Annotated in this window: 49 protein-coding genes and 1 riboswitch (2 of these 50 running past the window's edge); of the genes, 23 read left to right on the forward strand and 26 right to left on the reverse strand. The window is 62.5% G+C overall.

Annotation, left to right across the window (positions count from 1 at the left end):
* The 6 genes from xylA to M2360_RS04200 form a co-directional block, all read right to left on the reverse strand.
* Positions 1-837 carry the 5' portion of a xylose isomerase gene (gene xylA / locus M2360_RS04175; protein WP_280773129.1) on the reverse strand. Its footprint begins 471 nt before the window's first position, so the window shows 837 of its 1,308 coding nt (coding positions 1-837); the start codon lies at positions 835-837; its stop codon lies beyond the left edge, outside the window.
* A 199-nt stretch (positions 838-1,036) separates the two neighbouring features.
* Positions 1,037-2,491, reverse strand: coding sequence for a xylulokinase (xylB, locus tag M2360_RS04180; protein WP_280773130.1), 1,455 nt, complete (start codon positions 2,489-2,491; stop codon positions 1,037-1,039).
* Between the two features lie 19 nt (positions 2,492-2,510).
* Positions 2,511-3,533, reverse strand: coding sequence for a substrate-binding domain-containing protein (locus tag M2360_RS04185; protein ID WP_280773131.1), 1,023 nt, complete (start codon positions 3,531-3,533; stop codon positions 2,511-2,513).
* A gap of 123 nt (positions 3,534-3,656) precedes the next feature.
* The gene (locus M2360_RS04190; protein ID WP_280773132.1) at positions 3,657-4,718 is read right to left on the reverse strand and encodes a nickel/cobalt transporter; all 1,062 of its coding nucleotides are present in this window, start codon (positions 4,716-4,718) and stop codon (positions 3,657-3,659) included.
* A complete protein-coding gene (locus M2360_RS04195; RefSeq protein ID WP_280773133.1) occupies positions 4,715-5,353 on the reverse strand; it encodes a DUF1007 family protein in 639 nt (212 codons plus the stop codon). Before M2360_RS04195 ends, M2360_RS04190 begins: the two co-directional genes overlap by 4 nt.
* 80 nt (positions 5,354-5,433) lie before the next feature.
* Positions 5,434-6,327, reverse strand: coding sequence for a LysR family transcriptional regulator (locus M2360_RS04200; protein ID WP_280773134.1), 894 nt, complete (start codon positions 6,325-6,327; stop codon positions 5,434-5,436).
* A gap of 599 nt (positions 6,328-6,926) precedes the next feature.
* Here M2360_RS04200 and odc2 point away from each other — a divergent pair.
* Positions 6,927-8,060: an ornithine/lysine decarboxylase gene (gene odc2, locus M2360_RS04205; protein WP_280773135.1), complete on the forward strand. Its 1,134-nt coding sequence runs from the start codon at positions 6,927-6,929 to the stop codon at positions 8,058-8,060.
* A gap of 107 nt (positions 8,061-8,167) precedes the next feature.
* Positions 8,168-8,767 carry an N-acetyltransferase gene (locus M2360_RS04210; protein WP_280773136.1) on the forward strand — a complete coding sequence of 200 codons (600 nt, stop codon included), beginning with the start codon at positions 8,168-8,170 and terminating at the stop codon, positions 8,765-8,767.
* A 49-nt stretch (positions 8,768-8,816) separates the two neighbouring features.
* Here M2360_RS04210 and M2360_RS04215 read toward each other — a convergent pair whose 3' ends face one another.
* Positions 8,817-9,236, reverse strand: a complete 420-nt coding sequence (locus M2360_RS04215; protein WP_348529527.1) for a hypothetical protein — start codon at positions 9,234-9,236, stop codon at positions 8,817-8,819.
* Between the two features lie 112 nt (positions 9,237-9,348).
* Positions 9,349-10,167 carry a MerR family transcriptional regulator gene (locus M2360_RS04220; RefSeq protein ID WP_280773137.1) on the reverse strand — a complete coding sequence of 273 codons (819 nt, stop codon included), beginning with the start codon at positions 10,165-10,167 and terminating at the stop codon, positions 9,349-9,351.
* A gap of 156 nt (positions 10,168-10,323) precedes the next feature.
* On the opposite strand from M2360_RS04220, the gene M2360_RS04225 reads away from it, so the two are divergent.
* The 3 genes from M2360_RS04225 (at position 10,324) to ygiD (ending at position 14,054) form a co-directional block, all read left to right on the forward strand.
* Positions 10,324-11,604 (forward strand): 4-aminobutyrate--2-oxoglutarate transaminase, encoded by a 1,281-nt coding sequence (locus M2360_RS04225; RefSeq protein ID WP_280773138.1) that lies wholly within the window; start codon positions 10,324-10,326, stop codon positions 11,602-11,604.
* Between the two features lie 3 nt (positions 11,605-11,607).
* The gene (locus tag M2360_RS04230; protein WP_280773139.1) at positions 11,608-13,086 is read left to right on the forward strand and encodes an NAD-dependent succinate-semialdehyde dehydrogenase; all 1,479 of its coding nucleotides are present in this window, start codon (positions 11,608-11,610) and stop codon (positions 13,084-13,086) included.
* A gap of 158 nt (positions 13,087-13,244) precedes the next feature.
* A complete protein-coding gene (ygiD, locus tag M2360_RS04235; protein ID WP_280773140.1) occupies positions 13,245-14,054 on the forward strand; it encodes a 4,5-DOPA dioxygenase extradiol in 810 nt (269 codons plus the stop codon).
* Here ygiD and M2360_RS04240 read toward each other — a convergent pair whose 3' ends face one another.
* Positions 14,055-14,516, reverse strand: coding sequence for a DUF1810 domain-containing protein (locus M2360_RS04240; RefSeq protein ID WP_280773141.1), 462 nt, complete (start codon positions 14,514-14,516; stop codon positions 14,055-14,057).
* 184 nt (positions 14,517-14,700) lie between these two features.
* Here M2360_RS04240 and M2360_RS04245 point away from each other — a divergent pair, with 184 nt between their 5' ends.
* Complete coding sequence (locus tag M2360_RS04245; RefSeq protein ID WP_280773142.1) at positions 14,701-16,164, forward strand: hypothetical protein; 1,464 nt, start codon at positions 14,701-14,703, stop codon at positions 16,162-16,164.
* A 76-nt stretch (positions 16,165-16,240) separates the two neighbouring features.
* On the opposite strand, the gene lysS is transcribed toward M2360_RS04245, so the two are convergent.
* From lysS to M2360_RS04260, 3 genes are all read right to left on the reverse strand, one after another.
* Entirely contained in the window at positions 16,241-17,737 is a 1,497-nt protein-coding gene (lysS, locus tag M2360_RS04250; RefSeq protein ID WP_280773143.1) for a lysine--tRNA ligase, read from the reverse strand.
* A gap of 166 nt (positions 17,738-17,903) precedes the next feature.
* Positions 17,904-19,361, reverse strand: a complete 1,458-nt coding sequence (gene gltX / locus M2360_RS04255; RefSeq protein WP_280773144.1) for a glutamate--tRNA ligase — start codon at positions 19,359-19,361, stop codon at positions 17,904-17,906.
* 181 nt (positions 19,362-19,542) lie between these two features.
* The gene (locus M2360_RS04260; RefSeq protein ID WP_280773145.1) at positions 19,543-20,238 is read right to left on the reverse strand and encodes a TetR/AcrR family transcriptional regulator; all 696 of its coding nucleotides are present in this window, start codon (positions 20,236-20,238) and stop codon (positions 19,543-19,545) included.
* A 135-nt stretch (positions 20,239-20,373) separates the two neighbouring features.
* On the opposite strand from M2360_RS04260, the gene M2360_RS04265 reads away from it, so the two are divergent.
* Both M2360_RS04265 and M2360_RS04270 read left to right on the forward strand, forming a co-directional pair.
* Positions 20,374-21,564 (forward strand): HlyD family secretion protein, encoded by a 1,191-nt coding sequence (locus M2360_RS04265; RefSeq protein ID WP_280773146.1) that lies wholly within the window; start codon positions 20,374-20,376, stop codon positions 21,562-21,564.
* 61 nt (positions 21,565-21,625) lie between these two features.
* A complete protein-coding gene (locus tag M2360_RS04270) occupies positions 21,626-23,203 on the forward strand; it encodes a DHA2 family efflux MFS transporter permease subunit (protein ID WP_280773147.1) in 1,578 nt (525 codons plus the stop codon).
* Between the two features lie 12 nt (positions 23,204-23,215).
* Here the strand turns inward: M2360_RS04270 and M2360_RS04275 are convergent, their stop codons facing one another.
* The 4 genes from M2360_RS04275 to M2360_RS04290 form a co-directional block, all read right to left on the reverse strand.
* The gene (locus tag M2360_RS04275) at positions 23,216-23,620 is read right to left on the reverse strand and encodes a hypothetical protein (RefSeq protein ID WP_280773148.1); all 405 of its coding nucleotides are present in this window, start codon (positions 23,618-23,620) and stop codon (positions 23,216-23,218) included.
* A gap of 104 nt (positions 23,621-23,724) precedes the next feature.
* Positions 23,725-24,678, reverse strand: coding sequence for a 2-hydroxyacid dehydrogenase (locus M2360_RS04280; RefSeq protein WP_280773149.1), 954 nt, complete (start codon positions 24,676-24,678; stop codon positions 23,725-23,727).
* Positions 24,679-24,689: 11 nt separating this feature from the next.
* Positions 24,690-25,712 (reverse strand): LacI family DNA-binding transcriptional regulator, encoded by a 1,023-nt coding sequence (locus M2360_RS04285; RefSeq protein ID WP_280773150.1) that lies wholly within the window; start codon positions 25,710-25,712, stop codon positions 24,690-24,692.
* A gap of 132 nt (positions 25,713-25,844) precedes the next feature.
* Complete coding sequence (locus M2360_RS04290; protein ID WP_280773151.1) at positions 25,845-26,360, reverse strand: MarR family winged helix-turn-helix transcriptional regulator; 516 nt, start codon at positions 26,358-26,360, stop codon at positions 25,845-25,847.
* An 81-nt stretch (positions 26,361-26,441) separates the two neighbouring features.
* Between M2360_RS04290 and M2360_RS04295 the strand changes: the two genes are divergently transcribed.
* Entirely contained in the window at positions 26,442-27,215 is a 774-nt protein-coding gene (locus tag M2360_RS04295) for a creatininase family protein (protein ID WP_280773152.1), read from the forward strand.
* 19 nt (positions 27,216-27,234) lie between these two features.
* Here M2360_RS04295 and M2360_RS04300 read toward each other — a convergent pair whose 3' ends face one another.
* Entirely contained in the window at positions 27,235-29,127 is a 1,893-nt protein-coding gene (locus M2360_RS04300; protein ID WP_280773153.1) for a methyl-accepting chemotaxis protein, read from the reverse strand.
* A gap of 231 nt (positions 29,128-29,358) precedes the next feature.
* Here M2360_RS04300 and M2360_RS04305 point away from each other — a divergent pair, with 231 nt between their 5' ends.
* From M2360_RS04305 to M2360_RS04320, 4 genes are all read left to right on the forward strand, one after another.
* Complete coding sequence (locus M2360_RS04305; protein ID WP_280773154.1) at positions 29,359-30,468, forward strand: GTP-binding protein; 1,110 nt, start codon at positions 29,359-29,361, stop codon at positions 30,466-30,468.
* Entirely contained in the window at positions 30,468-31,457 is a 990-nt protein-coding gene (locus M2360_RS04310; protein ID WP_280773155.1) for a WD40 repeat domain-containing protein, read from the forward strand. The genes M2360_RS04305 and M2360_RS04310 overlap by 1 nt, the downstream gene beginning before the upstream one ends.
* 4 nt (positions 31,458-31,461) lie before the next feature.
* Positions 31,462-31,881, forward strand: coding sequence for a DUF2267 domain-containing protein (locus M2360_RS04315; RefSeq protein WP_280773156.1), 420 nt, complete (start codon positions 31,462-31,464; stop codon positions 31,879-31,881).
* A gap of 160 nt (positions 31,882-32,041) precedes the next feature.
* Positions 32,042-34,054, forward strand: coding sequence for a DEAD/DEAH box helicase (locus M2360_RS04320; protein WP_280773157.1), 2,013 nt, complete (start codon positions 32,042-32,044; stop codon positions 34,052-34,054).
* Positions 34,055-34,103: 49 nt separating this feature from the next.
* On the opposite strand, the gene M2360_RS04325 is transcribed toward M2360_RS04320, so the two are convergent.
* Positions 34,104-34,541 (reverse strand): glyoxalase superfamily protein, encoded by a 438-nt coding sequence (locus M2360_RS04325; protein WP_280773158.1) that lies wholly within the window; start codon positions 34,539-34,541, stop codon positions 34,104-34,106.
* 281 nt (positions 34,542-34,822) lie between these two features.
* Between M2360_RS04325 and M2360_RS04330 the strand changes: the two genes are divergently transcribed.
* Positions 34,823-35,719 carry an AraC family transcriptional regulator gene (locus tag M2360_RS04330; protein WP_280773159.1) on the forward strand — a complete coding sequence of 299 codons (897 nt, stop codon included), beginning with the start codon at positions 34,823-34,825 and terminating at the stop codon, positions 35,717-35,719.
* On the opposite strand, the gene M2360_RS04335 is transcribed toward M2360_RS04330, so the two are convergent.
* Positions 35,720-36,739: a substrate-binding domain-containing protein gene (locus tag M2360_RS04335; protein WP_280773160.1), complete on the reverse strand. Its 1,020-nt coding sequence runs from the start codon at positions 36,737-36,739 to the stop codon at positions 35,720-35,722. It abuts the gene before it with no gap.
* A gap of 435 nt (positions 36,740-37,174) precedes the next feature.
* Here M2360_RS04335 and M2360_RS04340 point away from each other — a divergent pair, with 435 nt between their 5' ends.
* The 5 genes from M2360_RS04340 to M2360_RS04360 all read left to right on the forward strand — a co-directional run bounded on the left by M2360_RS04340 (position 37,175) and on the right by M2360_RS04360 (position 43,115).
* Positions 37,175-38,536, forward strand: a complete 1,362-nt coding sequence (locus M2360_RS04340) for an ABC transporter substrate-binding protein (protein ID WP_280773161.1) — start codon at positions 37,175-37,177, stop codon at positions 38,534-38,536.
* 113 nt (positions 38,537-38,649) lie between these two features.
* Complete coding sequence (locus tag M2360_RS04345; RefSeq protein WP_280773162.1) at positions 38,650-39,660, forward strand: sugar ABC transporter permease; 1,011 nt, start codon at positions 38,650-38,652, stop codon at positions 39,658-39,660.
* Positions 39,660-40,805: a carbohydrate ABC transporter permease gene (locus tag M2360_RS04350; protein WP_280773163.1), complete on the forward strand. Its 1,146-nt coding sequence runs from the start codon at positions 39,660-39,662 to the stop codon at positions 40,803-40,805. Before M2360_RS04345 ends, M2360_RS04350 begins: the two co-directional genes overlap by 1 nt.
* 52 nt (positions 40,806-40,857) lie before the next feature.
* Positions 40,858-41,862, forward strand: coding sequence for an ABC transporter ATP-binding protein (locus M2360_RS04355; protein WP_280773164.1), 1,005 nt, complete (start codon positions 40,858-40,860; stop codon positions 41,860-41,862).
* Between the two features lie 86 nt (positions 41,863-41,948).
* Entirely contained in the window at positions 41,949-43,115 is a 1,167-nt protein-coding gene (locus tag M2360_RS04360; RefSeq protein WP_280773575.1) for an aminotransferase, read from the forward strand.
* A 28-nt stretch (positions 43,116-43,143) separates the two neighbouring features.
* Here M2360_RS04360 and M2360_RS04365 read toward each other — a convergent pair whose 3' ends face one another.
* Entirely contained in the window at positions 43,144-44,688 is a 1,545-nt protein-coding gene (locus M2360_RS04365) for a trimethylamine methyltransferase family protein (RefSeq protein ID WP_280773165.1), read from the reverse strand.
* A gap of 222 nt (positions 44,689-44,910) precedes the next feature.
* Between M2360_RS04365 and M2360_RS04370 the strand changes: the two genes are divergently transcribed.
* Positions 44,911-45,822: an NAD(P)-dependent oxidoreductase gene (locus M2360_RS04370; protein WP_280773577.1), complete on the forward strand. Its 912-nt coding sequence runs from the start codon at positions 44,911-44,913 to the stop codon at positions 45,820-45,822.
* 71 nt (positions 45,823-45,893) lie between these two features.
* Positions 45,894-46,808 (forward strand): LysR substrate-binding domain-containing protein, encoded by a 915-nt coding sequence (locus M2360_RS04375; RefSeq protein WP_280773166.1) that lies wholly within the window; start codon positions 45,894-45,896, stop codon positions 46,806-46,808.
* A 33-nt stretch (positions 46,809-46,841) separates the two neighbouring features.
* Here the strand turns inward: M2360_RS04375 and M2360_RS04380 are convergent, their stop codons facing one another.
* The 5 genes from M2360_RS04380 to M2360_RS04400 all read right to left on the reverse strand — a co-directional run bounded on the left by M2360_RS04380 (position 46,842) and on the right by M2360_RS04400 (position 54,023).
* Positions 46,842-47,627 (reverse strand): carnitinyl-CoA dehydratase, encoded by a 786-nt coding sequence (locus M2360_RS04380; RefSeq protein WP_280773167.1) that lies wholly within the window; start codon positions 47,625-47,627, stop codon positions 46,842-46,844.
* Between the two features lie 187 nt (positions 47,628-47,814).
* The gene (locus tag M2360_RS04385) at positions 47,815-49,878 is read right to left on the reverse strand and encodes an acetate--CoA ligase family protein (RefSeq protein WP_280773168.1); all 2,064 of its coding nucleotides are present in this window, start codon (positions 49,876-49,878) and stop codon (positions 47,815-47,817) included.
* A 202-nt stretch (positions 49,879-50,080) separates the two neighbouring features.
* Entirely contained in the window at positions 50,081-51,241 is a 1,161-nt protein-coding gene (locus M2360_RS04390) for an acyl-CoA dehydrogenase family protein (protein ID WP_280773169.1), read from the reverse strand.
* Positions 51,242-51,448: 207 nt separating this feature from the next.
* Complete coding sequence (locus M2360_RS04395) at positions 51,449-52,936, reverse strand: carnitine 3-dehydrogenase (protein ID WP_280773170.1); 1,488 nt, start codon at positions 52,934-52,936, stop codon at positions 51,449-51,451.
* 184 nt (positions 52,937-53,120) lie between these two features.
* Positions 53,121-54,023, reverse strand: a complete 903-nt coding sequence (locus M2360_RS04400; RefSeq protein WP_280773171.1) for a 3-keto-5-aminohexanoate cleavage protein — start codon at positions 54,021-54,023, stop codon at positions 53,121-53,123.
* A gap of 100 nt (positions 54,024-54,123) precedes the next feature.
* Here M2360_RS04400 and M2360_RS04405 point away from each other — a divergent pair, with 100 nt between their 5' ends.
* Positions 54,124-55,092: a GlxA family transcriptional regulator gene (locus M2360_RS04405; RefSeq protein WP_280773172.1), complete on the forward strand. Its 969-nt coding sequence runs from the start codon at positions 54,124-54,126 to the stop codon at positions 55,090-55,092.
* Positions 55,093-55,107: 15 nt separating this feature from the next.
* Here M2360_RS04405 and M2360_RS04410 read toward each other — a convergent pair whose 3' ends face one another.
* Complete coding sequence (locus tag M2360_RS04410; protein WP_280773173.1) at positions 55,108-56,286, reverse strand: O-succinylhomoserine sulfhydrylase; 1,179 nt, start codon at positions 56,284-56,286, stop codon at positions 55,108-55,110.
* A 47-nt stretch (positions 56,287-56,333) separates the two neighbouring features.
* A riboswitch (SAM riboswitch) is annotated at positions 56,334-56,412 on the reverse strand.
* Between the two features lie 101 nt (positions 56,413-56,513).
* On the opposite strand from M2360_RS04410, the gene M2360_RS04415 reads away from it, so the two are divergent.
* Positions 56,514-56,898, forward strand: the beginning of a protein-coding gene (locus M2360_RS04415; RefSeq protein ID WP_280773174.1) for a 2'-deoxycytidine 5'-triphosphate deaminase. Its footprint extends 707 nt past the window's final position; only the first 385 of its 1,092 coding nucleotides appear in the window; the start codon lies at positions 56,514-56,516; its stop codon lies beyond the right edge, outside the window.

Consider the following 56,898-nt stretch of genomic DNA (forward strand, 5'->3'; position numbering starts at 1 on the left):
CTCAAACGTGTGGCCGGCGAGGATGGCGTGGCCCTGCTCGATATTGACCTTCACTTCCTTCTCGAGACCGTAATTCTTGAGGAAGCCGTAGACGGTGGCGACGTCATAGTCATACTGGTGCTTGGAGGGCTCCTGTGGCTTGGGCTCGATCAGGATCGCGCCCTTGAAGCCGATCTTGTGCTTGTATTCCACCACCATGTTGAGGAAGCGGCCCATCTGGTCCAGTTCCTTCTTGAGGTCGGTGTTGAGCAGCGTCTCATAGCCTTCGCGGCCGCCCCAGAGCACGTAGTTTTCGCCAGCAAGCTTGTGGGTGGCGTCGAGGCAGGTCTTCACGGTCGCTGCGGCGAAAGCGAAGACTTCGGGATCGGGATTGGTGGCCGCGCCCGACATATAGCGGCGATGCGAGAAGAGGTTGGCGGTGCCCCAGAGCAGCTTCACGCCCGATGCCGCCTGCTTTTCGGCGAAGTAATCGACGATCTCGTTGAGGTTTTTGGTGTTCTCGGCGAAATTCCTGCCTTCCGGGCGCACATCGGCGTCGTGGAAGCAGTAATAGGGCGTGCCGAGCAGCTGGAAGAATTCGAAGGCGACATCTGCTTTGAGTTTTGCCGCTTCCATGGTGTTTTCGAACCAGGGACGCTCAAACGTGTTGCCGCCGAACGGATCGGTGCCCGGCCAGACAAAGGTGTGCCAATAGGCGATGGCGAAGCGGAGATGTTCCTCCATGCGCTTGCCGAGCACGATTTCGACGGGGTTGTAATGGCGATAGGCCAGCGGATTGGTCGAGCCTTCGCCTTCAAATTTGATCTTTTCGATCGTGCCGAAAAAGCCAGTTCCCATAGTGTTTGCTCCTTGGTTTGGTGTTCGTGGTGGTCTGTCAGGTGGTTGATGGAGGGTGGTGGCCCCTCATCCCCCTGCCGGGACCTTCTCCCCGTAGAACGGGGAGAAGGCGGATGTGGTGATGACGGTGCTCCATCATCCTTCTCCCCGCTTGCGGGGAGAAGGTGGCGGCAGCCGGATGAGGGCCCGCCACCGAAGTTTAGCCGTTGAGCGCCGCGATCGCCGGATAGACGGCGCGGTAGCGCTGGTAGGCGGTCTCGAAGGCGTCGCGGAGGCCGGCCTCGGGTTCGATGCTGGCTTCGGTCGCGGGCGCGGTGCAGATGGCGACGGGGTCGGCGCCGGTGGCGGCGATCAGGCCCAGGCGGGCTGCGCCGAAGGCTGCGCCGAAATCGCCGTCGGCGGGGATGTCGATGGGCGTATCAAGCGCGGTGGCGATGGCCTTCAGCCAGTAGATCGAGCGCGAGCCGCCGCCGATGGCCGTCATGCGCGGCACTGTCGCGCCGGCGGATTTGAGCGCTTCGAGATTGTCGCGGAAGGCGAAGGCGACGCCTTCGAGCACGGCCTGGGTCAGCGCCGCGCGGCCCGATTCATGGCCGAGCCCGGTAAAGACGCCGCGGATCTTGGCGTCATTGTGCGGCGTGCGCTCGCCCGAAAGATAGGGCAGGAAGGTGACGGGGCCGGGGGCGTGAAGCGTGTCGCCGAGTTCCGTGGTCAGTTCGCCCGCCGATTTGCCGGTGACGCCAGCATGCCAGTTGAGCGCATCGGTGGCCGAGAGGATCACGCCCATCTGGTGCCAGGTGTTGGGCAGCGCATGGCAAAACGCGTGCACGGCGCTGGCGGGGTTGGGCAGATAGGAGGCGTTGGCGGCGAACAGCACGCCCGATGTGCCGAGCGAGACAAAGGCTGCGCCTTCCGACACGGTGCCCATGCCGCAGGCGGAGGCGGCATTGTCGCCCGCGCCGCCGGCGATCACCACATTAGCGCCCATGCCCCATTTCGCTGCCAGTTCGCTGCGCAATTCGCCGGCCTTGTCCGTGCCTTCGACAAGGCGCGGCATCTGGCTCTCGTCGAGATCGGTGGCCGCGAGCAGCTCCGACGACCAGGCGCGCTTGCCGGTGTCGAGCCAGCTGGTGCCGGCGCTGTCGGACATTTCCGAAATGTGCTCGCCCGACAGCCACAGGCGCAGGTAATCCTTGGGCAGCAGCACTTTGCGGACTTTGGCGAAGATCTCGGGCTCGTTGTTCTTCACCCAGGCCAGTTTCGGCGCGGTGAAGCCGGGGAAAACGATGTTGCCGGTCAGCGCGCGGAAACGCGGATCGGCGTCGAGTGCGGCGGCTTCCTTGTAGGAGCGGGTGTCATTCCAGAGAATGCAGGGGCGTAGCACCTGATCGGCGGCGTCGAGCAGGGTCGCGCCATGCATCTGGCCGGAGAGGCCAATGCCCTTGACCGCGGCGAGTTCTGCGGGATGGGCGGCCTTCAGCGCCGCGATCGCCTCTTCGGTGGCGCGAATCCAGTCGGCGGGGGCCTGTTCGGACCAGCCGGACTGCGGGCGCGAGACGGTGAGATGGCCATTGGCGGAGCCGATGATGTTCTGATCGGCGTCCATCAGCATGGCCTTGACGCCTGACGTGCCGAGATCGAGACCGAGATACATTTTTGTCCTCCCTTGCCCTTCAGGGCAGATTGTCTTTCAGGAATATGTCGATGCGGATGCGCTCCTGCGCCGCGATCACCGGCAGGCCGTCGGCCCGGGCCTTGAGAACGCGGATGGCGGAGCGGATTTCATGGCCGGGATCCTGGTTGAGGATCGCGTCGATCAGCCCATCCTCCAGCGCCTTGCGGGTGAGCGGGCTGAGTTCATGGGCAATGGCCACCGGGGCCTCGCCAGTGGTCTGCGTGAGCGCGGCGACGAGGCCGCGATTGCCGGCGCCGAGATTGTAGACGCCGATCATGTCGGGATGATCGCGGAAGGCGGAGTTGAGAAGCGCCTCGACGCGGGCGGGATCGTCCTGGCTCTCCATCACCTCCAGAAGCCGGATCGTGGGGGCGATCTCGCCGAGGCGTTCGCTAAAACCGGTCAGACGGTCGCGATGGTCGCCGAGCCGGAGGGAACCCGCGATCACAGCGACGGCGCCCGCGCGGCTGCTAAGGAAACGGCCCATCAGGGAGCCGGCGGTGCGGCCGGCGGCGAGATTGTCGATGCCGGTGAAATGGTCACGGCCAGATGCGGCGAGATCGGAGACCAGCGTCACCACGGCGACGCCCGCCTCATGCAGCCGCTCCATGCGCGCCTGGATCGCCGGCGCGTCGATCGCCACCACGGCGACGCCGGCGGGCGGATTGTCGATCAGCGCGTCGAGCGCCTGGGCGAGGGCAGCCTCGTCGAAAGCGGGCACGGCGATCAGGCGGATATCGGTGCGCTCCAGCGCTCCGCGCAGGCGGGCGTCAGCGACTTCGTCGCGCAGCGCCTGCATGAAGGAATTGTCGCTTTCGGGAATGACGAAGGCCAGCGCATAGGTGCGGCTTTTGGCGAGATTGGCGGCGGCGACGTCGCGTACGAAACCGATGCGGTCAATCGCCTCTTCGACCCGTTCGCGGGTGGCGGCGCGCACGCCGGGGCGCCGGTTGAGCACGCGGTCGACCGTGGCGAGGCTGACGCCCGCTTCTCTGGCGATGTCGTGAACCGTCGGTTTCATGCCCGCATTTCCTCCCGGCCAGCGTCATAGCGAAGAATATGAGGTACGTAAATCAGAAATTTCGCCGGGCATGAAAAAGCCGGCGAGCGGACGATCGCCGGCTATCGGTTGGAGAGGAGTGCGTCAGCCCTGCAGCGACGCCATCAGGAAGGTGAAGCCGAACAGGATGATGACTACGGCGCCCATGAGTTCGATGCCGTGGCCAAGCTTTCCACCAATGCCGGAGCCGGCATAGCGGATGGCGGCGTCCTTGGCGGTGACGGCGAGCGTGGCGAGGATGGAGACCGTGATCGCCGTGCCGATCGACATGGCCAGCACCGACAGCGCGCCGCCGAGATAGAGGCCGTTCAGGAAGGAGAAGGTCAGGACGATCAGCGCGCCGGAGCAGGGGCGAAGACCCACCGCCATGATCGCGGTCCAGGCGTCGGCCATGGAAAATGTATCGCCGCGCACTGTGTCCACCGACGGCGCATGGGCGTGACCGCAGACGGAGCAGACTTCGCCGGCGGCATGGCTGTGGCTTTTCAATCCCGGGCCGTGTCCGTGATGGTGATCCAGGCCTTCGCGGAAGCTGACGCCATGCGGCGTCGCGAAAGCGGGGATCGCGGCAAGGCCGGGATCGGCCAGCGCCACCGTCAGGCCCTTGAGCTTGCGGTAAAGCAACATCAGGCCAAAGCCCATGATGATGGCGAAGGAGGCGACTTCCAGCCATTTGGCGACGTCGGTCATGGTGATGAAGGCGCCGCGCAGCACCAGGAAACCGGCGGCCGTGACCAGGATCGCCACCACGCCCTGCACGAAGGCCGACAGGAAGGAGATCATCACGCCGCGCTTGAGTTCGGTCTCGTTGGCGATCATGTAGGACGAGATAACCGCCTTGCCGTGACCCGGGCCGGCGGCATGGAAGACGCCATAGACGAAGGACACGCCGATGAGCCACCAGGCCTGCCAGCTATCCTGTCGCATCGCCTTCAGCGCTTCGGTGAGCGCGCGATAGAAGCGCTGCTGCTCGGCATTGATGAAGAACACCGCCGGCTCCAGCCAGGGGAAATAGCGCATCATGAATTCCGACGGAGGCCCGGCGCCCGGTTCGGCATTGCCAAGCCCCAGAGACGAGGCGAGAGCCAGAGTGGGGGTGAGGGCGGCTGCGGCAAACAGCAGAGCGGCGAGCGTTTTGCGGTTCATGAGCAGTGGATCTCCATCCGCGTCGCAAACAGTTTCGACATATCGGTGCCGGTGGGGTCGTTGAAAAAGGCGTCGGTGAGAGTCGACTTGTTTTCGGCGATGACTTCGTCGGGATCTGGGCGGACCACGGCGCCCTTGCATTGCTTGAAGTCGCCCATCATCACCACATCCTTGTCCGAGGGAAAATCGATCGAGGTGTAGAGTGTGGGGTCATAGATGCCGAAAGTGAGCTTGCCCTTGAGCGGCAGCTTCTGGGCTGGCTTGAGCGCGAAGAACATCAGCAACTGGCCATCCTTGTAGTCGACATGGATGACATCGGGCTTGGCGACCTTGATGAGGCGGCCATTGTCGGTGATGGTGGTGTAATAGCTGAACTCTTCCAGCGAGGCCAACACGGTCTTGCCGACCTCGGCCAGTTCGCCGGGATCGAGCTTGAGATTGGCGTTCTTGTCGAAATCCATCAGCACCGAGGAGGAGAAGACTTCGTCGAAGCGCCAGATATTGTGCAACTCGTCGATATGGCCGTCGGCGCCCGCGACGATCTCCAGCCGGGCGTCGGCGAAGACGTGCGGATGCGCCCATGACGCTGTTGGGGCGGCGATCAGGAGTGCGGCGAGCGCGAGGCGTTTCCTCATGAATCTCTAGTCCCTTCCGTTCGACGGCAGATCGCCGAAAATTGCGTCGAAATTCCGACAGCGGCGCGGCTGGCGATCGCTCAGGGGCTCTTCCGGAACCAGCCATGCAGATAGTCGACAAAGCGGCGAACCTTGGCCGGCAGATAACGGCGATGTGGATAGATGGCGTAGATGCCGCCGCCCTTCAGTTCGAACTCGTCGAGAATGCTGACCAACGCGCCGCAATCGGCCTTGGGCTGGGCGATGAAATCCGGAATCATCGCCACGCCGAGGCCGGCAATGGCGGCGCGGGTGGTGGCGATCGGCGAATTGACCTCGATCGGACCGGAGACGGAGATCGAATGGGTCGCGCCGTCCTTCGTCTCGAAGCGCCAGACATTGTAGTTGCGGTTGTTGGTGTCGACGATGCAGGGAATGCCGGCAAGATCGCTGGGGTGGCGCACTTCGCCATATTTCTCAAGCAGCTTCGGCGAGATGAAGAATCTCATGCCGAAATCACAGAGCTTGCGGGCGATCATGCCGGAGTCTTCCAGCCGGGTGATGCGGATCGCTACGTCGAAGCCTTCCTCGATCAGATCCACAAAACGGTCCTCGGCGACGATGTCGAGCACGATGTCGGGATGTTCGGCGGAGAAATCGATGAGACACTGGCCGATATTGGCGTCGACGAAGCTGCGCGGCACGGAGATGCGGATGCGGCCCTTGAGATCGGTCGCGCCCTCGCGGACGAGATCGGCGAGATTGTCGATTTCCTTCAGGATTTCAGAGGCCTGGCGGTAATAGGTATGGCCGGCCTCGGTGAGCGAGAACTGGCGCGTGGTGCGGTTGAGCAGCAATGCGCCCAACTCGTCTTCCAGCTCCTTCACATATTTCGAAAGCAGCGCCTTGGATCGTCCAAGCTTGCGCGCGGCCGCCGAATAGCCCTCCGCGTCGACAACGTCGATGAAGGCGCGCATCCGCGTCAGCGTATCCATAGGGCCCCGATTCATAAAAATGTAAGAAAAGACTTGATCGCCAGCGTCTTACCACGGCGAAAAAAAATCAAAAAGGGTTCAAAAAATTCTTGATTATGACAGCGAACATGCCTATCCCCGCCCTTGCCCAAAGTCGCACGTGCCTGTGGGTGTCCGCCGACCCTCGAACTGGGAGAAATCCCTAAGGTGAGGTCATCGGTAAGGTACCTGGACCTAACCGCTCCAGTCGCTATTCCGGCCAACCGGGAAATGCGAGGACATCTTGAAGCAACGACGGTGCGGGCCTTTCTGGTGTCTGCCGGCTTTCCATCAGCCGGGGTTACTGAAGAGGCACACCTTCATTGCCGGAAGTGCGGTCGGGTTTATCCCTCCAATCCAAGGCAGACAAGACGATCTGACGCTGCAAGGCGTTTGGTCATCATTGCATTGCATATTCAGTTTATAGGTCCGGTGTCTCCATCTGCTGGCCCTGTTTGCTGCGTATCCTTGTCTCATGTCGACCGGTTTATCCGGTGATTGCCACTTGTCCAGTCCGTGGCCGGTTCAATCCGGTTCCGGCGAAGGATCAATTTATTCTGGATTTTGGAAGGACACCCGCCATGACCACCCAGCGCATCCGCGATTTCCTCGCCACCCGACGTCCGGAAGGACCGTGCCTCGTCGTGGACCTCGACGTCGTCAAGGACAATTTCAAGGCGTTCCGCCATGCCCTGCCGGACAGCCAGATCTATTACGCGGTGAAGGCCAATCCGGCCCCCGAAGTCCTCAAGTTGCTCGCCAATCTCGGCTCCAACTTCGATTGCGCCTCCGTGGCCGAAATCGAAATGGCGCTGAACGCCGGCGCAACCGCAAACCGCATCTCCTTCGGCAACACGATCAAGAAGGAGCGCGACGTCGCCCGCGCCCATGCGCTCGGCGTCACTCTCTTCGCTGTCGATTGCCACGAGGAAGTCGAGAAGATCGCCCGCTCCGCGCCCGGCGCTCGCGTGTTCTGCCGCGTGCTCACCGATGGCGAAGGCGCCGAATGGCCGCTTAGCCGCAAGTTCGGTTGCGTGCCGCAGATGGCGGTCGACGTGCTCGTCTATGCCCATCAGCTCGGCCTCGTCTCGCATGGCGTGTCGTTCCATGTCGGTTCGCAGATGACCAAGCTCGACGCCTGGGATTCGGCCCTTGCCGACGCCAAGCGCGTGTTCGTGTCGCTCGCCAAGCGCGGCATCGAGCTGAAGATGGTGAATATGGGCGGCGGTTTCCCGACCAAGTATCTCAAGGACATCCCGACGTCCGAAGCCTATGGCCGCGCGATCTTCGCTGCGCTCAAGAAGCATTTCGGCAATCACATTCCGGAAACCATCATCGAGCCGGGCCGCGGCATGGTGGGCAATGCCGGCGTGATCAAGACGGAAGTCGTGCTGATCTCGAAGAAGTCCGACAATGACGCGCATCGCTGGGTGTTTCTCGACATCGGCAAGTTCGGCGGTCTGGCCGAGACCATGGATGAGGCGATTCGTTACCCGATCCGCACCACCCGCGACACTGACGCCATGGAGCCCTGCGTGCTCGCCGGTCCGACCTGCGATTCCGCCGACGTGATGTATGAGAAGAACATGTATCCGCTGCCGGTGTCGCTGACCATCGGCGACGAGGTTCTGATCGAAGGCACGGGCGCTTACACCACCACCTATTCGGCGGTGGCGTTCAACGGGTTCGAGCCGCTCAAGGCCTATGTGATCTGATCCCGGTTAACAGGATCGACGCATTTGGACGCCCCGGGTGATCCGGGGCGCTATTCACAATTCATTGTCACCGCCGCTGATAACGGTTTTGGGCACGGGAGGCCAAGATGGCCGCTGTACTTGACACTGTGCGGGCGCTGTTTGCGCCCAAGTCTTCTCTCACATTCCGCATCGACCGGGAAAATCCCGGCGACGTGGTGGCGCGCGAGCGTCTGCTGGATATCGCCATGGGTCCGGATCGCCGCAAGAAGTCTTCCGAGGCGCTGCGCCGCAACCGCGTGCCGGCCGAAGGCCTGGCGCTCGTCGCCCGCGATGCGGACGATCATGTCATCGGCACCGTGCGGCTCTGGAATGTCCAGGCGGGCGTGACGCCTGCCGGCGGCGCCGTGCCGGCGCTTCTGCTCGGGCCGCTGGCCGTTTCCGCCGATCATGAAGGCAAGGGTATCGGCGGCGCGCTGATGCGGGCTGCGATCCTGGAAGCCAGAAACCTCGGCCATGGCGCGATCCTGCTGGTCGGCGATGCGCCCTATTACGAACGTTTCGGCTTTTCCGCCGCCAAGACGCAGACGCTGATGATGCCAGGCCCCTTCGCGCGCGACCGGTTTCTGGCGCTCGAACTGAAGGACGGTTGGCTGGATGGGGCCGTCGGCATGCTGGTGGCGACCGGCCGCAAGTTCATTGAGTCGGGCCTGAAAAAGGCGGCCTGAAGACCTGAGCTGAGCCGCATGTGATGGCGGCTCTTGCTCGTGCTATTTCTCATGCGCAGAGCAAAGCGCGATCGGCGAGCAGCCGGTAATCGCCGGCGAGTTCGGATCCCGAACCATTTTCGACATGTTGGAACGCCGCGCCACACCGCCTGCGCTCAGTGAAACGCCTGCGCCAAATATCGTCGCCGACATGGATCAGCCCGCCGAATCCGTCGAATTGATCGGCGGTAATGTCGACCACGACATTGTCCTGTTCCAGCCAGGCATGCTGATTGTCCGCTGACTGTCCTACCACCAGGGTAAATTCGCCCAGACCCTGATCCTTCAGGAATTTGCCGAGCAGCACCGAAGCGTCCCCGCATGCTCCCCAGGGGAACCGGCGGAAACCGGCGGACAGCCTGCTCTTTTCCGTGGTTTCGATGGCGAGGCGGAAGCGGGTGGCCGCTTCACGGATGGCGTCTCTACTCATGGCGCGCCCTGACGGTGTCTGACGCGAAGACCCTATGCTCTCCGGAAAAGTCCGCAATCTGAATCGCGCGTTAAGGTTTCCGCGCGATTTTCCGGAGGATAGGCGGGTGGCGTCAGAATGTCGGCGGGGTGTTCACCCAAATCAGCACCGTCTCGCCATCAAAGGCGTTGCGCCAGGAATGCGGGCGTCGGCTTTCGAAATAGAAGCTGTCGCCCGGGCCGAGTTCGAAGAACTGGTCGCCGTCGAGAATGATCTCCAGGCTGCCGGCCAGGACATGCAGGAATTCTTCCCCCGGATGCTGATAGGCGCCTTCGCTGGAGGCGCCCGGCGCCAGCACGAAGCGGTGGCACTCCATCTGGTTCTTGCCTTCCGACAGGATCTGCACGGTCACGCCGGTGGAGGAGGGCGGCCAGGTCGGCCATTCGCCGTCACGGATCAACGATTCACCCGTATGGCGATCTTCTTGGCCAGACAAGACGGCGAGGGTTGTGCCGAAATGGGCGACCAGTTCATGCAGCGCCTTGAAGGACAGGCCCTGCGAGGTGCGTTCGAAGGTCGACAGCGTCGACGCCGACAGGCCGATCGCCTGCGCGACGGTGTCGAGCGTCTTGCCTGCCTCGCGTCGCAAGCGGCGGATCTTCTTGCCGATCGGAATTTCGCCAATTTCGGTGTCTTCAGGTGCGTCATCGTCTGAGACGTCGGCGTCCGGCTCCAATTTCAGGTTTTCGCGGATTGCCGCCGGGTTCAGGCCTTTCTCATGCCGCAGCCAACTGATGGTCTTGAGGCGTTCGACATGGCCAGCGTCATAGAGCCGCTGGCCTGAATCGGTGCGGATCGGCTCAATCAGCCCTTGGCTCTCCCAAAGACGGAGCGTGGAGGCCGAAACGCCGGCCATGCGCGCTGCTTCGGCGATCTTGTAGCGTATCTCCATCCTCGTCCGATCCGGTTTGAGCGCCCGCAGATTTACGTCGCGACAAATCTCGTGGACCATATTGCAAGTCTACAGAAAAAATGCAAGAAATCTTCTCGGTCTGTCGTGGCGAGGTCCGCGACTCGATCAGTTCACTCGAACATCCAGGGGGTTCCCATGTTGAATACGGATATTGCCGCCCGCAGAACCGATGCGATTTCGCGCGGCGTCGGCGTTACCACGCAGATCTATGCCGACAAGGCCGAGAATGCCGAGATTTGGGATGTCGAGGGCCGTCGCTATATCGATTTCGCCGCCGGCATCGCCGTGGTCAACACCGGCCACCGCCATCCCAAGGTGATCGCGGCGGTGAAGGATCAGCTCGATCACTTCACCCATACCTGCCATCAGGTCATTCCTTACGAAAATTATGTCACGCTCGCCGAGCGCCTCAACAACGCGGTGCCCGGCAACTTCAAGAAGAAGACCATCTTCGTGACGACCGGCGCTGAAGCTGTCGAAAACGCCATCAAGATTGCCCGCGCCGCCACCAACCGCTCCGCCGTCATCGCCTTCACTGGCGCCTTCCATGGCCGCACCTTCATGGGCATGACGTTGACCGGCAAGGTTGTTCCCTACAAGACTGGCTTCGGCGCGATGATGCCCGACGTCTTCCATGTGCCGTTCCCGGTTGAGCTGCACGGCCAGACCATCGAGGATTCGCTGTCGGTGCTCGACAAGCTGTTCAAGGCCGATGTCGATCCGGCCCGCGTCGCCGCCTTCATCGTCGAGCCTGTACAGGGCGAGGGCGGCTTCTATGAAGTGCCCCGCGCCTTCATGGTCAAGCTGCGCGAACTCGCCGACAAGCATGGCATTCTGCTGATCGCCGACGAAGTGCAGACCGGCTTTGCCCGCACCGGCAAGCTGTTCGCCATGGAGCATTACGGCGTCGTCGCCGACATCACCACTATGGCCAAGGGCCTGGGCGGCGGCTTCCCGATCGCCGCTGTCACCGGCCGCGCCGACATCATGGACGCGCCTGGCCCCGGCGGCCTTGGCGGCACCTATGGCGGCAATCCGATCGGCATCGCCGCCGGCAACGCCGTGCTCGATGTCATCGAGGAAGAGAAGCTCTGCGACCGCGCCGAACAGCTGGGCGCCCGCCTGAAGCAGCGCCTGCAGTCGCTGATCGAGGCGGTGCCGCAGATCGCCGACATCCGTGGCCCCGGTTTCATGAACGCTGTCGAGTTCAACATTCCCGGCACCAAGACGCCGGACGCCGATTTCACCAACAAGGTGCGGGTGCGGGCGCTGGAAAAGGGTCTGATCCTGCTCACCTGCGGCGTCTACGGAAACGTCATCCGCTTCCTGTCGCCGATCACCATTCAGGACAATGTCTTCGTCGAAGCGCTCGACATTCTCGAAACCACGCTGCGCGAATGCGCCAAGGAGGCCTGATCCATGGCGATCTCCGAAAACTTCAAGTCCAAGCTTAGGGATCCGAGCCTGCTCGTCGACAAGGCGCTGGTGTCAGGCGTCTGGGTGGACAAGAGCGATAGCGGCAAGACCTTCGATGTGACCAATCCGGCCACAGGCGACGTCATCGCCACGCTGCCGGATATGAGCCGGGCGGAAACCGCCCGCGCCATTGACGCCGCCTATAAGGCCCAGAAGGTCTGGGCGGCCAAGACCGGCAAGGAACGCGCCGGCGTGCTGCGCAAGCTGTTCGACCTGATGGTCGCCAACGCCGACGATCTGGCGATCATCCTGACCACGGAAATGGGCAAGCCCGTTGCTGAAGCCAAGGGCGAAGTGCTCTACGGCGCATCCTATGTGGAATGGTTCGCTGAAGAAGCCAAGCGCGTCTATGGCGACACGATCCCCGGCCATCAGCCCGATAAGCGCATTATCGTCATCAAGCAGCCGGTCGGCGTCGTTGCCGCGATCACGCCCTGGAACTTCCCCAACGCCATGCTGGCGCGCAAGATGGCGCCGGCGCTGGCTGCAGGCTGCGCCATGGTCTCCAAGCCCGCCGGCGAAACGCCGCTGTCGGCGCTGGCGCTGGCGCTGCTGGCCGAACGCGCCGGTCTTCCCGCCGGTCTGTTCAGCGTCATCCTGTCGTCGGACTCCGCGCCGATCGGCAAGGAAATGTGCGAGAACGACAAGATCCGCAAGCTGACCTTCACTGGCTCGACCAATGTCGGCAAGATCCTGATGCGTCAGGGCGCCGAGCAGATCCTCAAGCTCGGCCTGGAACTCGGCGGCAATGCGCCGTTCATCGTGTTCGACGACGCCGATCTCGATGCGGCTGTCGAAGGCGCGATGGTGTCGAAGTATCGCAACAATGGCCAGACCTGCGTCTGCGCCAACCGTCTCTATGTGCAGGCCGGCGTCTATGACGCCTTCGCTGAAAAACTTGCTGCCCGCGTGTCACAGATGAAAGTCGGCGACGGCTTCGAGGCCGGCGTCAATGCTGGTCCGCTGATCTCCGCCAAGGCGCTGGACAAGGTCGAGGAACATATCGGCGACGCTCTCTCCAAGGGCGCCAAGGTTGCCGTCGGCGGCAAGCGCGACGAGAAGGGCGGCCTGTTCTTCCAGCCGACCATCCTGACCGGCGTGACCAGCGAGATGAAGGTGGCCCGCGAAGAGACCTTCGGTCCCGTCGCCCCGCTCTTCAAGTTCGAGACCGAGGAAGAGGTCATCGAGATGGCCAACAACACCGAATTCGGCCTTGCCTCCTATTTCTACTCGAAGGACCTCTCCAAGGTCTTCCGCGTGGCCGAAGCGCTGGAATATGGCATGGTCGGCGTCAATACCGGCCTGATCTCCACCGAAGTCGCCCCCTTCGGCGGCATCAAGCAGTCCGGCCAGGGCCGCGAAGGCTCGAAATACGGCATCGAGGACTATCTCGAGATCAAGTATCTCTGCCTGAGCGTCTGAGACGCGTCATCATTGAGTTGAGAGAAGCCCGGCTCGTCCGGGCTTCTTGCTGTTCAGGAATAGCGAACGAGTTGTCGAGAATTTCTCGTCTATCGTGAACGCGGGGCCGTCCCTATATTGAGGACGAATATTCAGTTCCATGCGCCGGAGAGGCAATCATGACATCGCTCAGCAACGCTTTTTCAAATCTGTCCTCGACGCCGCGCATGCCGGCGCTGTTTGTCGGTCACGGCAGCCCGATGAATGCGATCCTCGACAATGAGTACAGCCGCAGCTGGCGCAAGATCGGCGAGAGCCTGCCGACGCCGAAAGCCATTCTCTGCGTATCCGCCCACTGGATGACGCGGGGGACCACGCTGGTGCATATCGGCCGCAATCCCAAGACCATCCACGATTTCGGCGGCTTTCCGCCGGAACTCTTCGCGCAGCAATACAATGCGCCGGGAGCCCCCGATTTTGCCCAAGCGACCATAGATCTTCTGCAGGAAAGCCATGTGGAGGGCGATGATCGTTGGGGGCTCGATCACGGCGCCTGGTCTGTGCTGATCCAGATGTTCCCCAGGGCCGATATTCCGGTGTTTCAGCTGTCGCTCGATCTTTCCAAGGGTCTTGCCGATCATTTCAAGCTCGCGGCCGAGCTCAGGGCGTTGCGGGAGAAGGGCGTGCTGATCATCGGCAGCGGCAATATCGTCCACAATCTCCGGGCCTTGAATTTTGATGGCCAGGTGTTTGACTGGGCGGTGGAATTCGACCGCTATATGGCCGACGCCATCGAAGCGCGCGATGTCGGCAAGGTGCTGGATGCGGGCTCGATCGGTCGCGCAGCGGCGCTGTCGCATCCGACCGTCGAGCATTTCCTGCCGCTCCTTTATCCGCTGGCGGTGATGGACAAGGCTGACGATCTGTCCTTCTTCAACGACACGATCGATCTCGGCTCGATTTCCATGCGGAGTTTCGTGCTGTCCTGATCAGGCGTCGGCCGCGGGCGTCCAGTCAAGGAGCGCGAGCGTCTTGTCGTCGCGCTGACCGGCGCAGAACGCGTCGAGCGCGCGGGTGAAGGGCGCCGCCGCGTCGCCCGATGCGAGCTCGAACAGGGTCATCGACGACCGGAATTTCATGTCGTCGGGCGAGCCGAAGATCTCATACAGGCTCTTGCCCTGATGCGCGAGCACAGCCTCGGTCGCCTCGGTCGCCTCGATCAGCCTTGGCCCGAGCAGCGGATGACGGAGATAGGCCCGGGCCTCTTCCTCGGAGGCGAGCGCGTAGAGCTGGGCGGTCGGCGACATGCCAAGGCCCGCGAGCTGCGGGAAGATGAACCACATCCAATGGCTCTGCTTGCGGCCCGCGCTCAATTCCTCGATCGCGCGCGGCCAGGCTGACGATTGCGCCTCGACGAAGCGCTGGAGATTAAAATTGACGTTGTCCGACATGAGATGGCTCCGCGCTGGTGGCAGTCCGTATTGCTTGCGGATCAGAAACGAAAGAGACGCGGCAAAGTTTCCGTAAACAGTCATCGCCGTAAATTTAAGGCGGCTTTGTTAAGCGTTCCGAAACATCGCCCCCTTATCGTCCGGTAACCATTTCTGTTTTGTGTATTGGTCCGGAGTATTGCGTGTGAAGATCGGCCTGCCAAAGATCCGCTTCTCCAAGAAGCTGGCGATCATATCCGCTGGCATGCTGGCGCTTCTGGGAGGCACCGGCGGCGCGGCGCTGTATGTTGGCAAGGACGAGTTGCTCGGCCCCCCAAAGGTCAACACGACAGGCGGCGAATGCCAGACGATCCAGACGATGGTTCTCAAGACGCCGGGCAAGCGGCTCTGGATGCGCAAATATGTGAAAATGGCTTCCGCCGACGCCGATATGCGCATCAAGACCGCGCTGCGCGTGGCGGGCCTGCTGGCCAAGACCAATAAGGTCGACCTGATCCAGGTGTCGATTCTCGATGATCGCGGACCTGACAAGCGCGCCTTCATGCGCGGCCGCGCCATCGGCGCCGAAGTGGTGATCGCGCTCCAGCCGCGTTATGTGCCGGAGATGAAGCAACCCTTCATCGCGCGCTATTACGATGGTCTGCCGGCTGATGACGGGCGTTTCTATGGTGAGCGGGTCGAACTCGACGCGGAGGAGGTCAAGGCCTTCATGGCCGCGATGAAGGACGAACCGGACAAGCTGGACTGCGCCGATATACCCAAGCCCGAGCCGACCGAGGGTGAAAAGCCGGCGCATGGCGCCGCCAAACCCGAGCATGGCGCCACCGTTTCGGAAGGACATGCCGCCCCGGCTGCCGAAGGTCACGGCGAGGAAGCCAAAACAGAAGGCCATGGCGAAGAAGCGCCGGCCGAAGGTCATGGCGAAAAGACCGCCGAGGGTCATGGCGAAACGCCAGCTGGCGAAGAGGCGAAGGCGGAGGGACATGGCGAGGAGCCCGCCAAGGAGCCCTCGATGATGGATTCCGTTCTCGGCATGGTCGGCCTGGGCGGCGGCGAGGAAAAGCCGGCCGAGGGCCATGACGCCTCCAAGAATACCGAAGGCGAAGCCGCGCCCGCAGAGGAAGGCCATGAAACCGCCTCCGCCAAGCCGGAGCCGTCGATGATGGATTCCATGTTGGGCATGGTGGGTCTCGGCGGCGAGGAAAAGCCTGCTGCAGATCATGGTCCGGCAAAGACCGAGGGCGAGCACGCTCCCGCCGAGGAGCCCGCCGATACGGCTGAGGGCGATCACGCCCAGCCAGCCGGGGATCATGGCGCGGCCGGTGAACATGACGCCAGCGTCGATCAGGGCGACGCTGCGCATGCCGCGCCGGCTGACGAGGCCAAGGCTGGGGATCATGGAGCCAGCGAGGCGCACGAAGCTCAGCCTGCGGAAGACCATTCCGCGGCCGAAGATCATGCAGCGCCTGCTGAGGACCATGCAGCCCCCGCCGAAGAACACGGGGCCGCAAGCGAAGCCGGACATGCGGCGGAAGGCGCCGCAAAGCCCGAGGCGCATGGACAAGCCGAAACAGCGCATGAGCCAGCGCCGGCCGAGGATCACGCCGCTGCTCCCGCCGAAGAAGGCCACGGCGACACTACCCACTGAATTCAGCCGATCAAGACATAGAAAAAGCCCCCGGACGGCATCGTCGCGGGGGCTTTTCGTAATCGGACTGTCGGCCTCAGTCGGCCTTGTTGCGGCGGGCCGGGAAGAGGATGACGTCGCGGATCGACGGCGCGTTGGTCAGCAGCATGATCAGGCGATCAACGCCGATGCCGAGGCCGCCGGCGGGCGGCATGCCCTGGTCGATGGCGTCGAGGAATTCATCGTCGAGCTGCTTGTCCTTCTCGCCGCGGGCATGGGCCTGCTCGAGCTGCTCGACCATGCGGCGGCGCTGCTCTTCGGGATCATTGAGTTCGGAGAAGGCGTTGCCGACTTCCCAGGCGTTGCAATAGGTCTCGAAGCGTTCGACCAGACGCGGCTCGCCCGGCACTTCCTTGGCGAAGGGCGAGATGTCCTTGGGGAAATGCGTCACATGGCTCGGCTGGATCAACGTGCCCTCGACCTTCTCTTCAAAGATGAAGGCGAGGCATTCGCCCCAGGTCCAGTCCTTCTCGACTTCAAAGCCAGCGGCCTTGGCGGCTGCGCGGGCTTCTTCATCCGTCTTGATCGCCAGGAAGTCGATGCCGGTGACGTCCTTGACGGCGTCGGGCATCGGAACGCGCTTGAACGGACCCTTGAAGGAGATCTGCTTGTCGCCGAAGGTGACGTCGGGCGTTCCGTGGATGGAGACGGCGAGGCCTTCAAACAGCCGCTCGACGAGGCCCATGATGTCCTCGTAATCGGCATAGGCCCAGTAGCATTCCATCATGGTGAATTCGGGATTGTGCCGGGTGGAGACGCCTTCGTTGCGGAAGTTGCGGTTGATCTCGAACACCTTGTCGGACAGGCCCGAGACCAGCGTGCGCTTGAGGTACAGTTCCGGCGCGATGCGCAGATACATGTCCATCTTCAGCGTGTTGTGGAAGGTCTTGAACGGATCGGCGGTCGCGCCGCCATAGATGGTCTGCAGCATCGGCGTCTCGACTTCGAGAAAGCCTTCGCCTTCCATGAAGCGGCGGATGCCGGAGACGATCTTCGAGCGCTGCTGGAAGCGGAGCTTGGAATCCTCATTGGTGAGGATGTCGAGATGGCGCTTGCGGTAGCGCAGCTCGATGTCCGCCAGACCATGATACTTCTCCGGCATCGGCAGAAGCGTCTTGGTCAGCATGGTGATTTCATGGGCGTTGATGGTGAGTTCGCCGCGCTTGGTGCGACGGACCTGGCCCTTGACGCCGATGATGTCGCCGAGGTCGATCATCGGCAGCAGCGCGCGGGCTTCTTCCGGCGTCGTGTCCTTGTGGGAGAAGATCTGGATCTTGCCCGAGGCGTCATGGATGTCCATGAACATGCCGGAATTGCGCGAGGAATAGACGCGGCCGGCGACCGTCACGATGTCTTCCGACTCCTGATCCGGCTCGAGGCCGGCATATTTCTCGGCGAATTCCGCATTGGTCAGCGTGCGGTGGAAATGCGCCGGATAGACGTCGCCAATGGTCTTGCGCAGCTGGTCAAGCTTCTGGCGGCGGACCTCGGTCGGGTCGGAGGAAAGCGCGGTTTCGGTCTTCTGTTCGGTCATCGTATTGGCCTTTTGCGGCTGTGTTCGTTTTGGTTCGCCGATGCAGCTGTCTCTGCCAACCCTCCCCCTTGTGGGGAGGGTCGGAGCGAAGCGACGGGGAGGGGAGGCGTCTTGCTCAGGGCGAAGACCCCTCCCCAACCCCTCCCCACAAGGGGGAGGGGCTTCCTCATTTTCCGCTGCCCACCATCGAGGTCAGCACCTGGATCGCCACTTTGAGACGCTGGCGCACGACCGAGCGGCCGAGCAGCGCCATGCTGTCAAACAGCGGCAGCGAGCGCTGGCTGCCCGACACGGCGATGAACAGCGGCGGGGTGACGACGCGCAGCTTCTTGCCGAGGCGATCGGCGATGGCGCGCAGCTCTTCCTCGATGGAAGCGACGTTCCATTCGAGCATTTTTTCGAGATCGGTCTGAACAGTGGTGACGATCTCCAGCGTTTCCGCCGGGCTGGTCTTGAGCGCGGAGAAGGACGCGGGCGTCAGGCCGACATCGTGCGACAGCAGGAAGCCGGCGAGCGAGGGCAGTTCGCCAAGTTTGGTGATGCGGCTTTGGGCCAGCTTGAGGCCTTCGACAAGGCGGTCATTCTCTTGCGCCCAGCCGAGGACGCGGGCGACGAAGTCTTCAGGCGACAGTTTTTCGCGCAGCCAGCGGCCGTTCAGCCAGTCAAGCTTCTGCACGTCGAAGATCGCGCCGGCCTTGGACAGGTTGTCGGCGTCGAACCGCTCGATCAGTTCTTCCATCGACAGCATTTCCTCGCCTTCGGCGATCTGGATGAAGAACAGGCCGAGGAAGTTCATCAGCGCTTCCGGCAGATAGCCGAGGGCGGAATAATAGGAGATCGAGGTCGGGTTCTTGCGCTTGGACAGCTTCGATTTATCGGCATTGCGCATCAGAGACAGATGCATGAACACCGGCGGCTCAAGGCCGAGATAGCGATAGATAAGGATGTGCTTGGGCACAGAGGCCAGCCATTCCTCGCCGCGCGCCACATGGGTGATCTTCATCAGATGGTCGTCGACGACATTGGCCATATGATAGGTCGGCATGCCATCGGCTTTCAGCAGCACCTGCATGTCGACGCTTTCCCATGGGATCGACACGTCGCCATAGACGCCGTCATGGAAATCGCAGGAGCCCGAGGTCGGGATCTTCATGCGCACCACATGCGGCTCGCCGGCTTCGACGCGAGCGGTGACTTCTTCGGCCTTGATATGCAGGCACAGACCGTCATAGCCGGGCGGCTTGCCGGCGGCGCGCTGGTCTTCGCGCATCTTTTCGAGCCGTTCGGGCGTGCAGAAGCAGCGGAAGGCGTTGCCTTCTTCCACCATCTTCTCGACGAAGGGACGGTAAATGTCCTTGCGCTCCGACTGGCGATAGGGGCCATGAGGGCCGCCGACATCGGGACCTTCCGACCAGGTCAGGCCGGTCCATTTCAGCGCGTCCAGCACTTTCTGCTCGAATTCGGCCGTCGAGCGGGTGGCGTCGGTGTCCTCGATGCGGAGGATGAATTCGCCGCCATGCTTCTTGGCGAAGAGATAGTTGAACAGCGCGATATAAGCGGTGCCGACATGGGGTTCGCCGGTGGGAGAAGGTGCGATGCGGACGCGGACGCCTGAAGTTGTCATGTTACTGGCCCATGGATCATGCGGAAAATCCGCCGCGCCAGGCAAGGCCATGAGGCCGGCCGGCTCGCCGGGTGAATTTCGGATGGGAAGAGGTCGCGGACCCGCCGCGAGAGGCGGCGGCGCCGGACAATTCCGTTAGCGCCGCCTTAGGCCATATTCAACGGCGGCGTCAAGGAAAAGCTCATTGGCCGGGCTTGGCGGCATAGGCTCCGAGAAAGAGCCTGAGGGCTTCGCGGACATTTCTTGCGATGCGTTCGGACGACGGCGGCTCCTGCATCTCCCCGAACAGGCGTGAGCGAAAAATGCCTGCCATGCAAAGTTCGGCATATTGGCGGGCGGCGAGTTCGGCGTCCTCGATGTCCCGCAGCGTTCCCAGTTCGATCTGTTTCTGAACATAAAGGGTCAGGAGCATGGGGCCGCCGCCGGGGCCGGTGCTGTAGAACCGCTTGGCCAGGTCCGGCATGCGATCGAGAACGCCGATGACCATGCGCATGGCGGGGATGACCCGCTCCGAACAGACATGTTCGGTAAGAGAGACGCCGAATTGGCGAAGCGTCTCCTCCACCGGCAGGCCGTTTTCGAGGATCTGCCGAAGCACGCTCATGATCCGGCTTTTCTGGCGGTCGATGATTGCTGCGAACAGCTCTTCCTTGTTCTGGAAATAGACATAGACGGTGCCCTTGGACACGCCGGCGGCGCGGGTGATGTCGTTCATGCTGGCGGCGTCATAGCCGAGCTGCATGAAGATCTGCTGGGCTCCATCGAGGATCTGCTCGCGCTTGGCGGGATCTTCTCCCGCCGCAGGCCGTCGTCCCGGACCGCAAAGACTGAGCTGATGCGGCTCCTCCCCTGCGGCGAGGCTTTCCTTGTTCGCCATGCCTTTTCCCATTTGTTCATTTTATTCGAACCATCCGGTTCGATTGATATTGCTATGGAACAAAAAAAGGACTACGTCAATTTCAAACCGAACCGTTCGGTTCGATACACTGTCGCGCAAAGAATCGAGTTCGCCATGGCCAATCCCAGCAGCAGCGCCAAAGTCCGTACCGTCGATGAGGGTTTCCAAGCCGAGCCCACCGTCGAAGCTCCGCACGCGCCGACCGCGCCCGCTCAGGCTAGTGACGCGATGCCGGCCAAGGCCAAGTCGAAGGGCGCTACGAAGAAAGTCGTTCTGTCGCTCATGCTGATCGCCGGTCTCGCGGGCGGCGTCTATTATGGCCATGACTGGTGGGTGGAAGGCCGGTTCATGGTCTCGACCGACGATGCTTATATCGAAGGCGACATCACCAATATCGCGTCGAAAGTGTCAGGTTATGTCGCGCATGTCGACGTCGTCGCCAACCGGCGGGTGAAAAAAGGCGATCCGCTCGTCACCCTGGACGCAGGCGACTATCGTATCGCCGTCGAACAGGCGGACGCCGCTATCGCGACGCAGAAGCTGGCTCTCGCGCGTTTTGACGCCCAGATCGAGGCCGCCCGCGCCTCTCTCGCCCAGGCTGACGCGTCAAAGACGGCGTTGCAAGCCACGCTGCGCGGCGCTGAAATCACCGAGCAGCGCGCCAGCAAACTCGCCGCCAACAATGCCGGCACGGTCGCCGATCTCGACAACGCCAAGGTTTCTCTCGATCAAGCCCGGGCCAATCTGTTGGGGGCGGATTCCGCCATTGCCTCGGCCAAGGCCAATATCGCCGTTGTAACCGCCCAGAAGGCGGAGGCCGAAAGCGAGATCCGTTCGCTCGAATTGTCGAAAGACAAGGCGGCCCGCGATCTCAGCTTCACCGTGATCAAGGCGCCGTTCGACGGCGTCGCCGGCAATATCGCCGTGCAGGACGGCGACTTCGTTTCGGCTGGTCAGAAGCTCGCGGCGCTTGTTCCAGTGACCGAGCTGTATGTCGACGCCAATTTCAAGGAAACGCAGTTGGCGGGCATCCATCCCGGCGCCGCTGTGACGCTGGAAGTCGATGCGCTCGGCGGCGAGATATTGCATGGCGAGGTGGTGTCTATCGCTCCGGCGTCCGGCTCGGTGTTCTCGCTGCTGCCGCCGGAAAACGCCACCGGCAATTTCACCAAGGTGATCCAGCGCGTGCCGGTGCGCATCAGGCTGCCGAAGGATGCTCTCGAAAGCGGCCATCTGCGCGCCGGTCTCAGCGTCATCGCCGAGGTCGACAGCCGCACCGGCGATCCCACGCGGCGTCTGAAATAAGCCCGCCCAGCATCCGGTTCAACGCGTCGCTCCTAGCCGGGCGACGCATAGGAGGTCCGTCATGGCGGCCACGACTACCAGCATGGCGGGCGCGCCCGCCCAAGAGATCGACACGCGGCGGCTGATCGCTTTTTTCGCCATGGTGTTCGGCATGTTCATGTCGATCCTGGACATCCAGATCGTCTCTGCCTCGCTCGCCGAAATCCAGGCCGGTCTCAGCGCCAGCAATGACGAAATCGCCTGGGTTCAAACATCCTATCTGATTGCCGAAGTGATCATGATCCCACTGTCTGGCACGCTTGCGCGGGTTCTGTCGACGCGGGTGCTGTTTTCGGTGTCGGCGGCGGGCTTTACACTGGCTTCGGCGCTAGCCGCCACCGCCACCAATATCGACCAGATGATCGTCTATCGCGCCATTCAGGGCTTTATCGGCGGTGGAATGATCCCCTCGGTCTTCGCGGCCGCGTTCACGATATTTCCGCCGTCAAAGCGGGCCATCGTTTCTCCGATCATCGGTCTCGTGGCGACTCTGGCGCCGACCATCGGGCCGACGGTCGGCGGTTACCTCACCAGCATTTTTTCCTGGCACTGGCTGTTTCTGGTCAATGTCGTTCCTGGCGTCATCGTGGCGATCACCACCTGGATGTTCATCGATTTCGATAAGCCCGATCATTCGCTGATGAAGAAATTCGATTGGACCGGGCTTGCCGCCATGGCGGTGTTTCTCGGATCGCTCGAATATGTGCTCGAGGAAGGAAACGCCAAGGGCTGGCTTGACGATGAGCACATCGTCATGGGCACGGTCGCGCTGACGGGCGGCGCCTTGGTGTTTTTCTGGCGGGCGTTTACCGCTGCATTCCCGATTGTCGATCTCAAAGCTTTCAATGATCGCAACTTCGCCTTCGGATCAATGTTCTCTTTCGTGATGGGCATCGGCCTTTACGGTCTGACCTATCTCTATCCGCAGTATCTCGGCCATATCAGAGGATATGACTCGCTGATGATCGGCGAAACCATGTTCGTGTCTGGCCTGGCGATGTTCTGCACGGCGCCGATCGCCGGGATCATGTCCAACAAGCTGGATCCCCGCGTGATGATGATGGTGGGCTTCGGCGGGTTCGCGCTGTCCAACTACATGATGGCGCATATGACGGCGGACTGGGATTTTTACGAATTGCTCATTCCGCAGATCCTGCGCGGGTTTTCGCTGATGTTCGCGATGGTGCCGATCAACAATGTCGCGCTCGGCACCTTGCCTCCGAACCGCATCGCCAATGCCTCAGGACTCTACAACCTGACGCGCAACCTCGGCGGCGCGGTGGGGCTGGCGATCATCAACACGTTGATCACCCAGCAGAACAAGGTGCATTATGCGTATCTCGCCGAACATGTGAACCTCGCCAATCCGGAAGCGGTGTCGATGATCGCCGATCTGACCGCCAAATACAACGGCGCCGGCATGGATGGTTCTGCGATCGCGGTTCAGAAAGTGGTGGGGATGGTCAACCAGCAGGCCTATGTAATGTCGTTCATCGACATCTTCACGCTGCTGGCGCTGTTGTTCGCAGCACTCGTGGTGTTGGCGATGACGCTCAAGAAGCCTCGGGCCGCCCCGGCTGCAGGCGGAAGCGGACATTGAAAGCGCTGGCGCTCAGCCGATGCTGTTGAGCGCCAGAACTGCATTTTCGGGCTCCAGGCTTTCATACTCGACGCCGTCGCCGAAACCGAGCGTGAGGATCGCCTCGCCGCCGTCATTGGTCAGCGCCACGGTGCCGTCGCCATTGTCGGTCCAGTTGCGGGCCGTGGCGAGGCCGGGCCAGACCTGTTCGCAATCACCGCTGGCCAGGACCTCGCGCGAGCGCGGGCTGAGCGGCTTGCCGCGGGTGACGATGCAGACGGCGCCGTTCTCCATGTTGGAGACGGTGAATTCCTTGCTGTCGGGCTTGGCGATCGAAGCCGAAACGACCGTGTCGATCTTGGCTGCGCTTTCCTGCGCAGGCAGGTAGACATAACCTGCGGCGATGATGGCCGCCGCAACGGCGAACATGCGAAGCATGGCGTGCTCCTTCTTCCAGCGAAAACTTTAGCAATTCCGCAGAAGAGAATGCGCGGCAAACCTTACCCGAGCGTTAACGATTAACAATTATGGTAAAGAAGAGCTTAATCCAGCAGGCCTCTGCATTCCGGAACCGGGGTTACCGGCGCCTGGTTGCCGAGAAAGGCGATGAGATTGTCGGCGACGAGATCGGCCATGGCGTTGCGGGTGATCATTGAAGCCGAGGCGACATGCGGCAGGAGCGAGACATTGTCGAACTCCATCAGTTCTGCGGGCACGTTCGGTTCGTCGTCAAAGACATCGAGGCCGGCGCCGGCGATCTCCTTGGCCCGGAGAGCTTCGACCAGGTCTGGTTCGCTGACGGTCCAGCCGCGGCCGACATTGATCAGCACGCCGTTCGGTCCGAGCGCGCGCAGGATGGAGCGGTTGATGGTGCGATGCGTGTCCGGCGTCTTCGGCACGATGGCGATCAGCGTGTCTACCGTTTCGGCCAGCGCTTCCAGGGTCGGAAGATAGTCATAGGAGAGATCAGGCTTCGGGCTGCGGGTGTGATAGCTGATCTTGACATTGAAGGGCTCTAACCGCCTGGCGATCTGCTGGCCGATGCGGCCCAGGCCGTAAAGGCCGACATGGCGTCCGCGCAGCGACAGCGGCGACAGGCGGAACGCGCCTTCCTTCACCCAGCGACCGGCGCGAAGATAGTTTTCCGCCTGCGGCAGGAGACGGATGGTGTTGATCAGCAGGCCGATCGTGGTGTCCGCCACCTCCTCGTCGAGCACTTCGGGCGTGTTGGAGACCATCACGCCCTTGCCGGCGGCATAGGCGGCGTCGACGCCGTCATAGCCGACGCCGAAATTGGCGACGATCTTCAGATTGGGCAGCGCATCGAACAGCGGCGGCTTGAAATCGTTGAAGGTGGTCGCGCCCGTGACCGTCTCGGCCATCTCAGGCGTCACGTCTTCGGGCCGCGCGCTCGGCAATTCCAGAAGACGGAAATGAGGCGCGAGCCGTTCGCGGAATCGCGGATGGGCGCGGCCGACCATCAGGACGGTTTTCATGAGCGTCACCTTTATTTGCGAGGTTTCATCGGCCCGGTTGATTGCCGGATGCGCATTTCGGGCTTGATCAGATGCAACCCGTCGGGTTCATGGCTGCCGGCCAGCCGGTCGAGAAGCGCGCGGGCCGCCAGACGTCCGACTTCGGACTGGCCGTTCCAGACAGTGGTCAATGCCGGCGTGGCGATCGAGGCCTCTTCGAGGTCGTCATAGCCGGTCACGGAAATATCCACCCCGGAGATCAAGCCGGCGCGGGCGACGCCGTTCATCAGGCCTATGGCGACGAGATCGTTCCAGCAGACCGCCGCCGTCGGTTTGAGCGGATGGGAGAGAAAGTTGACCGCCGCCTCGAAACCGCCCTGGCGGGTGCGCGGGCCGGGGATTCTGAGTTCCGGCAACACCTCGATATCGGCCTTGCGCAGCGCATTCACATAGCCCTGGTAGCGGTCGCGGCCTGTCGATGTCTGGTCGGTGCCGCCGACCATGGCGATGACGCGGTGGCCCAGAGAAATGAGATGGTTGGTGGCGAGCGAGATGCCGTAGCTGTCGTCGCCGCGAAAAGCGGGCAGCGTCACGCCCTCGATGGTGCGGGCCACCAGGATGACCGGCATGCCGTTTTCCTCGGCGAGGTCCAGGTCGATCTTCGGCGTGCCGATGGCCGGCGACATGATGATGCCGTCTCCGCCCAACTGCAGCATGGTTTCGATGAAATTGCGCTGTTTCTCGACGGAATCGTAATGATTGGAGAGAATGAACGTGTGCTGGCTGCGGTCGAGTTCGCTTTCGATCGCTTTGAGGATTTCGGCGTAGAACGGGTTCATGATGTCATGAACGATCACGCCGATGATGCCCGAGCGCGAGGTGCGCAGGCTTGCGGCGCGCCTATTGTAGATATAACCGAGCGCCCGCGCCTGATCCTTGATCTTCTCGCGCGTCGCCGCCGCAACCAGCGGACTGTCGCGCAACGCCAGCGACACGGTCGCGGTCGAGACGCCCAATGTCTCGGCGATCGTCGACAGTTTTATCTTCTGAGCCATGCGTCCTCCCAGGAAGCCAGCCGCCCGATTGCGTCGCTATACGCGCATGATGGGCTGCACACTCCTCCTAAATCGTTTGAGGTATCACATAGCCGCCGCGCCGCAAGGTCGAGGGCGCGGAAAAGCGACCCATTATTCACCGAAACCGTCGTCCTTGTCGTTTTCCTGTCCGAGATTGGCGTTGATCTTTTTGAGAAGCTTGCAAAATTGGCGGATTTCCTTGTCGCTGAAGCCCGAAAGCGCAAAGGCTTCCGTCGCCTTGACCGCATAGGAAATCGCGCCCACCTGCCGACTGCCGAGATCGGTGAGCGCGGCGCGCATCTGCCGGCCGTCGCTCTCGTCGGCGATCCGCTTGATGAAGCCTTGCGCTTCCATACGCGACAGTGTGCGCGTCATGGTGGGCGGCTTGACGCCGAGCTCAGTGGCGATGGCGCCAGCCGTCATCGTCTCTTGCGAGGACAGCGCCAGGATCACGCCGTCCTGGCCGGCATAGAGGCCGCTCGCGGATAGCGAGCGCGTCAGGAAGGTGCGCATGGAACGGGCGGCCTTGGTGAGTTCAGGCTGAAGCGTCCCCGGCTCGTATTTTTCCCTGGGCTTGTCCTTCTCTTCGGACTTGTCCTTCTTGGCCTGCTTGTCCTTCTTGGCCATGCCCCGTCCCGCGCTAGGATTTTTTGCTTTCAGTCTGTATGACGTATGGGGATTGGCAAAGGCAAGGAAAAGATGATCAACATGCCGGGACCACCGCCCGGCGGCTGGAGCGACCGCATCGCCATCCTGCCGCTCGGGGCGCATGAATATCACGGACCGCATCTGCCGCTTCAGACGGATGCGATAATCGCGGAGGGGGTGGCGGCGCGTCTCACGGTAGCGCTCGGGACGCGCGATGCGATCCTGTTACCCGTGGAGCCGGTCGGCTATTCGCCGGAGCATCTCGATCGGCCGGGCACCCAAAGCCTCGGCTATCACGAAGCGATCGAACGCTGGCTCAACACTGCCGAGACGCTGCGAGGGCAACGCGTCGGACGCCTGATGCTGCTCAACGCCCATGGCGGTAATTCGCCGCTTTTGTCGATCGTGGCGATGGAGGCGCGCCTGCGCTTCGGCATGCTCTGCGTGGCGACCAGTTGGAGCCGCTTCGGCGTTCCAGCCGCCATCGTCCCGCCGGAGAGAAAGGCATTTGATATCCATGGCGGCGACATCGAGACATCGGTCATGCTCGCGCTCAGGCCGGATCTGGTCGCCTGCGACAAATGCGAGGACTTTGCATCGCGCCAGGCAGATTTCGCACGGGATTTTGCCCATCTGCGCGCCTACGGGCCGCATGCCTTCGGGTGGATGATGCGCGATCTCAATGACGAGGGCGCGGCGGGCGATGCGCGGCTCGCCACCGCCGAAAAAGGCGAGGCGCTTCTCGCGCATGCTGTCTCCGGTCTCGTGGAACTGGTCGACGACATTGCGAGGTTCGACCTCGGCCTGTTTTCGCCTGGGGAACGAGGCGGCTGAGCCGCCTCCGTCAGGCCGTTCAGGCGGCGCGGCGAACAGGCTGGCCTGTCGAGGCGTGCAGGCGGAAGCGCTCCAGCAATTCGTGCAGATGACGGCTCTGTTCGGAGAGCGACATGCTGGCGGCGGTGGTTTCCTCGACCATGGCGGCGTTCTGCTGGGTCATCTGGTCCATGTGATTGACCGAACTGTTGATTTCCTGCAGCGCTGAGGCCTGTTCCTGCGTCGCCTTGGAGATGGTCTCGATGTGATCGTTGACGCGGTTGACCAGGCCTTCGATCTCCAGAAGCGCGTCGCCGGTCGAGCGGACCAGGCCGACGCCCGTGGAGACTTCCGTCTCCGATTGGTTGATCAGCGCCTTGATCTCCTTGGCGGCGTTGGCCGAGCGCTGCGCAAGCTCGCGCACTTCCTGCGCCACGACGGCAAAGCCCTTGCCGGCGTCGCCAGCGCGGGCGGCTTCGACGCCCGCATTCAGGGCGAGCAGATTGGTCTGGAAGGCGATCTCGTCGATCACGCCGATGATCTGGCTGATCTTGCCCGAGGATTCCTCGATGCGGCTCATGGCCGAGACGGCGTCACGGACGATGGCGCCCGATTTGCCGGCGCTCTGCTTGGTCTCCACCATCATCGAGGTCACTTCATGAGCGCGCTGGGACGTGCTGCGGACCGTGGCGGTGATCTCGTCGAGCGCGGCTGCTGCTTCCTCAAGAGACGCGGCCTGCTGCTCGGTGCGGCGGGAGAGATCGTTGGCGGCGGCGCTCAATTCGCGGGTGTTGTCGTTGATGGTCGATCCGGAGAGGCGGATGCGTTCGATCGTCGAGGCGAGCGTCTCCATGGTTGCGTTGACATTGTTCTGCAATTCGGCGAAAGCGCCGCGGAATTCGCCCTGCATGGTCTGGGTGAGGTCGGCGTCGGCGAGCGCCCCGATCACGCGGCGCATCGCGCCCACACCCTTGTCAACAGTGCCGACCAGTTCGTTGACGCTTGCCGCAAAACGGTTGAGGTCTGGATTGTCGTAATCCTTGGAAATGCGCAACGAGAAATCGCCGTTGACGGCGGCGGCGACCACGCCGCTGATCGTGTTCTGCAATTCGGCGCTCTTGGCGTGCAGCGCGGCCTCCTGGGTTTCGAGTTCGCGCATGGCGATGCTGTTCTTGCGGAAGATTTCCATGGCGCGGGCCATTTCACCGATTTCGTCCTGGCGCGCTGTGCTGTCGACCTCGCCGGAGAGATCGCCGCCGGCAAGCCGGGTCATGGCGCTCGTCAACGCCTTGATCGGCTTGGCGATGCCGTTGCGGGCGACATAGGAACTGACGCCGCCGCCGATCATCACGCAGACGGCGGCGACGCCGATCTGCACCCAGATGGCGAGGTCGGCTTCGCTGAGCGCGTCGGCGCGGGCTGCGGCGAGGCTTTCGCCGGACGACTTGCTGTAGATCTTGACCGCTGCGGTGACGGATTTCTGCGCGTCCAACGCCTGGCCGAGCGCGGCCTTGAGGCTGGCTGCATCCTTGCCATCCTGTGCTGTCTTCACCATCGCCCGTATCTGATCGAAATAGGCGAGCAGCGCCGCTTTGACGTCGCCGAGCATCTTCTTTTCCTCGGCGCTCGCAACCTGCTCGATCTTCGGCAGCCGTTCCAGCATTTCGCCAGCGCGTTTTTCGGTCTCGGCGGCGAAGTCGACCGCCTTTTCCGGCGCCAGCGCCAGCTGATAGGTCATGCGGCTGATAGCGATGATATCCACGCGGAGATCCATGGCTTCACGGGCCATTTCCTCGCGCGCTCCGACAGAGGCGAGTGTCGAGCCTATGTCGCGCATGCCGACGATGCCGACGCCTGCAATGGTGAGCGAGGTGACAGCCATGAAGATCATCACGAAGCCGATTTTCATCTGGATGGGGAGATTTTGCAGCATAGGGGACGTTTCCTCGCAGCGGTTGGCGGGCTTGGAGTCTTATGTGCAGCGCAAAATATGAATATATGGTTTTATAAAAGATCTGATAAATTACCGAAAAATTCACATAGCTGCAAAATCGAGGGGTTCTTCGTCGGATCGAAAAGACGCGTTCGGAGCATTTGCGCTTGGCCGGCAACTCTCCTATATAGAGCGCCGATGATATAATATTACATTCCGCGAGGAAGCCTCATGACCGAAACCCAGACCGCCAAGCCCATTCCCGTCACCGTGCTCACCGGCTATCTCGGCGCCGGCAAAACGACGCTGCTCAACCGTATTCTCACCGAGAGCCACGGCAAACGCTATGCCGTGATCGTCAACGAATTCGGCGAGATCGGCATCGACAACGATCTGATCGTCGAGTCGGATGAAGAAATCTATGAGATGAACAATGGCTGCATCTGCTGCACGGTGCGCGGCGACCTGATCCGCGTGGTCGAAGGCCTGATGCGCCGTCCGGGCCGCTTCGACGCCATCATCGTCGAGACCACAGGTCTTGCCGATCCGGTGCCGGTGGCGCAGACCTTCTTCATGGACGAGGACGTGCGTTCCAAGACCCAGCTCGACGCCGTCGTCACGCTTGTCGACGCCAAGCATCTGCCGCTGCGCCTCAAGGATAGCCGCGAAGCCGAAGACCAGCTGGCCTTCGCCGATGTCGTGCTGCTCAATAAAACCGATCTCGTGACGCCCGAAGAACTGGCCAATATCGAGGCGGTGATCCGGGTGATCAATCCTTCGGCGCGAATCCATCGCACCGAACGTTCGAATGTCGATCTATCCAAGGTCCTTGATCAGGGCGCGTTCGATCTGGAGCGGGCGCTGGAAAACGATCCGCATTTCCTCGAGCATGGCCATGAGGACCATGCCTGCGGTCCCGATTGCGATCATCACCATCATGACCATGATCACGACCATCATCACCACGATCATGATCATCACGATCACGACCACGACCATGCGCATGGCCACGATCATCATCACGCGCCTTCGGCCATTCACGATGTGACGGTGCAGTCGATCTCGTTGCGCGGCGGCCAGATGAATCCGAAGAAGTTCTTCCCGTGGATCGAGAAGATCACCCAGGTTCAGGGCCCGAATATTCTTCGCCTCAAGGGCATCATCGCGTTTGACCAGGACGAGGAGCGCTATGTGGTGCAGGGCGTGCACATGATCATCGAGGGCAATCATCAACGTCCGTGGAAGGAAGGCGAAAAGCGGGAAAGCCGTCTCGTCTTCATCGGCCGCGATCTCGACCGCAAGAAGATCGAGGAAAGCTTCAAGGCCTGTGAGGCCGCCTGATGCCCACAGTCGCGCCGCTTGATCTGGAAGGCCACGTCTACGGGGCCTTCTTTCTGGGTGAAACGCCGTTTTTCGCCGCCTCCTCGGGCGAGATCCACCGTCTCGACAATGGCCACAAGGTCTCAGAAGCCCATCATGGCCTGTTGACCGCTGTCGTCGATCCTGCAACCAAGTCGCTCATCACCGGCGGCGAAGACGGCAAGGTGCAGCGCATCTCGGCCGACGGATCGGTCGCTCAGGTCGCGGAAGCGCCCCGCAAATGGATCACTGCAGTGGCGGCGGGTCCATCGGGCGCGGTTGGTTTTGCGCATGGCAAGACGGCGGTGGTGGTCACCGCTGACGGCAAGCGGCGGGAATTCACCGAACAGCGGACCATCGAGCATCTGGCCTTCGCGCCCAAGGGGCTGCGTATCGGCGTCGCCCGCTATAATGGCGTCACGCTCCATTGGGCCGGCACGAATGGCGCTCCCGTCGATCTCGAATGGAAAGGCGCGCATACTTTCGTGACGTTTTCGCCGGACGGCCGCTTCCTCGTCACCGCCATGCAGGAAACCGCGCTGCATGGCTGGAAGCTCGATCTCAAGCCCGGCGAGGAAACCCGGCATATGCGCATGAGCGGCTATCCCGCCAAGGTGAAGTCGCTCTCCTGGTCGCCGAAGGGCAAATGGCTGGCCTCGTCGGGCGCGCCCGCAGCCATTGTCTGGCCGTTTTCGTCGAAGGACGGCCCCATGGGCAAGGCGCCGCTCGAACTCGGCACGCGGGCCAATATCATGGTGACCGCAGTCGCGTTTCATCCGAATGAGGAGGTGCTGGCCATTGGCTTCATCGACGGCATGATCCTCGGTGTGCGGCTCGCGGATGAGAAGGAGGCGCTTCTGCGCCGACCTGGCAAGGGCGCGATCTCAGGCATGAGCTGGTCGCAGAATGGCAAGCTGCTCGCCTTCGCTTCGGAAGCCGGCGACTGCGGCGTGGTGGATATTTCGGCATAGACTGATGACCGTTCCCACCGAGTACGCCTATGCCAGCCGAGATTTCGATCGCTTCATGATCGAGCTTCTCGATCTGACCACGCTGGAGACGCGTCATCGCGCTTATGCGGTGACGCGGGCGGTGTTGCACGTTTTTCGCGCCCATCTGACGGTCGCCGACGCGCTGGTCTTCGCCGACGCGCTGCCGGCGGTGTTGCGCGCGATCTTCGTCGAGAATTGGCGGCCGGTCGCGGAGACGCCGCCATTTCCCGACCGCGCCGAACTCAGCCGGCAAGTGCGCGCCAACAGGCGCGACCATAACCTTGCGGACGACGACAGCATTCTCGCCGTGGCGCGGGCGCTGCGCGCCAGCATGGATCAAACGACGCTCGACCGGGCGCTCGCCCCGATGCCGGAAGCGGCGCGGAACTACTGGGCCGCTTAACCATTGGCCCGTAAATCATGCGTCTTTGGCCTTTTCCCTGTACATTTGCCCATAATGCGCCTATGTACGCGCCAATTCCGATTTGCGGCGCAGCAAATGGCGTCGCGCGACTTCAGGGGCCCTTGGTCCGCCGGTCGCAACAGCATCCGAAAGACATGGAATGACAGATATTCAAGCTCTTGAGCCGGCGCTGGCCGTCGCGCTCGAAAAACGCGGCTATTCCGACTTGACCCCGGTACAGAAGGCTGTGCTCGCGCCGGAACTCGAAGGCCGCGACGCGCTGGTGTCGGCGCAAACGGGCTCTGGCAAGACGGTTGCCTTCGGCCTGGCGCTGGCCCCGACGCTGCTGGCCGGCAAAGCCCGTTTCGACCGCGCCGCGGCGCCCCTGGCGCTTGCGATCGCGCCCACGCGCGAACTGGCGCTGCAGGTGGCGCGCGAACTCGAATGGCTCTATGCCGAGGCCGGCGCTCAGATCGCCACTTGCGTCGGCGGCATGGATATGCGCAACGAGCGGCGCGCGCTTGAGCGCGGCGCCCATATCGTGGTCGGCACGCCTGGCCGCCTGCGCGACCACATTACCCGCCAGTCTCTGGACCTGTCGGCCATCCGCGCCGTGGTGCTGGACGAGGCCGATGAAATGCTCGATCTCGGCTTCCGCGAAGATCTCGAATTCATTCTCGAATCCTCGCCTGAGGAACGCCGGACGCTGATGTTCTCGGCCACCGTGTCCAAGCCGATCGCCAAATTGGCCGAGAGCTTCCAGCGCGACGCGATCCGGATCGCCACCGCCTCCGAGCAGAAGCAGCATGTCGATATTGAGTATCGCGCGCTCGTCTGCGCTCCGGCGGACCGCGACAACGCCATCGTCAATGTGCTGCGCTATTACGAAGCGCCCAACGCCATCGTGTTCTGCAACACGCGCGCGGCCGTCAATCATTTGACCGCGCGGCTGCACAATCGCGGCTTCACCGTGGTGGCGCTGTCGGGCGAGCTCAGTCAGAACGAACGCAGCCATGCGCTGCAGTCCATGCGTGATGGTCGCGCCCGCGTCTGCATCGCGACCGACGTCGCCGCGCGCGGCATCGATCTGCCCAATCTCGAACTCGTCATTCACGCTGACCTGCCGACCAACCCCGAGACGCTGTTGCATCGCTCCGGCCGCACCGGTCGCGCCGGTCGCAAGGGCGTCAGCGCGGTCATCGTGCCGACCAGCGCTCGCCGCAAGGCTGAACGGCTGCTGCAGGCCGCCAGCGTGCGCGCCGTCTGGGCCGCGCCGCCGTCCGCCGACGAGGTGAATGCCCGCGATGATGACCGGCTTATGGCCGATGAGATGCTGACGCGGATCGCCGCCGAAGACGAGACCGAAGTCGGCGCGCGTCTGATCGAGACCCACGGCGCCGCCCAGGTGGCCGCGGCCTTCCTGAGACTTTACCGCGCCGGTCGTTCGGCGCCGGAAGAATTGGTTGATATCGGCCAGGTCGCCGAAGGCGGGGCCAATCGCCGCGCGCCGCGCGAAGGAGAGCGTCCGGTGGGACGCGACGATGTCGCGCCGCGTCGCCGCGAAGATTTCGGCCCCAGCACCTGGGTCGCCTTGTCAGTCGGCCGCAAGCAGAACGCAGAGCCGCGCTGGCTGATCCCGCTGCTTTGCCGCTCCGGCAATATCACCAAGAACGATATCGGCGCGATCAAGATGCAGCAGGACGAAACCTTCGTCCAGATCGCCTCAGAAAGCCTTGAAAGCTTCCTGTTCGAAATTGGCCCCAACAAAACGCTCGAGCGCGGCATGCGCCTGAGGCTGGTCGAAGGCGAGCCGGATCTGCGTCCGACGCGCAGCAGTCCCCGCGTCGATGGCGACCGCAAGCCCCAGGGCGAGCGCAAGGTCTATGGCGACCGCAAGCCGCAGGATCGCCGCGACGAGCGCCCGCGCAGCGATGACCGCAAGACCAGCTGGGAAAAGCCGCAGCAGGAGAAGCCCGCGAGCCGTCGCGGCGAAACGGCCGCCGATGATTTCGGCGGCGCGCCGAAGAAGAAGTTCGGCCGCAAGGTGGATTTTGGCGGCGACCGTTCCGCCTATCAGGACCGTCCGCCTGCCGATCGCCCCGGCAAGGATTGGGCCAAGCCTGCCCCTGGGGGCGACGAAAAGCCCAAGCGCAAGAAGAAGAGCAACGGCTGATCCACGAAATTCACGCGCTCCCTGTTTCGGGGAGCGCGTTTTGCTTTGCTCAGATCAGTTGCAGATGCGGCGCTCCGTCGGAGGTCTTCTCCACCGTGCGGCCATCCGGTCCCAGCGTGCAGACGACGCGCTTCCGGAACACATCGAAACTCTCGAATTTCGATACATTGACCGGCTCGTCGAAATCGAAAGCGACGCGTATCACGCCGTCAGCGCTGCTCATGCGTTGCAGCGACACGACCTTGCCGCGGAACGGTTTGCCGAGATAGAGCCCGGAGGCGTGGTCGCCGACCTGAAGTCGCGGCGGCGGCGCGTTTCCAAGTCGAGCGTGAAGCGTGTTCCAATCGCGAAAGCCGTATTGAGCGGCAATCAGTTCGAGGGATTTCGAATGGGTGACGGTCGCACCCTGACCCGTCAGCGCGTCGCGGAGGCGGCGCGCCTGGGCCTTGATCTCCTCCAGGGAGGGTAGGCGGGATGTTTCGCTCATGGCGGTCCTCATGGCGGCGTTTGATTCTGCTTGGGACCCGCATTGCCAAGGCGAAACGCCTCATTTGGACGACAGAAGAGATCGCGCCGGAAACTTCACCATGTCCTGAGACCGCGGGCGGCAGGGGTTTCCATCCCTTGGCGCTCAGCTAAGCGGTCCTGGCGCGAAAGTCAAACCGCGGCAGGGAGGTCTCTGGCGCTGTCGCGCATTTTCTCGTAAGCCGAGGGCGCATATCAAGCATCCTTGGTATTATTCGCTCTTCAATTCCGGAATGCGTGCGCATGCCGTTCGAGACGTCGATTCACCATCATGTCCGCGCCGAGGTGATCGAGCCGACGATCGCCCAGCGCGTCTTGCGCGTGGGCAGGGCGCCGCATCGCTGGTTTCATCATCTGGTTTTCATTGCCGCCGGCAAGGCGGAGCATCGCTACGCGGAGACGTCGCGACAGATCCAGGGGCCGGCGCTGATGCTGGCGCCGCCGTCCGAGGGCGAGGCGATCGCCTTTGCCGCCGGCAGCCATGGCTTCTTGCTCGGCGTGTCGCCCGATATTATCGCCGAAGCTTTTGGCGACCACGCGGAATCGCCGGCCCTGCGCCTGTTCGCCGGCGGAAGAGCTGTGACTGAGCATCTGGCGACCGGGCCGCGCGCGGAGTTCACACTGCTGTTTCAAGGGGCGATCGCCGAAACGCATGAGGCTGGGCGCGGTTCGCGCATGGCCGCCGCCGCCTATGTCAGGCTGATCTATATGTTGGCCTGGCGGCTGGCTGCGCCTGCGCAGCAGCCAGAGCCGCATCGCGGCGGAAGCGGGCCAATCCTGCAGAGATTCCGGCAGTTGGTCGAAACCCACTTTCGGCAGCACTGGGCCGTCTCCCGCTATGCGCGGGAACTGGGCGTCAGCGCCGACCGGCTGCACGCCATCTGCAGCCGGTCGCTCGGCCGTTCGCCAATCGAGTTGATCCATGATCGCCTGACCCAGGAAGCGCGCCTGCGTCTCGAACGGTCGGGGCACAGCGTTCAGGATATTTCCGATACGCTGGGGTTTCGCGATCCGGCCAATTTCAGCCATTTCTTCAAGCGTCGCACCGGGCTTTCGCCCGCCAAATATCGCGCGCATGCGGCGAGCACGGCCTCTGGCGGCGCGGTTCCGGTTTCATCCGATTATGCCGACTGGCCGTGATCAGGCGTTTGCCGGCGGACAGGTGGATTCGCGCAGCACCAGTTCCACCGGCCAGATTTCGTGATGATTGGCGACATCGCGGCCGGCCAGCATCTGCAGGAGAATGTCGCCGATCCTGACGCCGGCTTCGCGCATCGACGAACGTGTCGTCGACACCGTCGGCACCATATTGTCGGCGTTGATATAGTTGAACACGTCGTCATGGGCGATCAGCGACATGTCGCGGCCGAGCTGCAGACCTGCGGAGCGCACCGCGCGCATCACCCCGAGCGCGCTCATCATCGAGCCTGCCAGCACCGCCGTCGGCGGCTCCGGCAGCGCGAGAAAATCCTGCATGGCGCGGTAGCCGATATCGTCGGTGAACAGGCCGTTGACCACCAGCATGTCCGGGGCCTGCAAGCCACGCTCTTTCAACGCGCGGCGATAGCCCTGTTCGCGATGTTCAGCGAAGGTGTCGCCCTTGGCGCCGTTGATCAGCCCAATGCGCTTGTGGCCGATATCGAGCAGGTAACCCGTCGCGCGGTACATGGCGCCGAGATTGTCGATATCGAGCCAGGGATATCCGCCATGGTCGTCGCCGCGCCCATGGACGATGAACGGCATGTTCAATTCCTTGAGGAATTGCATACGGTCGTCATCCAAGGTCGGCGTGTGCAGGATGACCGCGTCGACGCGTTTGGAAGCGGCGAGGCGGCGGTAGGCGGCGAGTTCGGCCTGCCTGTCTTCGACAACGGTGATCAGGATGTCGATCTGGCGGGTCTCCAGCCGACTGCCGAGGCCGGCCATGAATTCGGTGGTGTTGGGGTCGAATCCCAGCCCTTCGCGCATGACAATGCCGACGGCTCCGGCTCGGCCCGTGGCAAGACCGGCGGCGGCGCGATTGGGATGGTAGCCGAGTTCCTGCGCCAGCCGGAGGATCTTCTCGCGCGTTTCCAGCTTGACCTCGGGATAGCCTGAAAGCGCGCGGCTGACGGTGGTCTGGCTCATGCCGATGGATTTGGCGAACTCTTTCAAGTTCATGGTGGCCTCCTCGGATTGCCGGCGCCGGGTTAAACCGCGCATGGCGATCCTCCTGTCGCCATGCCGGCGCCGTACTTTCAAGAACCCTACGATAGGCGCTTGATAATTGAAAGCGCCATCAATTGTTTTTTATCATGCCTGCCGATGCAGTCTTCGAGGGGCGCGCAGGAGCGTTTCGCCCGATAAGTCTGACTTAATCGCTTTCGGATTGATAATAAACGATTATATGAGGCAATGCACGCTCAGATGGCGGGGCGCGTCCAAATTCTTGTCGCTGCGCCCTTGACACTCAACCCTTAAAGACGCTTTAATCATTTAAAGCGCTTTCAATATCTTATTGACAGATATTCGAAAGACTGAGGATAGACGCTTGCAGGGAGGGACGGCAGGCGAAGGCCGCGTCCTTATTTTATCCGATCCAGGGAGGATTACCGAATGAAGAACACCTTTTTGATGTCTGTGGCGGCTTTGGCCTTGATGGCGGGCGCCGCGAGCGCCGCCGATCTCAAGTTCAAGCCGGGCGAAGACAGCCGTTTCAACTGGGCGAGCTTTGAGGAGTTCAAGTCCGCTCATGGTGATGTGAAAGGTCAGACGCTGACTATCTTCGGTCCGTGGCGCGGCGAGGATGAGGCGCTGGTCAAGTCGATGCTCGCCTATTTCGAAGAAGCGACCGGCGCGACCGTGAACTATTCTTCTTCCGAAAACTACGAGCAGCAGATCGTCATCGATACGCAGGCCGGCAGCCCGCCCAATATCGCCGTTCTGCCGCAGCCAGGCCTTCTGGCCGATCTCGCCTCGAAGGGCTTCCTGGTTGACCTCGGCGCCGAGGCCGCCAAGTGGATGACCGACAACTACGCCGCTGGCGACTCCTGGGTGAAGCTCGGCAGCTACAAGGGCAAGGACGGCGCCGACCATTTCTACGCTTTTCCCTACAAGGCCGACCTGAAGTCGCTGGTCTGGTATTCGCCCGACAATTTCGAAGATGCGGGCTATGAAGTCCCCAAGACCATGGAAGAGTTGAAGGCGCTGACCGAGAAGATCGCCGCCGACGGCCACAAGCCCTGGTGCATCGGGCTGGGTTCGGGCGGCGCAACTGGCTGGCCGGCGACCGACTGGGTCGAAGACATGATGCTGCGTACGCAGAAGCCTGAGGTCTACGACAAGTGGGTCACCAACGAGATCCCCTTCAATGATCCGGCCGTGGTCGGCGCGATCAACGAATTTGGCTGGTTCGCCCGCAACGACGCCTATGTCGACGGCGGCGCCAAGGCGGTGGCCTCCACCGATTTCCGCGACAGCCCCAAGGGCATGTTCTCCTCGCCGCCCAAGTGCTACCTGCACCGCCAGGCGTCGTTCATTCCCTCCTTCTTCCCGGAAGGCACGAAGCTTGGACAGGATGCGGACTTCTTCTATCTGCCGCCCTACGCCTCCAAGCCCGATCTCGGCAATCCGGTGCTCGGCGCCGGCACGCTGGTGGCGATCACCAAGGATTCGCCTGTCGCCCGCGCCTTCGTCGCCTGGCTGCAGACGCCGATTGCCCATGAAGTGTGGATGGCTCAGTCCGGCTTCCTGACGCCGTTCAAGAAGGCCAATCCGGACGCCTACGCCAACGAGCCCTCCAAGAAGATGGGTGAAATTCTCACCCAAGCCACGACCTTCCGCTTCGACGGTTCCGACCTGATGCCCGGCAAGATCGGCGCCGGCGCCTTCTGGACCGGCATGGTCGATTATGCCGGCGGCAAGTCGGCTGAGGATGTCGGCGGCGAAATTCAGAAGGCCTGGGACGCGCTGAAGTAAGCTCTCCGGTATTTGGCCGGTAGCGTCGGGGTGAGGCTGCAATGAGCGCGGCCTCACCCGCACACCCATCATAACGAAAGAAGTGTCGCGGTCTTCAGGGGAGGGGCCCAGCGATGGAGCAATTGCTTTACGCCGTAGTGACGATGATCGCCGGGGTGGCGGGCTGCGCCGCCTATTTTTTCCTGTCGAATTTTCTGCTCGATCTCGTGCTTCCGTCGCGCGGCGCAAACGCCGCTGCGGCTGCGCGCAATATGCGCCGCGCCGCTCTTATCCGTCCCTGGCTGTTTCTCGGCCCGGCGTTCATCGCGCTGACGCTTTATCTCATCTATCCGGTGATCGAATCCATTCGGCTCTCCTTCCATGGCAAGGATGGCCAGGAATTCGTGGGATTCTACAATTACATCTGGATGCTTGGCGACACGCAGTTCCGCGAGTCGATCCTCAACAATTTCCTGTGGCTTCTCGTTGTACCCGCCCTGGCGACGTTTTTCGGCCTCGTCATCGCGGTGCTGACCGACAGGATCTGGTGGGGCAACATCGCCAAGTCTCTCATCTTCATGCCCATGGCGATTTCTTTCGTCGGCGCGGCGGTGATCTGGAAATTCGTCTATGATTATCGCGATGTCGGCTCCGAGCAGATCGGCATCCTCAACGCCTTCGTGGTCATGCTCGGCTTTGAACCGCAAGCCTGGATCACCATCCCTTTCTGGAACAACTTTTTCCTGATGGCGATCCTGATCTGGATCCAGACCGGCTTCGCCATGGTCATCCTGTCGGCGGCGCTGCGCGGCATTCCTGAAGAAACGATCGAGGCGGCTGTTATCGACGGAGCCAACGGCTTCCAGATCTTCTTCAAGATCATGGTGCCGCAGATCTGGGGCACTATCGCCGTGGTATGGACGACGATCACCATTCTCGTCCTCAAGGTGTTCGACATCGTGCTGGCCATGACCAATGGGCAATGGCAGACGCAGGTGCTCGCCAATCTGATGTTCGACTGGATGTTCCGTGGCGGCGGCGATTTCGGCCGCGGCGCGGCGATCGCCATCGTCATCATGGCGCTGGTCATCCCGATCATGATCTGGAACATCCGCAATGCGCGGGCCGAGATGGAGGGTCGCTGATGTATGCGAGCAAGAAATCCCCGCTGATCTGGGTCGTTCATCTCTCGGTTCTGCTGATCGTCGCGCTGTGGACGCTGCCGACAGCCGGCCTGTTCATCTCCTCCTTCCGCGACAAAAACCAACTGGCTGTATCCGGCTGGTGGACGGCGCTATCGACCTCGCGGCAGAACATCGTTTATCGCGCGCCGTCGCCTGAAGAACAGGTCGAACGCGACGGCGCCTTCGTGATCTCCGGCAACGCCCTCGAAGGCCGTGGCGGCAAGGTCGCCGCCTGGGGTGTGAGCACGCAAGCGCCCGACGCCTTCAAGCCCGGCGACAGCGCCGATCTGCGCGACGGCGCCAAGATGACAGTGAAGGAAGACGGTTCCTTCGAGATCACCTCGCCCACCCGCATGGAAGGCTCGCGCGGTCAGCGTTTCGTGGTGGTCAGCGAGACCCCGCCGCGCTTCACGCTCGACAATTATCGCGAAGTGCTGACCTCGGCCGGCATCGGCTCGTCCTTCATCAATTCCCTGACGGTGGCGATCCCCTCCACAGTCATCCCGATCCTGGTTGCGGCGTTTGCGGCCTATGCGCTGGCCTGGATGAAGTTTCCCGGCCGCTCGATCCTGATTGCGGTGGTGGTCGGCCTGCTCGTCGTGCCGCTGCAGATGTCGCTTATCCCGCTGCTGAAATTCTACAATGGCGTCGGCGCCTTTTTCGGCGTGCCGTCCAAGACCTATCTCGGCATCTGGCTCGCCCATATGGGGTTCGGCCTGCCGCTCGCCATCTATCTCTTGCGCAACTACATGGCCGGCCTGCCGAAGGAGATCATGGAATCCGCCCGCGTCGACGGCGCCTCCGATTTCGAAATCTTTGTCAAAATCGTGCTGCCGCTCTCCTTTCCGGCGCTCGCCTCCTTCTCGATCTTCCAGTTCCTCTGGACCTGGAACGACCTTCTGGTCGCCATGGTGTTTTTGGGCGCCGGCAATGACGAATTGGTTCTCACCGGACGCTTGGTCAACCTGCTCGGCTCGCGCGGCGGCAATTGGGAAATCCTCACCGCTTCGGCCTTCATCACCATCATCGTGCCGCTTCTGGTGTTCTTCACCCTGCAGCGCTTCCTGGTGCGCGGCCTGCTCGCAGGTTCGGTGAAGGGAGGCTGACAATGACAGGCGCAGTTGAAAACAAAGAAGAAAAATTCGAGGGAGCAAACGCATGAACGGGGTGGTTCTCAAGGACATCAAGAAGTCTTATGGCGCGATCAAGGTGATCCATGGCGTCGATCTTGAGGTCAATAAAGGCGAATTCGTCGTCTTCGTCGGTCCCTCGGGCTGCGGGAAATCGACGCTGTTGCGCATGATCGCGGGCCTTGAAGACATCTCCTCTGGCGAGATGTTCATTGATGGCGAGCTGGTCAATGACGTGCCGCCCTCCAAGCGCGGCATCGCCATGGTGTTCCAGTCCTATGCGCTCTATCCGCATATGACCGTCTATGACAACATGGCCTTCGGCATGCGTATCGCCAAGGCCTCGCAGGCCGAGATCGACAAGCGGGTGCGTGGCGCGGCCGACATATTGCAACTCACGCCCTATCTCGACCGTTTGCCCAAGGCGCTTTCCGGCGGTCAGCGTCAGCGCGTCGCCATCGGCCGCGCCATCGTGCGCAATCCCAAGGTCTTCCTGTTCGACGAGCCGCTGTCGAACCTGGATGCGGCGCTGCGCGTCGCCACCCGTATCGAGATCGCCAAGCTGCATGAGAGCATGTCGGATGCGATCATGATCTATGTGACGCATGACCAGGTTGAAGCGATGACGCTGGCCGACCGCATCGTCGTGCTCTCGGCCGGCAAGATTGAGCAGGTCGGCACGCCCTTGGAGCTCTATGAAAATCCGCAATCGCTGTTTGTCGCCGGCTTCATCGGCTCGCCCAAGATGAACCTTCTGGGCGGCAAGCTCGCCGAACCCTTTGGCTGCACGACCATCGGCGTGCGCCCTGAGCATCTGGATGTCGTCGAGAGCGGCGGCCAGTGGGGCGGCAAGGTGATTCATACCGAAAAGCTCGGCGCGGATTCCTATCTCTATCTTGAGATCGGCGCCGACGAGCCGCTCACCGTGCGCGAGAACGGGACCACCCGCTACAATACCGGCGATACGGTGTCGGTGAAGGCGCAGGAGGGCAAGATGCACCGCTTCGGCGCCGACGGTCGGCCCGTCGCCTGAGGCTGGATTGACTGTTTGGGGCGCATGCGCCACATCCTTGCACAGGATCGCGCCTGATGCGGCGCGACACTGTCATGGAGCCTCGCATGCCCGCCTTCAATCCTCTTGTCGCCCGTCTGTCGCCGCCGCCGATCCCCTCCGTGCTTGCCTGGGCGCAGGCCTATGACGGCTCGCGCGGGCCGAAGATCGATCTCAGCCAGGCGGTGCCGGGCTATCCGCCGCACCCGGATATGTTGACGTGGCTCTCGGAAGCCGCAGGCTCGGCAGCCTATACCGGTTATGGCGCGATCGAGGGCGAGGATGCGCTGCGGCAGGCCTATGCAGCCCATGTCGCCAGCCTCTATGGCGTCGATGTGACGGCTGACAATGTCCACATCACCTCGGGCGCCAATCAGGCTTTCCTCTGCGCCGCCATGGCGGTGGCCGGACCGGGTGACGCGATCGCGCTGACGCGGCCTTTCTATTTCAACATGGAAACCACGCTCGCCATGCTCGGCATCAGCGTCAAGACGGTGGCCTGCCGACAGGAGAACGGGTTTCTGCCCGATGTCGCCGATGTCGAGGCGGTGCTGAAAACCGGCGTGAAGGCGTTTGCGGTGGTGAGCCCGAACAATCCCACCGGCGCCGTCTATCCCGCCGATCTGCTCGCGGAGATCTTCGGGCTTTGCCGCAAGCATGACGCCTGGCTGATTCTGGATGAGACCTATCGCGATTTCATCGATGGCGAAGCAGCCCCGCATGGGCTGATGTCGGTCGAGAACTGGGAGGAGGGGCTGATCCTCACCTATAGTTTTTCGAAATCCTATTGCATTCCCGGCCATCGGCTCGGCGCGGTCATGGGCGGGCCTGGGCTCGTCGATCAGGTCGCCAAGGTGATGGACAATCTGCAGATCTGCGCGCCCCGCGCCGCCCAGGCCGCGCTCGCAAAGGCCATTCCGGCGCTGGCCGATTGGCGGAGAGCCAACAAGGCGGAGATTTCCCGGCGTGTCGAGGCGTTGAAGACGGTCATGCAAGCTTTGCCGGATTGGTCGCTCGACGCCATCGGCGCCTATTTCGCCTATATCCGTCATCCCTTTACCGGCCAGCCCTCCGAGCGAGTTGCGGAGAAACTGGCGCGGGAGGCGGGGATCGTCTGCCTGCCGGGGATCTATTTCGGTGAAGGCCAGGACAACCACCTGCGCTTCGCCTTCGCCAATGCGGACGCCCAGACGATCAGCCTGTTGACCGAGCGGCTTAAGGACTTCCGGCTCTAGAACCGGAAGTCATCGCTTACCTGTTTGTTCAGCAATAGATCTGCCAGCGCTCGCGAATGGCCTGATCGGCGATCGGGTCGATCAGGCTCGGAGCGGCGTCGCGGAGAATGCGGTTCTTGCGCTCGATCGCCTTTTGCACGAGGTCGGGACGGCCGAGTTCGACCCATTCCTTCGGGCTCGAACGGTTGGCGACGGCAGGATAGACATATTCGGTCTGCATCACTTGCAGCGTCTGTTCATGGCCGAGATAATGGCCGGGGCCTTCCAGGCAGACCGATTTCATCGTGTCGATCGACACGGAATCCTCGGTCACGTCGATGCCGCGCACGCAGCGTTGCACCTGGCCGAGCATGTCATCGCCCAGCACCAGCGATTCCAGGCAGAAGCCGAGCAGTGAGGCGTGCATGCCGACCGATTCATAGACCATGTTGAGGCCTGAGAGACCGGCGAGCACATTGAGGATGCCCTGTTCCCAGCCCGCCTGCATGTCAGGCAGCTTGGAATCCGACATGCCGCCGGCAGCGCCGCCCGGCAGGCCGTAGAAATGGTGCATCTGGGCGCAGCCGGCCGACAGCAGTCCCTGTTCGCCCGAGCCGCCCGACATCGCGCCGGTGCGTAGATCCGACACGAAAGGCCAGGTTCCGAAGATGGCGGGATGGCCCGGCGCCATGGCGTTGACATAGACGACGCCCGCCAGGCATTCCGCCACCGCCTGCACGATGGCGGTTGCGAGCGGCGCGGGCGCGGTAGCGCCGGCTTGGCCCGCCGACAGGAGCAGAATGGGCATCCCCTCGCGGATGCAATGCTCCATGGTCTGGCAGCTTTCGGTGGCGAATTTCATCGGCGGAACGACGAAGCAGTTGGAATTCGACACGAAGGGTCTGGCGCGCCACTGATCCTCGCTGCCGGCGATCATATGCAGCATCTCGAAACCGTCCCCCACATGGGAAGGGTCAGAGAAGCTGGTGCCGACATGCTTGCTCGTGCCGGCGCAGCAGGCGTAAAGCGTGTTCATGTCCATCAGCAGATTGTCGGTGACATCACGGCAGACCATGGCGCGCTGGAAGAAATGGATATTGTCGAGGTGATGCACGAGCCTGGAGGCGTCGAGCAGATCCTTTGAGGTGGATTCACGATATTCGCGTTTTTCGACATCCACGACATGCACAGCCGCGCCGGCGGTGCCGAAATAGGTGCGGGTGCCCGAAAGCTGCATGTCGTATTTCGCATCGCGGCCGAACAGCGTGATGTCGCGGGCGGCGAGCGCCAGCATATCCTCGACCAGCGCGCGCGGAAAGCGCAGGCGGCCATCGACGCCCAACACCGCGCCGGCCCGGGTCATGACCTCCACGCCCGTCTCCGGCGCCTGCGACAGGCCGATGACTTCAAGCGCCTCGAGCGCCGCTTCATGGATGCGCTGGACGCCGGCGTCGGTCAGCGGCTTGTATTGCCCGCCTGACAGGCCGGGACGGATCGGCCGGAGATTATCGGCAAGAGGGGCTGCGCGTTGGGCGACGCGGGCGGCGCGGCCTCCGGCTCTTCGCGATGCGGACACGGTGCAGACATCATCCATGAAAACCTCCCTTGCGCCTGAACGGCGCGCTCCCATGCTGGGGATTCCAGCGCGAACGCGGCAAACGCGCAATCAAAGGAAAAAGCGCCAATGCAGTGCTAGAATTTGTGCGTTCGGGGTAAATTTGGCTTTATGCAAAAATTCGACGATGTCTCAGAAGGTTTATTCTTTGGTTGCCGCACAGGGCGAGGGACGTAAGATTTCCGGCAACAGCAGGAGAACATCTATATGCGTTACGCCTTTATCGGCCTTGGTCATCTCGGCCGCAACCTCGCCTCGTCCCTCCGTCGCGCCGGTTTCGATGTCGTCGTCAACGATATCGACCCCAAATGCGCCGAGACGCTCATCGCCGATGGCGCCGAATGGGCTGCGACGCCTGAGGAGGCGGCGCGCAAGAGCGATGCGGTGATCACCTGTCTGCCGTCGCCGAAAGTGTCGGAACTGGTGCTGACCGGCGAAACCGGCATTCTCAAGGGCGCGCGTTCTGGCCAGACCTGGATCGAGATGAGCACGCTAAGCTCTGAAGATGTCGAGCGGTTGTCGGCGATCGCCGCCCGGACGGGCGTCCGGATGATGGAGAGCCCTGTCACCGGCGGCGTGCACAAAGCGGCAAGCGGCGAAATCACCGTCATCGCCGGCGGCGACAAGGATCTCTTCGATCTACATCGCCCGGCGCTTGAGGCCATGGGCGGCGATATTTTCCATGCCGGCCCGCTCGGCAAGGCGGCGGTGATCAAGGTGATCACCAACATGCTCGCCTTCATCCACCTCATCGCCACGGGCGAAGCGCTGATGCTGGCCAAGCGCGGCGGCATCGACCTCACCGACGCCTTCAACATCATCAAGGCGTCCTCGGGCAACAGTTTCGTGCATGAGACCGAGGGCCAGGTGATCCTGAACGGCAGCTACAACATCAATTTCACCATGGATCTCGCCATCAAGGATCTCGGTTTTGCGCTGGGCTTCGGCAAGGAATTCGGTGTGCCGCTCGATCTCGCCAGCCACGCCATGCAGACCTTCATCCGCGCCAAGTCGCTTTATGGCGGCCAAGCCTGGTCGTCGCAGGTGGTGAAGCTGCTGGAAGACGCCACCGGCACCGATTTGCGGGCGCCGGGCTTTCCAGAGGAGCTCTGATTGTTGGTATGAGCTTGCAAAAGCGGCGCGTGCGGCTAGAACAGGACGAACCCAAGCCGCGCGTGCCTCCCATGTCCGAACAATCCCCGTTTGCCGGTTATCAGCTCCCGCCGCTTGCCTGGCTGCGCGCCTTCGAGGCGGCGGCGCGGCATGAGAGCTTCACGCTGGCCGCGACCGAGCTGAGCCTCACCCAGGCGGCGGTGTCGCATCAGGTGCGGTCGCTGGAAAAGCATCTCGGCGTCACCTTGTTCGAGCGCCTGCCGCGCAGTCTGCGCCTGACGGAAAAGGGCGCCGCCTATCTGCCGCCACTGCGCAACAGTTTCGACGAATTGGCGGCGGCGACCGCCGGACTTTTTGGTCCTGTCGGTAAGAGAAATCTTACATTGAGGGTGCCGATTTCTTTCATGGCGCTGTGGCTGGCGCCGCGGTTGCCGAAATTCGTGGCGCAATGGCCGGATATTTCGCTGCGCATATCCACCGTCGTCTGGGCGCCGGCGGCGAGCGACGATGTCGCCGATGTCGATATACGCTTCGGCGACGGCCGCTGGCCCGGGCTGAAAACACAGCTCCTGATGCGGCAGCCGGCGATCGTGGTTGCCGCCCCGCATCTGATCCAAGGCGAAGACGACGCCGAGCGCATGCGCGCTCTGCTTGACGCGCCTTCGCTTATCCATGTGACGGGCTATGAAAATCTCTGGCAGCGTTTCCTGAAAGTGATCGGCATCACTCTGCCCGCCTCTGCCGGCATCAATGTCGATACGACGATTTCGGCGCTGGAAATGGCCGCCGCCGGTCTCGGGCCGGCGCTGATCCAGTCAGATCTTGCCGAGCCTTTTCTCAGAAGCGGGCGATTGGCCCGGGCGCTGGACGCCACCATCGCACTTGAGGAAGCGCATTACATCGTGCAGCCGGAAAGCCAGCGGCGCGTAAGGCCCGAGGCGCTCTTGTTTCGCGACTGGCTTGCGAAGGAAGCGTCCGGCGGCTGACGCACAAAAGGCTGACAGCCGCCGGCTTTCGTCTCAGCGACCCTTCCAGACCGGGTCGCGCTTTTCGGTAAAGGCGCGGGCGCCTTCGAGATTGTCTTCGCTGCCATAGAGCACATCCACCGTCTTCAGCTGGCGGCGCGTGATCTTGTTCATCGTGTCCTGGAATTTCGCGCCTTCGGCCTCGCGCACCACTTCCTTGATGGCGGCATAGACCAGCGGCGGGCCGCTTTCGAGCAGGCGGGCGAGTTCCCAAGTGCGCTCCATCAACCGATCAGCGGCGAGGATCTCGTTGACGAAGCCCCAGCGATGCGCCTCCTGCGCATCCAGCCAGCGGCCGGTGAACAGCATGTCCATGGCGATGTGATAGGGAATGCGCTTGGGCAGCTTGATGGAGGCTGCGTCGGCGACCGTACCGGAGCGGATTTCCGGCAGCGCGAAGGTTGCGTGTTCAGCGGCCAGAATCATGTCTGTCGACAGGGCGATTTCCAGCCCGCCGCCGCAGCAGATGCCGTTGATGGCGGCAATGATCGGCTTGTTGAGATCGCGCAATTCCTGCATGCCGCCAAAGCCGCCGACGCCGTAATCGCCATCCACCGCGTCGCCGGCGGCGGCGGCCTTCAGATCCCAGCCGGGGCAGAAGAATTTCGGGCCGGAGCCGGTGATGATGGCGACGCGCAAGCTCTCGTCATCGCGGAAATCGGCAAAGATCTGGCCCATGATGCGGGAGGTGATCAGATCGATGGCGTTGGCCTTGGGCCGGTCGATGGTGACTTCCAGAATGCCGCCCTCGCGGCGGGTTTTGATGGGGGTGTCGGTCATGTTTGTTCTCCTCATTGGTGGGACTGAGACCCCGCCCCAAACCCCTCCCCACAAGGGGGAGGGGCTTAACCTGCAGGGCCGCCGCCGCGTTCGTCAACCTTGTATCTGATGCAGCCTGTGTTTGAGGCGAAGCCGCGCCACGCGTTAGCCCCTCCCCCTTGTGGGGAGGGGATGGGGCGGGGTCTTCTTATTCCGCCCTCACGCTCACCAGCGCATCCGCCGCGACCACGCCCTCCGGCAGCGCCATCAGCGGGTTTATGTCCAGCTCCTCGATCGTTGCCGAATGGGCGATGACGAAATCGGCGGCGGCGGCGATGGCGTCGATGAGCGCGGGCATGTCGGCCTTGGCCTGGCCGCGATAGCCGTTCAGAAGCTTGGCGATCTTGAGGCCCTGCAGCGCCCGCTCGATCTCGGCTTTGGTGGTCGGCAGGGTCAGCACGGCGCTGTCCTCGATCAGTTCCACCAGAATGCCGCCGGCGCCCACAGTCAGCACCGGGCCGACGACCGCGTCGCGCATGGCGCCGATGATCAGTTCCGCCACCGGCTTGCTGGCCATCGCTTCCACCAGATAGCCCTGCGCCACCGACTGCATGGCCTGGGCCGCAGTCAGCACCTCAGCTCCGGTGCGAAGATTGAGTTTGACCGCACCGGCCTCGGTCTTGTGCGCCACGCCCGAGCCCTTGAGCGCCACGGGAAAGCCAATCTCGGCGGCGGCTGACGCTGCAGCTTCGGGTGTGGCCGCGAACAGGCCCTTGGGGACCGGCAGGCCGAAGGGGGCGAGCGCCTGCTTGGAGTCATGCTCTGTCAGAGTCTTCGGTTCAATTTCGCTTACGGTTGTGTGCAGCAGCGGAAGCGGGGCAGGGCGCGACCAGGCGCGGTGGATGCGATGGGCGATCTCGACGGCCGCCAGGGCCTCGTTGATGCCGTAGAAGGCGCCGACGCCTTCCTGCATCAGCCTGATCGCCACGTCCTCGGGCAGATTTTCACCCATGGAGGCGACGATGCCCGCATGGGCCCCGGTCGCCTGTTTGGCCGAGATCACCGCGTCTACCGTGGTGGTCCAGTCGGCCGGATCGCAGCGGTCGGAGCGGGGGAAATCGAGCACGATCAGATTGAGCGCGTAATCGCCCTGCATCATGGTCGAGAAGGCGGTCGTCTGCTTGTCGCAATTGCCCCAGACGAAGGTGTGGTAATCAAGCGGATTGGAGAGCGTGACCATCTGGCCCAGCGTCTCGCGCAGCACGGGCAGTTGCTCAGGCTTCAGATCGCGGAAGACGATGTCGCGGTTTTCGCCGGCGTCGGCCACCAGCGAAGCCTCGCCGCCCGAGCAGCTCATCGAGGAGACGGTGTTGTCCGCAAGCGGGCCGAAGAGGTGCAAGAGTTTCAGGGTTTCGAGAAGTTCCGGCAGCGTGTCGACGCGGCCGATGCCGAGGCGGTCGAGCACGGCGGAGGAGACCTTGTCATTGCCGGCGAGCGAGGCGGTGTGGGACACGGTCGCCTTCTGCGCGGCTTCGGACTTGCCGACCTTCAGGGCGATCACCGGCTTCTTCAACTCGCGAGCGCGGCGGCCGAGCAGTTCCAGCGTCTCGATATCGTCGAAGCCTTCGATATGCAGGCCGACGGCGGTAACGCGCGGGTCTTCGAGCGCGGCGACGGCCAGAGCCGACAGCCCCGTCTGCGCCTGATTGCCCGCCGTCATCAGATAGGCCAGCGGCAGACCGCGCGCCTGCATGGAAATGTTGCAGGCGATGTTGGAGCTTTGCGTCAGCACTGCCACGCCGCGTTCGGTTCTGACCATGCCATGCTGATCGGGCCAGAGCAGTGCGCCGTCGAGCATATTGATGAAGCCGTAGCAATTGGGGCCGACCACGGCCATGTCGCCGGCGGCTTCCACCAGCTGCGCCTGCAACTCATGCCCATCCGGCAGTTCGACCACAGCTTCGGAAAAACCGGAGGCATAGCAGATTGCGCCGCCCGCGCCCCGGTCGCGCAATTGCCGCATGATCTCGATGGTCAGCGTGCGGTTGACGCCGACAAAGGCGGCGTCGGGGGCGTCCGGAAGCTCCGCGACCGAGCGATAGCAGGGATAGCCATGCACCTCGTCTTTGGTAGGGTGGACGGGCCAGATCTCGCCCTGATAGCCCATTTTCTTGCATTGCTCGACGACGCGGCCGGCTTCCTTGCCGCCGAAGACGGCGATGGATTTCGGGCGTATCAGGCGGGAGAGGGAGTTGGGGGAGAGTGATTTCATGACATCCTCAATTGAAATAGACCCCGCCCCGAAACCCCTCCCCACAAGGGGGAGGGGCCAAACTGGAGCAGCCGCACTGATCCCGACTGGCCTTGCGACTTTTTGAAACAGTGATTGGGGCGAACGAGTGCAGCGGATTAAGCCCCTCCCCCTTGTGGGGAGGGGTTTGGGGCGGGGTCTTTATGGAGCCCGCCATAAGACGTTAAGCCCCAAACGGCCTGAGCAGATCGCGGCTGATGATATGCCGCTGGATCTCGGATGTGCCATCCCAGATGCGCTCGACGCGGGCGTCGCGCCAGAAGCGGGCGAGCGGCAGATCGTCCATAAGGCCCATGCCGCCATAGATCTGGATGGCCTGGTCGGTGACGCGGGCGAGCATTTCCGAGGCGTAAAGCTTGGCCGAGGCGATTTCGCGGTTCGACGGCTTGCCTTGATCCAGCAGCCAGGCGCCGTGCAGGGTCAGGAAATCGGCGGCGTCGATTTCGGTGATCATGTCGGCGAGCTTGAAGGAGACGCCCTGATTGGCGCCGATCGGCTTGCCGAACTGCTTGCGCTCGGCGGCGTAGGGCACGCAGTAATCGAAGACGCGCCGCGCCCGGCCGACGCAATTGGCGGCCACCGTCAGGCGGGTGCCGTAGAGCCAGTCATTGGCGAGGTCGAAACCCTTGTGAACTTCGCCGAGGATCTGGGCCGAGGACAGGCGGCAATCGTCGAAATTGAGAATGCAGTTCTTGTAGCCGCGATGCGAGACCGAATTATAGCCTTCGCGGATCTCGAAGCCCGGCGTGCCGCGATCGACCAGGAAGCAGGTGATCAGCTTCTTGGGACCGCGCGGCGTCTCCTCTTCGCCGGTGGCGATGAAGACGATGACGAAATCGGCGATATTGGCGTGGCTGATGAAATGCTTGGTGCCATTGACGATCCAGTCGTCGCCATCGGGTTTGGCGAAGCATTTCATGCCGCGCACGTCAGACCCCGCGCCCGGTTCGGTCATGGCGAGCGCGTCGAATTTTTCGCCCTTGGTGGCGGGGATCAGATAGCGCTCGCGCTGGTCGGCGTTGCAGCCCATGAGAATACCGGATGGACGGCCGAAGAACACGGTGAGCGCCATGGAGGCGCGGCCGAGTTCGCGTTCGACCAGCGCGAAGGTGAGATGATCAAGGCCTGCGCCGCCGACATCTTCGGGCATATTGCAGCCGAAGAAGCCGAGATCCTTGACCTTCTGGGCGATTTCCTGGCCCATTTCCGGCGGCACGAAGCCTTGCTTCTCGACCTGGTCCTCAAGGGGATAGAGCTCTGTTTCGACAAAGCTCCTGACCGTGTTGACGATCATGTCCTGTTCTTCAGTCAGTCCAAAATTCATGACGGTTCCCTTTGTTGTTATGGGAGGGGTTGGCGCCCCCCTCTGGCCTGCCGGCCATCTCCCCCACAAGGGGGGAGAGTGGATCCCATTGTCCCGCTCGCTTAGCCAAGAGGTCGATTGGTTGGCGCCGTGAGCGCTCCATTCGATCTCCCCCCTTGAGGGGGAGATGCCCGGCAGGGCAGAGGGGGGTAATTCTTGCTCTGCGCCTTACTTCCTCTGCCCCACAGACCGTCCCGCCGCTTCCGGCTTGGGCAGCGTCGCATGCGCATCGATCAGCGGCTGCAGCTTCTCCATCACCTCGGGCAGAGGCGGCACGGATTTGCTTTCGCTGGAGGAGACATGCAGCATCAGATGTTCGCAGGTCGCCACCAGAGAATCGTCGGCGGCGCGGTAGAGCCACAGGAAGGTGTGCAGCTTCTTGCCATCAGATGGCAGGATCTGCGCCTTGGTGTAAAGCGCTTCCCCGAGCTTGGTCTCGGCCAAGAGACGCACATGGTTTTCGACCGTGTAATAGCTGTGGCCGGCTTCGACATAGGCCATGTCGACCCCGATCAGCCGAAGTAATGCATCGGCGGAATCGGCGAAGCACTGGGTGTAGCGGAACTCGGTCATATGGCCGTTGTAATCGACCCAGGACGGCTGCACCTTGACGTCGAGCAGGCGGATTGGCTGGCTGGGATCAGCGGCCTCGGGCTTGGGCGCATTTTTCCAGAGATGGGCCTCGAATTCGGCGAGCAGCTTGCCGGAACCCCAGCCCTGGCCGCCATTGGAGCCCTTCAGCGTCTGCATGATGCCGACGAGGTTTTCGTCGCGGATCCGTTCCAGCTCGCGGAATCCGTAAGCGCCGGATTGCGCATCCGACTGGCTGGCGATCTTGTCGACCAGTTCGTCGGTCAGGTCCACCACATCCATCAGCTTGGTCCAGGGCCAGGACAGGCAGGGGCCGAACTGGGCGATGAAATGGCGCATGCCGGCTTCGCCGCCGGCGATGCGATAGGTTTCGAACATGCCCATCTGCGCCCAGCGCATGCCGAAGGAATAGCGGATCACGTCGTCGAGCGTTTCGGTGTCGCAGATATCGTCCTTGATCAGCCACAGGCCCTCGCGCCAGACGGCTTCGAGCAGGCGGTCGCCGACAAAGGCTTCGATTTCCTTCTTGAGGATCACGCCCTTCATGCCGATCGGCGCAAGCTTGGCCTTGGCGTCCTCAAGCGTCTCGGGCGCGGTCTTTTCGCCGCCGACCAGTTCGGCGAGCGGCAGGAGATAGACCGGATTATAGGGATGGGCGACGAACATCCGCTCGGGATGCTTCATATCCCGCTGCAGCTCGGTCGGCATGATGCCGGAGGTCGAGGAGCCGATCAGCGCCATGGGATCGGCGCAGGCATCGATCTGGGTGATGACGTTGCGCTTGAGCTCGATCCGCTCGGGCACCGATTCCTGGATCCAGTCGGCGCCGGCGACGGCCTCTTCGACCGTCTTGTAGAAGGTCAGCTTGCCCTTGGGCGGCAGCGGCGCGGCCGTGAGCAGGCTATAGGCGCGCTCGGCATTGGCCATGACTTCGCCGATGATGCGCTCGGCTTCCGGATGGGGATCGTACATGGCGGTGTCGATGCCGGCCAGCACGAACCGCGCTGCCCAGGCCCCGCCGATAACGCCGCCGCCGATGCAGGCTGCTTTCTGGATTTTGGTCATAGTTGTTCCACCTGATTAAAAGACCCCGCCCCAAACCCCTCCCCACAAGGGGGAGGGGCTTAACCTGCGGCAATCGTTTGTCCAATTCGACAGTTCTGCCCGCTGCGAGGCTGCTTTCTGCAAAGCGGGTTCGGCATCGTAAGCCCTCCCCCTTGTGGGGAGGGTTGGGAGGGGTTCTTTCCTCTTACCGCTTGGTCAGCTTCAGTTTTTCGCGCACTTCGGTCGGGCCGATGATTCTCGCGCCCATGCCCTCGATCACGGTCACGGCTTTTTCCACCAGCTGCGCATTGGTGGCGAGCACGCCCTTGGAGAGGTAGAGATTGTCTTCCAATCCGACGCGGACATTGCCGCCGGCCAGCACGGAGGCTGCCGGATAGGCGAGCGCATTGCGGCCAATAGAGAAGGCCGAGAAAGTCCAGTTGGTGGGCACATTGTTGACCATCGCCATGAAGGTGTTGAGGTCGTCAGGCGCGCCCCAGGGAATGCCCATGCACAGCTGGATCAGCACCGGATCTTCGATCAGGCCTTCCTCCACCAGCTGCTTGGCGAACCAGAGATGGCCGGTGTCGAAGGCTTCGATTTCTGGGCGCACGCCGAGATCTGTCATCATCTTGGCCATGGCGCGCAGCATGGATGGCGTGTTGGTCATGACATAGTCGCCGAGCGAAAAGTTCATGGTGCCGCAATCGAGCGTGCAGATTTCCGGCAAGCATTCGGCAATATGAGAAACACGTTCGGTGGCGCCGGCCATGTCGGTGCCATCAGGGTTGAGCGGCAGCGGCTGTTCGACATTGCCGAAAATCATGTCGCCGCCCATGCCGGCGGTGAGGTTCAGCACCACATCGACATCGGAAGCGCGGATGAGGTAGGTGACCTCTTTATAGAGATCATTGCGGCGGCTGGCGGCGCCGGTTTCGGGATCGCGCACATGGCAGTGGACCACGGCGGCGCCCGCCTTGGCGGCGTCGATTGCGGAGGCGGCGATGTCCTTCGGCGAGCGCGGCACATGCGGCGATTTGCCGGCGGTGTCGCCGGAGCCGGTCACGGCGCAGGTGATGAAGACGTCGCGGTTCATATTGAGCGGCATGAATGTTCCTCCTTCGGGAGCCTTGATGCGCATTCAATGCCGAGGGCGCTTGCTTTGCTTTGCAAATGACGCAATATTCTAAACATAATCGGAAGCTATTATGTTAGATCCTGCTGACCAAATCACTGACCTCGACATCCTCGCTTTTCCCGAGACGACGATGATCCTGTTGTCGGCGGTGATCGAGCCGATCCGCGCCGCTAACCGCATCGCCGGCCGCACGCTGTATCGCTGGCGGTTGCTCAGCCCTGATGGCAGGCCGGTGGAAACCACCGCCGGCATCTGCATACCAGTGTCGGGCGCTTTTCAGCCCGAGCGGGACAGCAAGCCATTGTTCGTCGTCGCCAGCTATAACTGGCAGCGCAGCGCGACGCCTGCGATCAAAATGGCGCTGTCGCGCACGGCGCGTCATCGCGACGTGATCGTTGGTGTGGAATCGGGCGCCTGGCTGATGGCCGAAGCAAGCCTGCTCGACGATCACAAGGCGACGGTGCATTGGGAGGATTTCGACGATTTCACCGCGCGCTATCCGGAAATCGGCACGGTCAAGGAGCGCTATGTCATCGACCGCAAGCGCATGACCAGCGCCGGCGCCGTGCCGACGCTCGACCTGATGCTGGAGATCATCCGGCGCGGTCACGGTTACTCCATGGCGCTCGAAGTGGCGCGATCCTTCATCTATGAACGCGATGGGGGAGGGCGCGATCTGTTGCCGTCACCGCCGACCGCGCCGGGCATTATCGATCGCCGCATGTCTGAGGCGGTGCGGCTGATGGAGGAGACAGTGGACCAGCCGCTGTCGCTAGAAAAACTCGCGCGCAAAAGCGGTCTGTCGGCCCGGCATCTGCAGAGCCTGTTCAACCAGTCCTTCGGGGTGACGCCGCATGTGCATTATCTGGCGTTGAGGCTGAACGCGGCGCGGCGCAAGGTCATCGAGACGCCAGCCTCCTTTGCCGAGATCGCGACGGCCACCGGCTTCAATTCGGCCTCGGCCTTTTCGCGATCCTATCGGCTGCAATTCCGGGAAAGCCCGTCGGAGACGCGCAAGCGTCTTCGCTCTCCGGGCTGACCCGTGTTTGAAGGATCAGACTGCGCTGAGCGCGCGTTCGAAATCCTCGATCAGATCATCGCCGTCCTCAATGCCGGCCGACAGACGCAAGAGACCAGCGGAAATGCCGAGCTCAGCGCGCGCTTCGTCGGTGAGGTTTTTGTGCGTCGTGGTGGCCGGATGGGTGATCAGGCTCTTCGCGTCGCCGAGATTGTTGGAGATCAACACCACGTCGAGCGCGTTCTGCAGCGAGAAGGCTTCCTTCTTGCCGCCCTTGAGCTCGAACGCCACAAGCGTCGAGCCGCCGGTCATCTGGCGGGCGATGATGTCGGCCTGCGGATGGTCGGGGCGGCCGGGATAGATCACCCGCTCGACCTTGGGATGGCTGGCGAGGAAATCGGCCACGCGTGCGGCGTTTTCCGTCTGCTGCTTGATGCGCAACGCCATGGTCTCCAGGCCCTTCAGCAGAACCCAGGCGTTAAACGGCGACATGGCCGGGCCGGTATGGCGGAAATAGTCATGCAGGTTCTCGTCGATCCACTGCTTGTCCGACAGCACGACGCCGCCGAGGCAGCGGCCCTGGCCGTCGATATGCTTGGTGGCCGAATAGACGACGACATGCGCGCCGAGTTCGAGCGGCTTCTGGAACAGCGGGGTGGCGAAGACATTGTCGACCACGACTTTGGCGCCGATCTGGTTGGCGAGTTTGGCGACGCCGGCGATATCGACCAATTCGAGCGTCGGATTGGTCGGGCTCTCAAGGAAGAACACTTTGGTGTTGGGGCGGATTGCGGCTTCCCAATTGGCGAGATCGCGTCCATCGACGAGGGTGCATTCGACGCCGTATTTCGGGGCCAGCGTTTCCACCACCCAGCGGCAGGAGCCGAACAGAGCGCGGGCGGCGACGATATGATCGCCGGCTTTCACCTGGCTGAGGATGGCTGCGGAAACGGCGGCCATGCCCGACGCGGTGGCGCGGGCGTCTTCGGCGCCTTCGAGCAGGCACATGCGCTTTTCAAGCATGTCATTGGTGGGGCTGCCATAGCGGGCGTAGATGAAGCCTGGATCTTCGCCCTTGAAGCGGGCTTCGGCCGCTTCCGATGTTTCGTAGACGAAACCTTGCGTCAGGAAAATCGCTTCAGACGTTTCGCCATATTGCGACCGCTGCGTTCCGCCATGCACCAATTTCGTCGCCGGCCGCCAATTCTTGCTCATGTGAACCACCTCAACACAAAAAAACCGGCCGCAAAAGCAAGCCGGTTTCATCAGAGAACCCGGCCTTTTTAGCTAGTTGTTTAACGTGGCTGCAAGCCGGCCGGCCAAATCACCACGAATTCCGTGGATTGGCATATCTCAAACGGCCTCCGAGGTCAATCACGGGCGATTCGTGCTTGCGTCGGCAAGGTCGGATTTCTATTGTCCCGGCAAAAATAGAGGTTGAGATGGCAGGAATTCTGGCGGATCGCGCGATCAGGGCGCTGTGGGATGAAGGACGGCTGACGTCCGAAAAGCCGCTGGATCACGACCAGATCCAGCCGGCCAGCCTCGACCTGCGCCTGGGCGCCAAGGCATTCCGGGTGCGCGCCTCCTTCTTGCCGGGGCCGAACAAGCGGGTCGCTGACAAATTGAGCCGGCTCAGCCTGCATGTGGTCGATCTGACCGAAGGCGCGGTGCTGGAAACCGGCTGCGTCTATATCGTGCCGCTGCTTGAGACGATCGATCTGCCGCAGCATCTGTCGGCCTCGACCAATCCCAAGAGCTCGACGGGGCGTCTGGATATCTTCACTCGCGTCATCACCGATTACGCCCAGGAATTCGATCAGATCG

This window comes from Rhizobium sp. SG_E_25_P2, from assembly GCF_029892285.1.
Taxonomy (GTDB): Bacteria; Pseudomonadota; Alphaproteobacteria; order Rhizobiales; family Rhizobiaceae; genus Rhizobium_E.

Excerpts from the sequence above, each read along its gene's own strand:
- M2360_RS04350 (WP_280773163.1), top strand. The coding sequence starts at position 39,660 with ATGTATGCGAGCAAGAAATCCCCGCTGATCTGGGTCGTTCATCTCTCG.
- M2360_RS04200 (WP_280773134.1), bottom strand. The coding sequence starts at position 6,327 with ATGGATACGCTGACGCGGATGCGCGCCTTCATCGACGTTGTCGACGCG.
- lysS (WP_280773143.1), bottom strand. The coding sequence starts at position 17,737 with ATGACCGAACAGAAGACCGAAACCGCGCTTTCCTCCGACCCGACCGAG.
- M2360_RS04385 (WP_280773168.1), bottom strand. The coding sequence starts at position 49,878 with ATGAAATCACTCTCCCCCAACTCCCTCTCCCGCCTGATACGCCCGAAA.
- M2360_RS04330 (WP_280773159.1), top strand. The coding sequence starts at position 34,823 with ATGCCGTTCGAGACGTCGATTCACCATCATGTCCGCGCCGAGGTGATC.
- M2360_RS04335 (WP_280773160.1), bottom strand. The coding sequence starts at position 36,739 with ATGAACTTGAAAGAGTTCGCCAAATCCATCGGCATGAGCCAGACCACC.
- M2360_RS04325 (WP_280773158.1), bottom strand. The coding sequence starts at position 34,541 with ATGAGCGAAACATCCCGCCTACCCTCCCTGGAGGAGATCAAGGCCCAG.
- M2360_RS04320 (WP_280773157.1), top strand. The coding sequence starts at position 32,042 with ATGACAGATATTCAAGCTCTTGAGCCGGCGCTGGCCGTCGCGCTCGAA.
- M2360_RS04300 (WP_280773153.1), bottom strand. The coding sequence starts at position 29,127 with ATGCTGCAAAATCTCCCCATCCAGATGAAAATCGGCTTCGTGATGATC.
- M2360_RS04310 (WP_280773155.1), top strand. The coding sequence starts at position 30,468 with ATGCCCACAGTCGCGCCGCTTGATCTGGAAGGCCACGTCTACGGGGCC.
- M2360_RS04315 (WP_280773156.1), top strand. The coding sequence starts at position 31,462 with ATGACCGTTCCCACCGAGTACGCCTATGCCAGCCGAGATTTCGATCGC.
- gltX (WP_280773144.1), bottom strand. The coding sequence starts at position 19,361 with ATGACAACTTCAGGCGTCCGCGTCCGCATCGCACCTTCTCCCACCGGC.
- M2360_RS04210 (WP_280773136.1), top strand. The coding sequence starts at position 8,168 with ATGGCCGCTGTACTTGACACTGTGCGGGCGCTGTTTGCGCCCAAGTCT.
- M2360_RS04275 (WP_280773148.1), bottom strand. The coding sequence starts at position 23,620 with ATGCTTCGCATGTTCGCCGTTGCGGCGGCCATCATCGCCGCAGGTTAT.
- M2360_RS04215 (WP_348529527.1), bottom strand. The coding sequence starts at position 9,236 with ATGAGTAGAGACGCCATCCGTGAAGCGGCCACCCGCTTCCGCCTCGCC.
- M2360_RS04225 (WP_280773138.1), top strand. The coding sequence starts at position 10,324 with ATGTTGAATACGGATATTGCCGCCCGCAGAACCGATGCGATTTCGCGC.
- M2360_RS04360 (WP_280773575.1), top strand. The coding sequence starts at position 41,949 with ATGCCCGCCTTCAATCCTCTTGTCGCCCGTCTGTCGCCGCCGCCGATC.
- M2360_RS04380 (WP_280773167.1), bottom strand. The coding sequence starts at position 47,627 with ATGACCGACACCCCCATCAAAACCCGCCGCGAGGGCGGCATTCTGGAA.
- M2360_RS04285 (WP_280773150.1), bottom strand. The coding sequence starts at position 25,712 with ATGGCTCAGAAGATAAAACTGTCGACGATCGCCGAGACATTGGGCGTC.
- M2360_RS04230 (WP_280773139.1), top strand. The coding sequence starts at position 11,608 with ATGGCGATCTCCGAAAACTTCAAGTCCAAGCTTAGGGATCCGAGCCTG.
- M2360_RS04185 (WP_280773131.1), bottom strand. The coding sequence starts at position 3,533 with ATGAAACCGACGGTTCACGACATCGCCAGAGAAGCGGGCGTCAGCCTC.
- M2360_RS04345 (WP_280773162.1), top strand. The coding sequence starts at position 38,650 with ATGGAGCAATTGCTTTACGCCGTAGTGACGATGATCGCCGGGGTGGCG.
- M2360_RS04405 (WP_280773172.1), top strand. The coding sequence starts at position 54,124 with ATGTTAGATCCTGCTGACCAAATCACTGACCTCGACATCCTCGCTTTT.
- M2360_RS04355 (WP_280773164.1), top strand. The coding sequence starts at position 40,858 with ATGAACGGGGTGGTTCTCAAGGACATCAAGAAGTCTTATGGCGCGATC.
- M2360_RS04395 (WP_280773170.1), bottom strand. The coding sequence starts at position 52,936 with ATGACCAAAATCCAGAAAGCAGCCTGCATCGGCGGCGGCGTTATCGGC.
- M2360_RS04220 (WP_280773137.1), bottom strand. The coding sequence starts at position 10,167 with ATGGAGATACGCTACAAGATCGCCGAAGCAGCGCGCATGGCCGGCGTT.
- M2360_RS04400 (WP_280773171.1), bottom strand. The coding sequence starts at position 54,023 with ATGCCGCTCAATATGAACCGCGACGTCTTCATCACCTGCGCCGTGACC.
- M2360_RS04295 (WP_280773152.1), top strand. The coding sequence starts at position 26,442 with ATGCCGGGACCACCGCCCGGCGGCTGGAGCGACCGCATCGCCATCCTG.
- M2360_RS04390 (WP_280773169.1), bottom strand. The coding sequence starts at position 51,241 with ATGAATTTTGGACTGACTGAAGAACAGGACATGATCGTCAACACGGTC.
- M2360_RS04265 (WP_280773146.1), top strand. The coding sequence starts at position 20,374 with ATGGCCAATCCCAGCAGCAGCGCCAAAGTCCGTACCGTCGATGAGGGT.
- M2360_RS04280 (WP_280773149.1), bottom strand. The coding sequence starts at position 24,678 with ATGAAAACCGTCCTGATGGTCGGCCGCGCCCATCCGCGATTCCGCGAA.
- M2360_RS04375 (WP_280773166.1), top strand. The coding sequence starts at position 45,894 with ATGTCCGAACAATCCCCGTTTGCCGGTTATCAGCTCCCGCCGCTTGCC.
- odc2 (WP_280773135.1), top strand. The coding sequence starts at position 6,927 with ATGACCACCCAGCGCATCCGCGATTTCCTCGCCACCCGACGTCCGGAA.
- M2360_RS04190 (WP_280773132.1), bottom strand. The coding sequence starts at position 4,718 with ATGAACCGCAAAACGCTCGCCGCTCTGCTGTTTGCCGCAGCCGCCCTC.
- M2360_RS04270 (WP_280773147.1), top strand. The coding sequence starts at position 21,626 with ATGGCGGCCACGACTACCAGCATGGCGGGCGCGCCCGCCCAAGAGATC.
- M2360_RS04305 (WP_280773154.1), top strand. The coding sequence starts at position 29,359 with ATGACCGAAACCCAGACCGCCAAGCCCATTCCCGTCACCGTGCTCACC.
- M2360_RS04340 (WP_280773161.1), top strand. The coding sequence starts at position 37,175 with ATGAAGAACACCTTTTTGATGTCTGTGGCGGCTTTGGCCTTGATGGCG.
- M2360_RS04410 (WP_280773173.1), bottom strand. The coding sequence starts at position 56,286 with ATGAGCAAGAATTGGCGGCCGGCGACGAAATTGGTGCATGGCGGAACG.
- M2360_RS04365 (WP_280773165.1), bottom strand. The coding sequence starts at position 44,688 with ATGGATGATGTCTGCACCGTGTCCGCATCGCGAAGAGCCGGAGGCCGC.
- xylB (WP_280773130.1), bottom strand. The coding sequence starts at position 2,491 with ATGTATCTCGGTCTCGATCTCGGCACGTCAGGCGTCAAGGCCATGCTG.
- M2360_RS04240 (WP_280773141.1), bottom strand. The coding sequence starts at position 14,516 with ATGTCGGACAACGTCAATTTTAATCTCCAGCGCTTCGTCGAGGCGCAA.
- M2360_RS04195 (WP_280773133.1), bottom strand. The coding sequence starts at position 5,353 with ATGAGGAAACGCCTCGCGCTCGCCGCACTCCTGATCGCCGCCCCAACA.
- M2360_RS04290 (WP_280773151.1), bottom strand. The coding sequence starts at position 26,360 with ATGGCCAAGAAGGACAAGCAGGCCAAGAAGGACAAGTCCGAAGAGAAG.
- M2360_RS04260 (WP_280773145.1), bottom strand. The coding sequence starts at position 20,238 with ATGGCGAACAAGGAAAGCCTCGCCGCAGGGGAGGAGCCGCATCAGCTC.
- ygiD (WP_280773140.1), top strand. The coding sequence starts at position 13,245 with ATGACATCGCTCAGCAACGCTTTTTCAAATCTGTCCTCGACGCCGCGC.